Here is a 55,515-nt window from a genome sequence, read left to right on the forward strand (position 1 = left end):
CAGCACCGGATCATCGAACTGCGCCCACCAGCTGGCCACCGGCGAAACGGTGCTGAAGACCGGCTGCTGTGCGCTCTGCAGGACCACCGGTTCCTGCACCGGGGCCTTGTAGTTCGGGCCGACGCTGACACAGCCTGCCAGCACCAGGCTGGAGACGGCCATCGCCAACGTGCGGATCACCATGGCAGCACCTCGCCCAGGTAGGTGAAGCTGCCGCTGGCACCGGATTCGCCGATCAGCGCCATCTGCACGCTGGAGCGCGCGCCTTCGGCGATTTCGATTTCGCCGTTGCCGCCGTTCATGTCGGTCTTCACGTAACCCGGATGCACGGTATTGACCTTGATCGGGGTGTTGCGCAGCTCGTAGGCCAGGCTCAGGGTCCAACTGTTCACCGCGGCCTTGGACGCGTTGTAGGCGGGAATCTTGAAGTCGTAGATGCCCGATGAGGGATCCGCGTGCAGGGTCTGCGAGCCGAGCATGCTCGACACGTTGACGATGCGCCCGGACTTGGCCTGCTTGACAAGCGGCAGGAATGCCTGGGTTACTGCGACCAGCGCATACACGTTGGTGTCGAAGGTACGCTTCCAGGTGTCCAGCGACTGCTCCGACGGCGCCTGCGCCGGGTTCTCGATCATGATGCCGGCATTGTTGACCAGGATGTCGAGGCGGCCGTGACGCTGGCGCACCTGCTCCACCGCTTCGGCGATGCTGGCCGCGTCGGTCACGTCCAGTTGCAGGGCTTCGACCGGCAGGCCTTCAGCCTGCAGCTTCAGTGCCAGCTCCACCGCCGTATCGCGCTTGCGACCGGCCAGCAGCGTATGCACACCTGCCTGGGCCAGCTGGCGCACGGTTTCCAGGCCGATGCCACGGGTGGCGCCGGTGACCAGCGCGATCTTGTTCTGATGGGTATTCATGGATGCATGCCTTGTGAGGGGAAAGCCGCCGCCGGCCAGTGACCGGCGGCGACGGGGTTCCATGTCAGTGGTGGATGGTCGGCTCGCCGTGCTGCACCAGCTGGCCACCGCCGTTGCGGGTGACGAACTTGCGCAGGGCCACGTAGAACACCGGGGTGAGGAACAGGCCGAACAGGGTCACGCCCAGCATGCCGGCGAACACGGTGATACCGGTCACCGAGCGCACCTCGGCACCCGCACCATGCGACAGCACCAGCGGCACGGTACCGGCGATGAAGGCGATGGAGGTCATCACGATCGGGCGCAGACGCAGGCGGCAGGCTTCCAGCGCGGCTTCAACGATGCCCTTGCCGCCCATCTCCAGCTCTCTGGCGAATTCGACGATCAGGATCGCGTTCTTGCACGCCAGGCCCATCAGCACCACCAGGCCGACCTGCACGAACACGTTGTTGTCGCCACCGGTCAGCCACACGCCGAACAGCGCGGACAGCAGGGTCATCGGCACGATCAGGATCACCGCCAGCGGCAGCGACCAGCTCTCGTACAGCGCGGCCAGCACCAGGAAGGCCAGCATGATCGCCACCGGGAACACGATGAAGGCCGCCTTGCCCTGGGTCGCCTGCTGGTAGCTCAGGTCGGTCCATTCGGTGGTCATGCCCACCGGCAGCACCTTGCCGGCGATCTCGGTCAGCTTGTTCATCGCCTCGGCCGAGGACAGCAGGCGCGGGTCGGCCTCACCGGCCAGGTCTGCTGCCGGATAGCCATTGAAGCGCAGCACCGGGTCCGGGCCGAAGGTCTGCTTGATGGTGACCATCGAACCGATCGGCACCATCTCGCCGCGGTCGTTGCGGGTACGCAGCTTGCCGATGTCCTCGACCGTCTCGCGGAACGGACCGTCGGCCTGGGCGATCACCTGCCAGGTACGGCCGAACTGGTTGAAGTCGTTGACGTAGGCCGAACCGAGGTAGGTCTGCAAGGTGTCGAACAGCTCGGTGAGCTGCACGCCCTGCGCCTTGGCCTTGACGCGGTCCACTTCGGCATCCAGCTGCGGCACGTTGGCCTGGTAGCTGCTGATCGGGAAGGCCATGCCCGGCGTCTGCGCAACGGTGCCCTGCATTGCCTGCACCGCGTTCTGCAGCGCGCCGTAACCCAGGTTGCCACGGTCCTCGATGAACATCTGGTAGCCGTTGCCGTTGCCCAGGCCGAGGATCGGCGGCGGCATCATCGCGAACGCGAAGCCTTCCTGCAGGCCGGCGATCTTCTGGTTGATCTCGGCATTGATCTGTGCGGCGGTGCGGCCATGGCGCTCGGCGAACGGCTTGAGCGGGATGAACGCCACACCGGTGTTCGGCGTGTTGGTGAACTGCAGCGCGTTCAGACCCGGGAACGAGATGGTGTGGGCCACGCCATCGGTTTCCTGGGCGATCTTGGCGACCTTGCGCAGCATTTCATCGGTGCGCGCGATCGACGAACCTTCCGGCAGCTTCACACCGGCGATCAGGTACAGCTTGTCCTGGGTCGGGATGAAGCCCGGCGGCACCAGCTTGAAGATCACGCCGGTACCGACCAGCAGGATCGCGTAGACCACGAACACCGCGCCACGACGGCCGAGGATGCGGGCTACGCCACGCTCGTACTTCTCCGAGCTGGACTTGAAGAAGCGGTTGAACGGACGGAACACCCAGCCGAACAGGCGGTCGATCAGGCGGCTCGGCGCATCCTTCGGAGCACCATGGGCTTTCAGCAGACGCGCGGCCAGGGCCGGCGACAGGGTCAGCGAGTTGATCGCCGAGATCACCGTGGAGATGGCGATGGTGACTGCGAACTGCTTGTAGAACTGGCCGGTGACGCCGGACAGGAAGGCCATCGGCACAAACACGGCACACAGCACCAGCGCGATCGCCACGATCGGGCCGGACACTTCACGCATGGCCTGGTGGGCCGCAGCGGTGGGTGACAGGCCTTCCTCGATGTTGCGCTCGACGTTCTCCACCACCACGATCGCGTCGTCGACCACGATGCCGATCGCCAGCACCAGGCCGAACAGGCTCAGCGTGTTGATCGAGAAGCCCAGCAGGTACAGCGCGGCGAAGGTACCCACCACCGACACCGGCACCGCGATCAACGGGATGATCGAGGCACGCCAGGTCTGCAGGAACAGGATCACCACCAGCACCACCAGGGCGATGGCTTCCAGCAGCGTGGAGACCACGGCCTTGATCGAGTCGCGCACGAAGATGGTGGTGTCATACACCGCTTCGTACTTCACGTCGGCCGGCATGGTCTTCTGCATCTCGTCCATCGTCGAGATGACCTGGTCACGAATCTCCAGCGCATTCGCACCGGGCGACTGGAAGATACCGATACCGACCGCGTTCTTGCCATCCAGCTGCGAGCGCAGGGTGTAGTCACCGGCACCCAGTTCAAGGCGGGCCACGTCGGCCAGGCGCACGATCTCGCCATCGGTGCCGCTCTTGAGCACGATGTCGCCAAATTCCTTTTCGGTCTTCAGTCGGCCCTGGGCATTGATCAGGGTCAGGAACTGGCTGTTCGGCAACGGTTCGGCACCGAGCTGGCCGGCCGACACCTGCACGTTCTGCTCGCGCATGGCACGCACCACATCGCTGGCGGTCAGGCCACGCGAAGCCACCTTGTCCGGGTCCAGCCAGGCACGCATGGCGTAGTCGCCGCCGCCGAAGATCTGCGCGTCACCCACGCCCGGAATACGCGCCAGCGCATCCTTGACGTGCAGGCGGGCGTAGTTGCGCAGGTACAGGGTGTCGTACTTGCCTTGCGGCGAGGTCAGGTGCACCACCATCAGGAAGGTTGGCGACTGCTTCTGCGTAGTCACGCCCTGCCGGCGCACGTCCTCGGGCAGGCGCGCCTGCGCCTGCGCCACGCGGTTCTGCACCTTCACCGCCGCCGCGTCCGGATCGGTACCCGGGCGGAAGGTGACGGTCATCTGCAGCACGCCGTCCGAGCCGGCAACCGACTTCAGGTACATCATGCCTTCGACGCCGTTGATCGCTTCTTCAAGCGGCGTGGCGACGGTCTCGGCAATGACCTTGGGGTTGGCGCCCGGATACACCGTGCGCACGACCACCGACGGCGGCACCACTTCGGGGTACTCGCTGATCGGCAGGATTGGAATCGTGATCAGGCCTGCGGCGAAGATCACGATCGACAGCACCGCCGCGAAGATCGGCCTGTCGATGAAGAAACGGGAAAAGTCCATGGAGGAATTCCTGGGAAAGGCGTTCGGCGGGCAACAGCCACCCTGCCCCTCGCCGGGATGACGAAGGCAGGGAAGGCTGCCGCTGGCGCCGGCAGCTAAGCGGGGACGCGGATCAGTGGTTCAGTGCGGCAGTCGCATCACGGCCCGGTGCCGGCGGCGCAGCCTGCGGCTGCATCGCCACGGCCTTGGCCTGCACCGGCATGCCCGGCATGAAGACCTTCTGCACGCCGTCGATGATCACCTTGTCGCCGGCGGCAAGGCCGTGCTCGACAATGCGCAGGCCGTCGGCGGTGCGGCCGAGCTGGATGTCGCGGCGCTGGGCCTTGCCATCCTTGTCGACCACGTAGACGTACTTGCGGTCCTGGTCGGTCAGCACGGCCTTGTCATCGATCAGCATGGCCTGGAACTGGCCGCTGCCGAGCAGCTGCACGCGGGCGAACAGGCCCGGCGTGAACTGGCGGTCGGCGTTGTCCAGCAGCGCACGGACGCGGATGGTGCCGGTGCTGCGGGCCACCTGGTTGTCGAGGAAGTCGACCTTGCCCGCATGCGGGTAGCCCTCTTCCCCGGACAGGCCGACCTTCACCGGCAGCGCGCTGTCACGCTCGCTGGGGCGCTCGCCCTTGCGTGCCATCTGTGCATAGCGCAGGAAGGTGCTTTCGTCGGCATCGAAGTAGACGAACACGGTATCCAGCGAGACCAGCGTGGTCAGCACGCTGGCGCTGTCGCCGGCGGTGACCAGGTTGCCGGCGGTGACCATCGCGCGGCCGGCACGGCCATCGATCGGTGCACGCACCTTGGTGAACTCCAGGTTGAGGCGGGCTGCATCCAGAGCCGCCTGCGCGGCCTGCACGGCGGCGCCGGACTGGTCGGCAGCCGCGCGGCGCTGCTCGGCGGTCTCGGTGGAGATCGCCTGCTGCTCGGACAGCCGCTTGGCACGCTCGGACTCGCTGCGGGCCAGCGTGGCCTGGGTGCGGGCGCGGGCCAGCTCGGCGGCCGCGCGATCGTACTCGGCCTGGTAGCTGCGCGCGTCGATGGTGAAGAGCACTTCGCCCTTCTTCACTTCCTGGCCTTCGACATAGTTGACCTTGTCGATGTAGCCGGACACGCGCGGGCGCAGTTCAACGCTCTGCACCGCTTCGACGCGGCCGCTGAACTCGTCCCACTGGCTGACCTGCTTGACCAGCACCGGCGCGGCGCTGACCTGCGGCGGCGGCGGAGCACCGGCCTCTTCGGCATGGCCGCCGCTGCAGGCCGCAAGCACGGCCGCGGCGAGAATCGACACGCCGACCATCGCGATGCGATGGCCGAAACGATGTGGGGTGGTATTGGGGGAAGTCATGGCATGCATCCGTACGGAGGGGTGGTACAGCTATATGAGAACGTGTTGCAAAAATCGGCGGCGCATACTGCGACCTCAACCATGGTCGAGGTCAAGCGATGCCCGCGGTATCGCGCCACAGTGGAGGGACATCCAGGTGCAGCAGGCCGCGCGGCAGTTCGGCATCGCTGCTGTCGCAGCGGACGATGGCGCGGTTGTCGCGGCAGCCGTCCAGCAGGGAGACCACACGACGACCGACCAGCAACGAGCTTGGCCACTCGATGCACGCATTGGCCGCGTTGGCCGGGGTGCACACCGGGCTGCAGACTTCCAGCATCTGCGCGCGCACACCCAGTGCCTGCGCTTCCTGGTGCACCACCTGCGCGTACATGCGCAGCGCGGCGGTGGTGATCGAGGTCTCGCCGTAGCCCGCCCAGGGCTTGGCGTTGGCCGGGCTGCCGATCATCACGTAGCGGCGTGCATGCACGTTGTCCTGCAGCAGCGGCAGCAGGTGACGCACCGCGTGCACGTGCGGCATCAGGTCGGCCTGCATCGCCCCCAACAGCTCATCGCCATTGCGGTCGGTCACCCGGCCGCGACGGTAGGGGCCACCCATTGCGGCGATGACCGCCGCCAGCGGACGGGGGCGCTGCGCGATGCGTTCGGCCAAGGCACGCGCCGAGCCGTCATCGCTGAGCGAGCCCAGCAGCGTCTCCAGGCCGGGCTCGTCGGCGAACTGCTCATGCAGCGCCGCCAGCCGACCCGGGTCGCGGCCAACCACCAGCACCGGGCTGCCGGCTTCCAGCAATGCGCCGACCACGCCCTGGCCGACGGCACCGGTGCCGCCGAGGACCAGGACTTCGGGCGTCAGTATCCCATTCACGGGACATTTCCTCCCAAATCCGGGATAGTCCCGATCCGGCGCAGCCGGTCACCCTTGTGCGGGGCCAGGCGGATGGCACCGCCACGCTGCTGACGCATGGGCGCGGTAAACTCACGAAAGTCCTTGTGTACCAAGGAACTCGGACGGGCTTCGACGGTCATCGCCAGGTCCAGGGTGTTCTGGCCGACATGCCGGAAGCGGGCAAGAATGTTGCGCAGGCTCATGGCGAGGGGGCTCCATTTCACGAATGGCGCCACGATAGACCTCAAACCTTTACTTGATTAGTCCTGATTAAGGGGAATAATCATCCCGCTCCCGGTCCAATCGTTCTGTCACGATTGTCCCATCCCCGACGTCCAGGATCCCCGACCATGTCCCACGATCTCAACGAGACGCTGATCTTCGTCAAGGTGGTCGAGCAAGGCAGTTTCATCGCCGCTGCCAAATCGCTCGGCCTGCCCAAGACCACGGTCAGCCGCAAAGTGCAGGAGCTGGAAACGCGCCTGGGCGCGCGGCTGCTGCACCGGACCACCCGCCGCCTCGGCCTGACCGAAGCCGGCTCGATCTACCACGAGCATTGCCAGCGCATCGCGCGCGAGCTGGAAGAAGCCGAAAGCGCGGTGAGCCAGTTGCAGTCCGGCCCGCGCGGCTGGCTGCGCTTCACCGTGCCCTATTCGATCGGCATCACCTGGATCGCCCCGCTGCTGGGCCAGTTCCATGCGCAGTATCCGGAAATCCGCCTGGACATGCACATGGGCAACGAGAAGCTGGACCTGATTGCCGGCGAAGCGGATCTGGCGCTGCGTGTGGGCGCCCTGCCCGATTCCAACCTGGTCGCGCGCAAGCTGGGCAGCCTGCGCACGCAGGTGTTCGCCAGCCCGGCCTACATCGAGCGCTATGGTGAGCCGCTGCATCCGGAAGAACTGCAGTTCCATCGCATCCTGGCGATGCGCAAGCCGTATCACACTGGCAATTCACCGCGCTTCACCTGGCAGCTGGGCGAGAACGGCGGCGAACTGCGTGACTTCCCGGTCACCCCGCTGATGACCGCCAACGACATGTCTGCGCTGAATGGTGCGCTGGTCTGTGGCGAAGGCCTGCTGCTGACCGGTGATGTGATGGCCAAGCCGTTCGTGGAGTCCGGCATGGTACGGCGCGTGCTGGCCGGCTGGACCGGCCCGGAAGTGGACTTCAACGCCGTGTTCGCCGGTGGCCGCCTGGTCTCGCCGAAGGTGCGGGCGTTCGTCGATTTCCTGGTGGAAAAGCTCAACTTCGACGCCAACTACATGCTGGCGCAGTGCCCGGGTGCGAAGCTGGCACAGCAGCAGAAGGCCCAGGAAGACGCGGCGTTGGAGAGCAGCGGCAAGCGCATCCTGGAGAAGGTCGCCGCCTCGGCGGCGTAACCGGATTTCGTAGAGGCGAGCCATGCTCGACTGCGGTTGGAACCGCGCCGATCAAGGTCGGCATCTACCAGGAGATGAGTTGCGGCATTTCCTTCCCGCTGCGCCGGGCGTCCGGTAGATGCCGACCTTGGTCGGCGCCGTTCGGAGAAGCCGCGAACGGGAACGCTGTCGGTGTGCCGAGCAAGCTCGGCACCCACAAAAATGCCGCCTGCAAGGGCGGCATTTTCGTTCCGGCTGCGTGGCTTTCGGTAGATGCCGACCTTGGTCGGCGCCGTTCGGAGAAGCCGCAACCGGACGCGCTATCGGCGTGCCGAGCAAGCTCGGCACCTACAGAAAATGCCGCCTGCAAGGGCGGCATTTTCGTTCCGGCTGCGTGGCTTTCGGTAGATGCCGACCTTGGTCGGCGCCGTTCGGAGAAGCCGCGAACGGGAATGCTGTCGGCGTGCCGAGCAAGCTCGGCACCCACAAAAATGCCGCCTGTAAGGGCGGCATTTTCGTTCCGGCTGCGTGGCTTTCGGTAGATGCCGACCTTGGTCGGCGCCTTTCGGAGAAGCCTCAACCGGAAGCGCTATCGGCGTGCCGAGCAAGCTCGGCACCTACAGAAAATGCCGCCTGCAAGGGCGGCATTTTCGTTCCGGCCAGGCCGGAACAGCAACAACGCTACGCGTTATTGCTTGAGCGGAATCACGCGGATCTCGACGCGGCGGTTCTTGGCACGGCCGGCATCGGTGCTGTTGTCGGCAATCGGATACGACTTGCCGGCCCCCAGCGTTTCGATGCGCAGGCTCTGCACGCCTTGGCCGATCAGGTACTGCGCGACCGAATCGGCGCGTTCCTTCGACAGACGGTTGTTGACCGCGTCGCTGCCGATGCTGTCGGTGTGGCCCACCACTTCGATCATGGTCTGGTTGTACTCGCGCAGCGTACCGGCCACACCGTTGAGCGAGCCGTAGAACTGCGGCTTCAGGGTGGCCTTGCCGAAGTCGAAGGTGATGCCGTCCGGCAGGTTCAGCATGATGTTGTCGCCCTGGCGCTGCACATCGATGCCGGTGTTGGCAGTGCGCTCGCGCAGCGCGCGTTCCTGGCGATCCTGGTACTGGCCGACGGCGGCGCCGCTGAGCGCACCGATACCGGCACCGATCAGCGCGTGCTGGCGCCGCTCGGTGGCGCTGTCACCGGTCAGCAGGCCGGCAGCCACACCGATGGCGGTACCGATCAGCGCGTTGCGGCCGGTACGGTTCTGCTGTTCGGTCGGGTTGCCGTACTGGTCGCTCTGCACATAGGAGCCGCCGGTGGCGCAGGCCGACAGGACGGCCGCACTCATCAGGGCCAGTGCGACGTTGCGGGTGGTGTTGCGGATCATGTGGTTCTCCTTGTTTTCCGGTCGGGTCGGCGGCTTACGGGCGCAGAGAGAATAAACAGCCCGATGCGATGTCGGGATGATGATCGGTCGCGGCAACAGGGCCGCGTTCAGCTAACTGACTGGAACGCTCAGCCCGCGCTTTACCCAGCCCCCGTCTGCCGGTAGGCGGCCAGCGCAGCATCGCGGCCGGCGGCCAGATCCACCAGCGGCGTACGCGGATAGCCCGGGGCATGCGCCGCCAGCAGCTGCGGGTGCTGCCATGGCGCGAAGCGCGCCTTCACCGGCAACGCCGCCAGTTCGGGCACCCAGCGGCTGATGTAGCGGGCCTGCGGATCGAACTTCTCGGACTGGGTGACCGGGTTGAACACCCGGAAGTACGGGGCCGCGTCGGCGCCGGTGCCTGCCACCCACTGCCAGCCCATCGTGTTGTTGGCCAGGTCGGCATCGACCAGGGTGTCCCAGAACCAACGCGCGCCCTGCAGCCAGTGCGCACGCAGGTGCTTGCACAGGTAGCTGGCAACAATCATCCGTACCCGGTTGTGCATGTAGCCGGTGTGCCACAGCTCGCGCAGGCCCGCATCGACGATCGGCACGCCGGTGTTGCCGCGCTGCCAGTCATGCAGTTGCGCTGCAGTGGGCGTGGCCCAAGGGAAGCGGTCGAAACGCGGATTGAGGTTGTCGGTCGGCGTCTTCGGGAAGTGATGCAACAGGTGGTAGGCGAAATCGCGCCAGCCCAGTTGGCGCAGATAGCCGTCGATGTCGGCGTCAGTGCCGGCACTGCGCAATCTCTCCAGCGCATGCGCGATGCGCCACGGTGCAATCTCGCCGAAATGCAGATGCGGCGACAGCCGCGAGGTGCCGACCCGGTCCGGCAGGTCACGCTGCTCGCGGTAACCGCGCAACGCGCCGTCCTCGAACACGGACAACGCCTCCAGCGCGCCGGCCTCGCCCGGCTGCCAGTGCTCCCAGAAGCCGGAATCCCAGTCCAGCGTGGGCGCCAGCCGCAGCTCGTCCAATGCGAGGCCGTCGACCGAGTGCGCGGTCAGTGCCTTCGGCGCGGCACTCAGCGTCGGCAGGCGCCAATGACTGAGTACGTTGCGCCAGTACGGAGTGAACACCTTGTACGGCTGACCCTGCTGTGTCGCGATGTCCCAGGGCTCGAACAACAGACTGCCATTGCAGCTCTGCGCGTCGATGCCCTGCTCACGCAGCGTGCGCTTGATGGTGGCGTCGCGTGGCTGGGTGGCCGGCTCGTACTTGCGGTTCCAGTACACCGCCTCGGCGCCGGTCTGCCCGATCAGCAACTGCAGGGCCGGCAGGCTGTCACCGCTACGCAGCACCAGCGACGAACCGCGCGTGCGCAGGTCGGCGTCCAAGGCACCCAGTGAACGGTGGCGCCACGCATCGGAGGCCGCGCCAGGCACCCACTCGCCTTCCTCGTGCGGCGCGTGGAGATAGACCGGCACCACGTCGTGACCCGCATCCAGCGCGGCCTGCAGGGCCGGATTGTCCTGCAGCCGCAGATCACGGCGGAACCATACCAACGCTACCGACACATGCACCGCCTTCGATGTGGAAGGCGGACATGATAGCCAGGGGCGGTGAAGGTGATGCGCGCGTCCGGCCACCCACGGCGGGGTGCTAGTGCTTGAACCGCTGCATGGCCTCGCGGATCACTGACCGTGCCTCGGCGGCGTTGCCCCAGCCATTGAGCTGCACCGGGTTGCGCCCGGCCGGCAGGTCCTTGTAGACGCGGAAGAACGCTTCGATCCGCTGCCGTTCGGCCTCCGGCAGGTCCGCCAGGTCGCGGATACTGGCGTAGGTCGGGTCGACCTTGTCGGTCGGCACCCCGATGATCTTCTCGTCGTGCTCGCCGCCATCGATCATCTTCAGGTAACCGATCGGTCGGAAACGCACGATCACGCCCGGATGCAGCGGTTCGCGGGTCAACACCAGTGCATCCAGCGGATCGTTGTCGCCGGCCAGGGTGCGCGGCATCGAGCCGTAGTTGGCCGGATAGGCGACCGGCATCGACTGGAAGCGGTCCACGTGCACCAGGCCGTCTTCCTTGATCTCGTACTTGGTGAAGCTGCCGGCCGGGATCTCCACCGCCAGGTTCACTTCCTGCGGGGCCTGCGCCGGCTGGGCGACCAGGAAGGGATGCAGCACGGTATCGGCGGCGGTTACCGCACTGGCCAGCAACAGCAGGGACGCGCCGATGGCAGCCAATGGAATGATGCGGCGGGGTGTGGTCATCGGCGTCTCCTCATTCCCAGCAGCGGTCGGCGCGACCCTTGGCGGTCTGCGCACGCGGGCAGTCGCGTGGCGTGATGCGGCCTTCGGTCAACTCCGTGCGCTGCTTTCCACCCTTGGCATCACGACGCAATTCGAAGGCATCGTAAAGACGGCCGGTCACGGTGCGTGCTTCATAGCGCAGGTGCTGCGGGTCGATGTTCAGCACCTGGAACAGCTGGGTGTCCTCGGCCACCGGGTCCATCGTCCTGCGCGCTTCGTCGGAAAGGCGGTACTGCTTCGGTCCGGCCACGGTCACCACATACTGCGGCGTCGCGGCCTGCCCTTCGCCACGGCGGCCATAGGTGTGGTCATGGCCCTGCAGCACCAGATCGACGTTGTGGCGGCGTACCACCGGCAGCAGCACGTCACGCAACGCGGCGTTCTCGCGCCCTTCGCGCGGCGAGTAGAACGGCTGGTGCAGCAGCACGATGGTCCACGCCTGCCGATTGCCGGTCAGCACCTTGTCCAGCCACTGTGCCTGCGCCTTGGCGGTGCCGAGGTCGAGTGCCGATGTGCCATCGACCACGGCCACGCGCACGCCCTGCGCATCGAACCAGTAGCTGGTCTGCTGCGCGGCGGTGGCGCCATTGCCCGGCAGCGCGAACGTCACCGGCCAGTGGCGGCCCAGCACGCGGCGCTCCTGCGGGGTGTCCTCGAATTCCTCGAAGTACTCGTGGTTGCCGATGGCCGGCGCCACCAGCGTTTCCTGCGCCAGCCAACTGGTCGCAGCGAACCACTCACCCCACTCGCTGTCATCCATGTTGTCGCCACCGCTGACCAGGTCGCCGGCAAACAGACTCATGCGCGCCTGCGGCGCGGCCTTCTGCGCGGCGCGCACCACGCGGCTGACATGGCTGACGTTCTTGTTCTGGGTATCGCCGAAGTACAGCAGGGTCAGCGGCTGATCGGCGCTGGCCAGCGTGCGCAGCTGGTTCCAGGCGCTCCAGCTGCCATTGCCCTGCACACGGTAGACGTACTGGGTATCCGGCTGCAGGCCATCGATATCTGCCCGATGGTGGTGCGACAGACCGTTCTCGGTCTGCAGCGCGCGGGTCGTCGCACGCACCTGGCGGATGCCTTCAATGGCCGGCGAATCCGCGGCCAGCGCGATTTCCAGCAGCGGCGCCTGCACGCTGTCGTCGGTACGCCAGGCCACGGCGAACCCATGGCTGGAATCAACCGCCGGCGAGGCGACGATGCGGTCCGGCACCGTCGTCGCCGCGTAGTGGCGGCTACCTGCCGGCACCTGGGTATTCGGTTCGGCCGCCGCGAACGACAGCGACGGCAGCGCCAGCAGCAGGCCCAGCGCCAGCGCGCGCATTACGCACTGCCCGCTCATGCGCCACACTCCAGCGGCAACGCCAGCTGCTTGGTGATGCTCTCCCAATCGAAGGCCACCACGCCCTGGTCGTCATGTACTGCATACAGCGCACCGTGTGGGAAGCGCGCGCTGGGCTGCTGCATCATCCAGATGCCATCGGTGTTGGCCACGGTATTGCCCTGGAACGCGCCGACCGGCTTCAGCGTGTGCCGGTCGAACAGGTGGAACACGCTGCGCTGCTTGCCCTGTTCGGTGGTGATCCACCAGCCGTCCTTGCCGCAGGTGCGCAGGGTCACGCCTTCGGCCTGGGCCTTGAACACGTCACGGCCAAAGGTGGTGCCAGTGAAGCGGCCCGCCAGGGTGTAGACCTTGAACTCACTGGCGTAGCGCTCGTCCTCTTCGGCAATCAGCAGCCGGTCGTTCTCGGGGTCGCCCCAGATCGACTCGACCACACGCAGTGCACCGGCCTCGGTGGTATCGCCGATGCTGGCCACCAGCTTCGCCTCGACCTTCGCGCCGTCGCGGGTCACATGGTACTGGCGCACGCGCTTGTCCAGCTCGGCCAGCGGCGGCAGGATGTCACGCCCCTGCGCATCCTCGCCGTTGTCCCAGGAATCGGTGACGTAGACGCTGTAGCCATCGGCACGGCGGTCGACCCACAGACCGTACGGCTTGCGCAGGTCGTCCGAAGCGAAGGTCGCCAGCGGCGCGAAGTCCGGCAGGCTCAGCACCTGCACGCGGTGATTGTCGCGCTCGACGATCCACAGCAGGTCGTCGGTCACCGCGATGCCGTTTGGGCGGTCGAACTGCCCCGGTGCGGTGCCGCTGCTGCCGACGTCACGCAGGTGCTGGCCGGTGCTGCCGTCGTAGACCACCAGCTTGTCGGTGGCCTTGGCGGTGGCGATCAGCCACAGCGCGCCGTCCGGCGCGCGCCAGGCCGCCGGCGAGTCGATGTTGTCGGCCGGGGTCATCGGTGACAGGAACGCTTCGGCGATGGTGCTCACCACGCGCTCGCCATTGGCGGCCGGCGCGGCCGCTCCCGCAACCGGATCGTTGCCGGTGGCCGGCGTGCAGCCGGCGACCAGCGTAGCCGCCAGCGCGGCGGCCAGGACAGTGACGCCACGCCCCATCACAGCGCCACCTTCAGGCCCAGCGCATAGGTGCGGCCGTACTCTTCCATCTGCAGGGTGCGCGAGCGGGTGCCCTGGTACAGCTCCAGCGGCTTGTCCAGCAGGTTCTGCGCTTCGAAGTACATGCTCACGCGCGGGGTGAACTTGTAGTCCAGCGAGAAATCGAGCTGGGTGTTGGGTGCCACGTAGATGTCGAATGCACGCCCCTTGCCGATGCTGTCCAAATACTCGCTGCGGTACACGGCCGCCAGACGCGTGCTTACACCGTACTTTTCATAGCCGATGTGTGCGCTGTAGACATGCTTGGAAGCGCGCGGCAGGGTGAAGCCCTCGCCCTCACGTCCCTTGATGCCGGCATCGAACGTGGTGTCCAGCCAGGTGCCACTGGCACCGACCAGCAGGCCATCCAGGCCCTCCGGCAGGAAGGCCAGCTGCTGCTGCCAGTTGAACTCCGCGCCACGCACGGTGGCCTTGCGACCATTGATCGGCTGGGTCACGTCGAATCCACCGTAGGCCGGATCATTGGTCCGCACGGTCTCCACGATGTAGCCATCGATCGACTTGTGGAACAGTCCCAGCGAAACGATGCCGCTGCTGCCGATGTACTTCTCCACCGACAGGTCGATGTTCTTCGACTCGTACGGATCCAGTTCGGGGTTGCCCAGGCGCACTTCCTCGTCACCGCGGCTGTAACCCACGCGCGGCGAGACGTCGCCGAAGGACGGGCGCGATACGGTCTTGTTGGCCGAGGCGCGCAGCACCCAGTCATCGGCCGCGTCATAGCGCAGATGCAGGCCCGGCAGCACGTTGGTGTAGCTGCTGTTGGCCACGCGCGGGGTGACGGTGAAGCTGCGGCCGTTGGCGGCCACGTCCACCTGGTTGCCGACTGCCTTGAAGCGGGTGTTCTCCACGCGCACGCCGCCGATGATGCGCAGCGCGCCCACATCCCAGGTACCCATGGCATAGCTGGCGAAGATGTCCTCGCTGGCCACGTAATCCTCTTCCAGCGACGTCATCGCATTGCCGCCGACATCCTGCGGGCGGGCGCTGTACTGGCCACCATTGGCGGCCCAGAACGCGCGCATCGCAGCCGAGTCCATGCCATCCCCCATGTTGCCGTGGCGATGCTCCGGCGAAGAGGTGGTCCAGCTCGACAGCACCACCTTCGGGCCGACGCGCAGTTCGCGCTCATCGACATTCACGTCGCGGTCGCGCCAGCGGCCGAGCAGGCCGAACTTGATGCTGCTGCTGTCGCCGTCGAAGCGCACGTTGACCTGCGCGCTGTGTTCCTTGTCGTTCACCTGCTTGGGCGAAAGCACGACGCGGTCGAACGCGTAGTTGCCGTTGTCCAGCCACTGCGGGTTGTCGAAGCTGTAGCTGGGCAGGCGGCTGCGCTGGTCCAGGGTGCCATTGAAGGCCTTGCCGTTGAGCTTGAAGCGCGCCTCCATCTCGTCGTTCACGCGCTCTTCGGTACGGGTGTAGCCGATCCGGTAATCGACCACGGCGTTGGTCAGCTTGTTCTCGCCACCTAGACTGGCCGCGAAGGTGTTTTCCTTCTTGGTGCGGTAGCGCATGCGCTTGTCGATCGAATCCTTCGGCATGCCATCGAGGCGATACTGGTCGGTGCCGGTCTTGACCATCTTCGCGTCGTCGAAGTTGAAGATCACGCGCTGGCGGGTCTCCGCATCGTCGAACTGGCTGTACAGCGTGCGCAGGTAGTACGTGCTGTCTTCGTTGGGGCGCCAGTCGAGGTTGAGGTTGGCACCGATGCGCTTGCGCTCGATCTCGTACTTGCGGTGCTGCAGGTTGATCGCGGTCACGTCACCGGGGGCGGCATCGTCCTCGCCGTCATATTCCACTTCGGTGTTGTCCGACTCGAACTTCCGCTTCTGGTAGTTCACGCCCAGCGCCACGCCGAACGTGTCGTTGAACACTTCGCTGTAGTTGAAGGCGGCCTTGGGGCTGGTCTCGCCGGACAGCTGCTGGTGGCTGCCCTCGATCTTGCCGCGCAGGCTGCGGCCGTCGCGGTCGAAGGCCGACGCCGATTCGACCAGCACGGCGCCGCCGATGGCATCACCGGGCATGTCCGGGGTCGGCGACTTGACCACGCGCAGGCGCTCGGTGGAGTCCGATGGGATCACGTCCAGCGGCGCGGCGCGGCTGGAATCTTCCGGCGTACCGATGGCGATGCCATCCACGCTGACGCTGTTGAGATTGGCATCCAGGCCGCGAATGACCACGAAGCGGCCTTCGCCCTGGTCGCGGGTCACGCTGACGCCCGGCAGGCGCTGCAGTGATTCGGCCACGTTCTTGTCCGGATACTGGCCCAGGGCATCGGAGGACACCGCGTCCTCGATGGCGTCGCTGCTGCGCTTGAGGTCGACCGCGCGGATCTGCGATTCGAGCTGGGCGCGCACTTCGATACGGTCCAGGTCGACCGCGTCGGCCGCCACGGCGCCGGTAGCGGCTACCGCCTGTTGCCCGGCAGCCTGCAGCGGTGCCGCGGCCCCCATCGCCAGGGTCAGGGTGATGGCAACGGCCAACGGAGTCTTGATATGCACTGGGAATCCCCATTCCTGTTAAGAATGGGTCTGCACGGTATGTCCGCAAGGTTGCATGGCCGTGACATGCGCCTGCACATTTCATGTAAAGCGGATCCAGGCCCGGTTTGGGGTTCGACACGCCAATCCGGCAAAATGGCGTCCTCTCTCCTTTTCCCCCTCCCCGACCATGAAGATCGTCGAAGTGCGCCACCCGCTGGTGCAGCACAAGATCGGCCTGATGCGCAACGCTGCGCTCAGCACCAAGGATTTCCGCGAACTGGCCAACGAGCTGGGTACGCTGCTGGCCTACGAGGCCACCGCCGACCTGGACACCGAGCCGCACACCCTGCCCGGCTGGGCCGGTCCGGTCACCGTGCAGCGCATCGCCGGTGCCAAGATCACCGTGGTGCCGATCCTGCGTGCCGGCCTGGGCATGCTCAGCGGCGTGCTGTCGCTGATCCCGGCGGCACGCGTCAGCGTGGTCGGCCTGCAGCGCGATGAGGAAACCCTGCAGCCGGTGCCCTACTTCGAGCGCCTGACCGGCCGCCTGGAAGAGCGCGACGCGCTGATCCTGGACCCGATGCTGGCCACCGGCGGCACCCTGATCGCCACCATCGACATGCTCAAGCGTGCCGGTGCCCGCCGCATCAAGGGCATCTTCCTGGTGGCCGCGCCGGAAGGCATCGAAGCGGTCAAGGCCGTGCACCCGGACGTGGAGATCTACACCGCAGCCATCGATGCCCAGCTCAACGACAAGGGCTACATCCTGCCGGGCCTGGGCGACGCCGGCGACCGCATCTTCGGTACCCGCGTCGGTTGATCCGGTGAACCGGGGTCAGAGCCCTTTCACAGCGAAAGGGATCTGCCCCCAACATCGCGGGGGTCGGACCCCTTTCGCAGAAAGGGCTCTGACCCCACCACCCCGCATTCCGGCCTACAGCCCGGCGGCGAAGGCTTCCAGCTGGTCGATGGCGGTGTTCCAGCCGTCGAAGAAGCCCAGCTGCTCATGCTGGTCACGCAGGGCCTTGTCCGGGTGCATCACCCGCGCGGTGTAGCGGCAGCCCTGCCCCTCGTCCTCCATCGTGATCACGGCGGTAAAGCCCAGCCAGGGTGACTGCGGTCGCCAGCCCGCACCCAGCATCGAGGTGAACACCAGGCGCTGCTGCGGCACGATCTCCAGGAAACTGCCCGGATTGTCACTGCTGCCGCCATCGGGGCCCTGCATGAAGGTGTGGAAGGCCCCGCCGGGGCGCAGGTCGAATGCGCGTACCTCGGTGGTCCACGGCTTCGGGCACCACCACTGGCGCAGCAGTTCCGGGTCGGTCCACGCCCGCCACAAGGCGGCGCGCGGTGCGTTCAGCACACGGCTGATCACCAGATCGGTGTCGGGGTTGTTACCTGCGGCTACGGCCATGGGCCTGCTCCTGTCGGTGAAGGGTTTCGACGAAATCGACCATGCGGTCGGAACGCGCTTCCCAAGCGGCACGCTGTTCTGCGAGCCATTGTTCGGCCTGGCCCAGCCGCGCCGGCACCAGTTCGCAGGTGCGTGTGCGCCCCTGCTTGTGGCTGCGCACCACGCCGCTGCGCTCCAGCACGGCCAGGTGTTTCATCAGCGAGGGCAAGGCCATCTCGAAGGGTTCGGCCAGCATCGACACCGTGCGCGGTCCCTGCCCAAGCGCCGCTACGATCGCGCAACGGGTCGGGTCGGCCAGTGCCTGGAAGACGTCTTCAATGGCAGGATAATACTTACCCATATGGCTAAGTAATACGCCGGTCTGAACGTTGCCGCAAGCAGGCGCGGCACTGGCGTGATTCTTCACGTGGCCTTGCCGGCCTGAAGCGAATGCTCCGCGCACCCGCCACCCTTGGAGCTCCCGATGAAAGCCTCTTTCCTGCTGGCCGCCGTCCTGCTGGTCGGCCTGCCCCTGGCTGCCAACGCCACCACCCCGCAGCAGCAGCGCATGGCCGAATGCTCGGCCAAGAACAAGGGCTTGAAGGGTGATGCCTACAAGACCGCGCAGAGCTCCTGCCTCAGCGGCCACGCCGCCGAGACCAAGGCGGTCAATCCGCAGCAGGAACGGATGCGCAAGTGCAACGCTGACGCGGGCGCGAAGAAGCTGGCCGGTGATGCGCGCAAGACCTTCATGAGCAGCTGCCTGAAGTCGTCGTAATCGTCGCGTCCGGATCGAACGCCATCCACGCATGGCGTGGATCTGCCACCGTCAGTGAAAGGCCGGGCATTGCCCGGCCTTTTCATTACCCCAGGGCGCGCGCCTTCAGCTCGCCCTGTTCGTGCAGGGTCACGAAACGTCCCTTGTCATCACGGCCCAGCTGCGCCAGCGCCACCTGCGGGTCGTGGGTGAAGAACAGCCGCACGTTGCGCGCCAGCTTGTCTTCAAGGAACTGCCGCTTCTCGTCGATCAGCAGCTCGGCGTTGCGGTCGTAGCCCATGGTGATCGGCACGTGTACCCATGAGCGCCCCGGGATCAGGTCGGCACAGAACACCACGCCACCATGCGCACTTTCGCCGGCATGCGCGTGACCGACGATCTCGGCCAGCATCAGTCCCGGCGTATGCCCGTCGCTGTAGCTGAAGCGCACGCTGCGGCCAAGTGCCTTCGAGTACTCCCCGTCCACCACTTCCAGCCGGCCACTGGCCTGCAGCAGGCCCGGCAGTTCCGGAATGAAGCTGGCACGGTCGCGCGGATGCGGCTGCACGGCGCGCTGCCAATGCTGCGCACCGACCACGTAGGTCGCGTTGGGGAACAGCAACTCGGGTTCACGCCCTTCGCTCCATGCCGCCAGCAGGCCGCCAGCATGATCGAAATGCAGGTGGCTGAGCACCACCACATCGATATCCTCGTGCTCGAAGCCGGCTTCGCGCAACGAATCGATCAGTACGTGCTGGCTTTCCTGCACGCCGTAGCGCTCGCGCATGCGCGGATCGAAGAACGCCCCGATACCGGTTTCAAACAGCACGGTCTTGCCTTCCAGCGGACTGGCAAGCAGTGCGCGGCAGGCCAGCTCGATGCGATTGAGCTCGTCGGGTGCCGCCCATTTTTCCCACAACGCACGCGGTGCGTTGCCGAACATCGCACCGCCATCGAGGCGCTGCGAGTTTCCGCGAATAGACCAGAGTTTCATGCGTCGATTATCGGCGCCGGCCCGTTAAATAATCGCTAGAAAGGAAACAGAAAACCCCGCCGGCAAAGGCGGGGTTTCGGTAATCTGACGGATTGCCGGCCAGCAGCCGGCGCTACCGGATCAGCGTGCCGGCACGACCTGGGCGCTGCCCACCGGGTTGCGGGGGTCGCTGCCGCCGAACAGCTTGTTCGCCTTGCGGTCCCATTCCACGGTCTGCAGGTTGCCCCACACGTGACTGGAACCGCGGCCGCCTGCGGCGACGTCACCCGGCAGGTCGATCTTGTGGCCCATCGCCTGCAACTGCTTCACCGTCGCCGCGTCGAACGCATCGTCCTCGGCTTCGATCAGGTCCGGCAGCCACTGGTGGTGGTAGCGCGGCAGCGCGGCAACCTGCTGTGCATCCAGGCCGTCGTCGTAGCCGAGGATGCCCAGCAGCACCATGGTGATGATGCGGCTGCCACCCGGGGTGCCCAGCACCACGACCTTGTCGGCGTTCTCCATGAAGGTCGGCGTCATCGAGCTGAGCATGCGCTTGCCGGCCTTCGGCGCATTGGCCTCATAGCCCATGACGCCGAACGCATTGGGCGTGCCCGGCTTCAGCGCGAAGTCGTCCATCTCGTTGTTCAGCAGCACGCCGGTGCCCTTGGGAATCAGCCCCGAGCCATACAGCAGGTTGACGGTCTGGGTGGCGCCGACGCGGTTGCCGTCGCGGTCGATGATCGAGAAGTGCGTGGTCTCGTCGTCTTCCAGCGGCGTCGGATTGCCCGACAGCAGGTCGCTGGGCGTGGCCTTCTCCGGATGGATGGTCGCCCGCAGGCCCTGCGCGTAATCCTTGCTGGTCAGCACTTTCTGCGGGATCTGCACGAAGTCCGGATCGCCGAGGAAGAAGGTGCGGTCGCGGTAGGCGCGGCGCATCGACTCCACCACCAGGTGGGTGCGGTGGGCCGGGTCCATCTTCCTGATGTCCCAGCCTTCCAGGATCTGCAGCATGCTCGCCAGCGCGATGCCACCGGACGACGGCGGCGGCGCGGTGGTGATCTTCCAGCCGTTGTAGTTGAACACGATCGGCTCGCGCTGCTTGACGCGGTAACCGGCCAGTTCTTCAGCGGTCCACTTGCCGCCAGCCTGCTTCACGCCCGCCAGCAACAGCTTTCCGGTCTGGCCCTTGTAGAAGCCATCAAAGCCACCCGCGGCCAGGCGCTCCAGCGTCTGCGCCAGTTCCGGCTGCTTGAACAGGTCGCCGCTGGCGATCGGCTTGCCATTGCGCAGGTAGACCTCGCGCGTGCCGGGATAGCGCTCCATCACTTCACGCCGCGACGCGTAGCCCTTGGCCATGCGGTCGTACACCGGGAAACCTTCGCGCGCGATGCGGATCGCCGGCTGCAGCGAGGCCGACAACGGCAGCTTGCCGTGCTTGGCCGACAGCTCGACCAGCGCTGCGGGCAGGCCGGGAATACCCGCCGACCAGGCACCGTTGACCGAACGATCACGGTCCAGGTTGCCCTGCTTGTCGAGGAAGGCCTGCGGGGTCGCCGCAGCCGGGGCGGTCTCGCGCGCATCCAGCATCACATCCTTGCCGGTGGCCGCGTCGTGCAGCAGGAAGAAGCCGCCGCCGCCCAACCCGGAACTGATCGGCTCGACCACCGCCAGCGTGGACGACACCGCCACTGCAGCGTCGAAGGCGTTGCCGCCCTGCGCCAGGATGTCGATGCCGGCCTGGGTGGCCAGTGCGTGGCCGCTGGCAATGGCCGCGCCATCAGGGCGATCGGCACGGGCCGGGCTGTCAGCCCAGGCCATGGGGCTCAGCAGCAGGCCGAGCAGCAACAAGGGGCGGACGATCAGCGTCTTCATTCGGATGGGGGCTCCGCGTAGAGTTCGGGGTGATCGTGCTGCAGCTGGCGCAGCTTGGCCAGCAGCTGGTCTTCCGTTTCCACGATCTCCGGGTCCGGGTCGATGCACTCGACCGGGCAGACGACCACGCACTGTGGCTCGTCGAAATGACCCACGCATTCGGTGCAGCGCGCAGGGTCGATCACGTAGATGGTTTCACCCATCGCAATGGCCTGGTTGGGGCAGGCCGGCTCGCACACGTCGCAGTTGACGCAGAGCTCGTTGATTTTCAGCGACACGGCGATACTCCTCGCCCGCGCCCTGGGACAAAGGACCGGCCAGCGCGGGCGCGCGGGCCGGTCAGGTCATCAGCGGCGCCCTTGCAGGATGCCGCCCGGGCCATGCCGGAGCATGGCCGCCATGGCTCGGTATTACTTGGCTTCGACGAAAATGTACTCGGCACCGGTCGGCTGGATCGCAGCCTGCACGCGGGCGTTGTCGGCCGACTGGCCGATGAAGACGACGCGCACGCCCTTCATCGAATCCGGCGACACGTCCTTGAACACGGCCTGGATCATGTCAGCCATCTTGCCCGAGGCCGACGAACCGAAGGCCAGCATGTTGCCCGGCTGCACGCCACGGGCCACGGCCTGGGTCGCGCTTTCGGTCTGGCGCTCGTACTTGGCCTGGAAGTCCGGGTCCGATTCCGGCGAGAGGTAGTACAGGAACGGGCTGTTGGTGATGTTGCCCATGTTCTGGATCGCCACTTCCTGCAGGTACTTCTTCCAGCCTGCATCGTCGTCCTTGGCCGGGGCGACCAGGGCCGGCTTGGCCTCGTCGACCGGAGCGGCCTCTTCCTTCTTGCAGGCGGTGAAGGCCAGGGCCAACGAAGCGATCAGCATCGCGCGCATGGTGGTGTTCATGGGTTTCCTCCCGGAATGGTGCGTGGTGGTGTACGTAATGGGGTGCGGGTACAGCGGGGCTTACGACTGTGCCGACTTCGCTTCGCGGACCTTGCGCAGGGCTTCGAGCACCGCGGCCGGCACGAAACCGGACACGTCGCCGCCCAGGCGCGCGATCTCGCGGACCAGCGAGGACGAAATGAAGCTGTGCTGCTCGGCCGGGGTCAGGAACAGGGTCTCGACCTCGGGGATCAGGTGGCGGTTCATGCTGGCCATCTGGAATTCGTACTCGAAGTCGGACACCGCGCGCAGGCCGCGCAGCAGCACCCCGCCCTGCACCGAACGTACGAAATGGGCCAGCAGGGTATCGAAGCCGATGACCTCGACGTTGCCGTGGTGGGCCAGCGCGCCACGCGCCAGCTGCACGCGCTGCTCCAGCGGCAGCGCCGGGCCCTTGGACGGGCTCTGCGCCACGCCGACCACGACCTTTTCGAACAGCGGCGCGGCCCGGCTGACCAGGTCGATATGACCGTTGGTGATGGGGTCGAACGTGCCGGGGTAGACGGCAATGCGGCGATTGGCCACGGTCATGGGCGGATGCAGATGTTCAGATGAGGTCAAAGTGTAGCAGTGGCACGGCGGTACAGGGCAAAGCGCACCTCGCGGGTGCCACCCTCGCGGTGCAGCAGCCAGTCCGGCGGCAGCACCGGCACGTGGCCGGCTGGCGATTCCAGGTACAGCCAGGCGTCGGCGGCCAGGTGCCGCGGCAGCTGGGCCAGCACGTCCTGCCACAGGCCATCGGCAAACGGCGGGTCGATGAAGACCAGGTCGGCCTGCTGCGCCTGCGCCCCTTGCAGCCAGCGCAGGGCATCGGCCTGCACGACGGTGATCTGGTCGCTGGCCTGCAGCCTGGCGACGGCGGCGGTCAGGTTGCGTCCCAGCTGCGCATCGCGCTCGACCAGGGTGGCGTGGGCAGCGCCACGCGAGACCGCCTCCAGGCCCAGCGCGCCACTGCCAGCGAACAGGTCCAGCACGCGGGCGCCGCCGAGCTTGGGCATCAGCCAGTTGAACAGGGTCTCGCGCACGCGGTCGCTGCTGGGGCGAAGGCCCGGCAGGGTCGGCACCGGCAGCCGGGTATTGCGCCAGCGCCCGCCGATGATGCGGACCTGGCCGTCATTGCCACCGCGGCCGCTCATCGGCGCCCCCGGCGGGAGGAATTCGAGAAATTCAGCATGAGCGGGATTGTAGTTCGGCCGGGCTTTGCCCAGCACCCGTCGAAGCCACGGCAACGGCCGAAGCAACGGCAAAAGCCGGCTATCCGTGGGTTGGCGGGGTGGGTCCGGTCGAGGGGGACGCTGCAAGTACGTCCATGTAAGCTCGGTCGCCGCATCCATGCGGCTCACGCCCCCTCAACCGGACCCACCCCGCCTTCGACAGTTCCCTGCGATCTGTCGGAACGGCTCTTGGGGTCAGATCCGTTTTCCTGCGGAAAACGGATCTGACCCCAGATTTATTTCGATGTCTGACAGATGTGTCGACCAAGGTCGACACCTACCAACAGCCGCGGGAAATCTGTCAGAGGCGGGGCGGTGTGGGTTGGCGTTGCTGTTGCTTCGGCCTCTGCAGGTGCCGGGCGCCGCCCGGCCGACCAACCCCTTGATTTCGGGACAATCAGCCATACCCCTTGGCGAGGCCGCACGCGCTGGCGCGGCATTGCACATGGAGCCCTATCGATGACCGAGACCACCCAGACCGAAACCCTTGGCTTCCAGACCGAAGTCAAGCAGCTGCTGCAGCTGATGATCCACTCGCTGTACTCCAACAAGGAGATCTTCCTGCGCGAGCTGGTCTCCAACGCCGCCGACGCCGCCGACAAGCTGCGCTTCGAGGCCCTGACCCAGCCGGCCCTGCTGGAAGGCGACAGCGAACTGCGCGTGCGCGTCAGCTTCGACCCCGCCGCCCACACCATCACCATCGAAGACAACGGCATCGGCATGAGTCGCGCCGAGGCGATTGCCCATCTCGGCACGATCGCCAAGTCCGGCACCGGCGATTTCCTGCGCCAGCTGTCCGGCGACCAGAAGAAGGATTCGCAGCTGATCGGCCAGTTCGGCGTCGGCTTCTACAGCGCCTTCATCGTTGCCGACGAGGTCGAAGTGACCTCGCGCCGCGCCGGCTTGGCCGCAGGTGAAGGCGTGCGCTGGACCTCGCGCGGCGAAGGCGATTTCAACGTCGCCACCGTCGACAAGGCCGAGCGCGGCACCCGCATCGTCCTGCATCTGAAGGATGGCGAGCATGATTTCGCCGACGGCTGGCGCCTGCGCAGCATCCTCAAGAAGTATTCGGACCACATCGGCCTGCCGATCCAGATGCCGAAGGAAGGTGGCGAAGAAGGCGCCACCGTCGAGTGGGAGACCGTCAACCGCGCCAGCGCGCTGTGGACCCGTCCGCGCACCGAGATCGGCGACGCCGAGTACACCGAGTTCTACAAGCACGTGGCGCACGACCACAGCGATCCGCTGGCGTGGAGCCACAACAAGGTCGAAGGCAAGCTGGAGTACACCTCGCTGCTTTACGTGCCCGGCCGCGCGCCGTTCGACCTGTACCACCGCGATGCGCCCAAGGGCCTGAAGCTCTATGTGCAGCGCGTGTTCGTGATGGACCAGGCCGAGCAGTTCCTGCCGCTGTACCTGCGCTTCATCAAGGGCGTGGTCGACTCCAACGACCTGTCGCTGAACGTCTCGCGCGAGATCCTGCAGTCCGGCCCGGTCATCGATTCGATGAAGGCGGCGCTGACCAAACGCTCGCTGGACATGCTGGACAAGCTGGCCGCCGACAAGCCGGAGCAATACGCCACGTTCTGGAAGGAATTCGGCCAGGTGCTGAAGGAAGGCCCGGCCGAGGACTACAACAACCGCGAGAAGGTGGCCGGGCTGCTGCGCTTCGCCTCCACCCGCGGCGACGGCGATGCGCAGACGGTGTCGCTGGCCGATTACCTCGGCCGCATGACCGAAGGCCAGGACAAGATCTACTACCTGACCGGCGAGAGCTACAGCCAGGTGCGCAACAGCCCCCACCTGGAAGTGTTCCGCAAGAAGGGCGTGGAAGTGCTGCTGCTGACCGACCGCATCGACGAGTGGCTGATGGGCTACCTGACCGATTTCGACGGCAAGGGCTTCGTCGACATCGCTCGTGGCGATCTCGACCTGGGCGCGCTGGAAACCGAAGCGGACAAGCAGGAACAGGAAGCCGCGGCGAAGGACAAGCAGGGCCTGGTCGAGCGCCTGAAGACCGTGCTGGGCGATGACGTGGCCGAAGTGCGCGTGTCACACCGCCTGACCGATTCGCCGGCGGTACTGGCCATCGGCGAACAGGACCTGGGCCTGCAGATGCGCCAGATCCTGGAAGCCAGCGGGCAGAAGGTGCCGGACAGCAAGCCGGTGCTGGAAATCAACCCGGGCCACCCACTGATTGCCAAGCTGGATGCCGAAGCCGATGGCGCGCGTTTCGACGACCTCGGCCGGGTGCTGTTCGACCAGGCCGCGCTGGCCGCCGGTGACAGCCTGAAGGACCCGGGTGCCTACGTGGCGAGGCTGAACAAGCTGCTGCTGGAGCTGTCGGCCTGATCGACAGGGTGGTCGCCGGGCATGGCCCGGCTTACCCGGCGGTGCTCTGGTAGAGGCCGACCTTGGTTGGCGCCCCAAAAGCGTGCCAACCAAGGTTGGCACCTACCGGGGCGGATCGAGCGTGCCAACCAAGGTTGGCAGCTACCGGCGCGGGTGGAGAGTGCCAACCAAGGTTGGCACCCACCAGGGGCGGCGGTTGGCGCCTGCCGGGCCGCACGGCGCAGCCCTCCGGACCGGTTAACGGCCGGCGGGCCGCGACCTTGAGTCCACATCGGCCCGACAGGCCCGAGTGGTAGCATATCCCCCTGATTTCAGCGCCTTTTGCCAATGCTCAGTTTTTTCCGCCGCAAGAAGCCCCAGGATGCCCCCGCAGCGGAGGCACCCAAGACCCAGCACTACTCGGCTGAAGAGCTGGCGGCGGCGTTCCCGTCGGCCGCGCCGGTCGAGGACAAAGAGCCAGCACCGGTAGCCGTACCGGCCGCGCCTGCGCCGGTCGAGCCGCCGCCGGCAGCCGTCGTTCCGGTCGCTGTCGAGCCCACCCCGGTGGTTCCGGCACCGGTCGTTCCCGCTCCGAGCGCTCCGCAACCGGCCGCCCGGATCGACGTCGCCCCGGTGGCGGCCCCGGCCATCGAACCGGCACCCGCGCCACTGCCTCAGCCCCCCCCGGCACCGGTCACCGACGACCTGCCTGCCGCCGCCTCGATCGATGCCGTTCCGGCGCCTGCCGGCAAGCCCGGCTGGCGCGAACGCCTGCGCAACAGCGTCATCGCGCGCAGCTTCGGTGGACTGTTCTCGCGCAACCCCAAGCTCGACGACGATCTGCTGGACGAGCTGGAAACCGCACTGATCACCGCCGACGTCGGCGTGGGCGCCACCACCGATCTGGTCGAGGGCCTGCGCAAGCGCATGAAGTCGCGCGAGTTCGCCGACGCCAATGCGCTGCTGGCCGCGTTGCGCGCCGAGCTGATCGCGATCCTGCAGCCGGTGGCCAAGCCGCTGGTGATCGACCGCAACGCCAAGCCCTTCGTGGTGCTCACCGTCGGCGTCAACGGCGTCGGCAAGACCACCACCATCGGCAAGCTGGCCAAGCGCTTCAAGGATGACGGCCACAGCCTGATGCTGGCTGCCGGCGATACCTTCCGCGCCGCCGCCGTGGCCCAGCTGCAGGCCTGGGGCGAGCGCAACGGCGTAGCCGTGGTCGCGCAGGGGCAGAACGCCGATGCCGCTTCGGTGGCATTCGACGCGCTGCAGGCCGGCAAGGCCCGCGGCACCTCGGTGCTGATCGCCGATACCGCCGGCCGCCTGCACACCCAGTCCGGCCTGATGAACGAGCTGGGCAAGATCCGCCGCGTGCTCGGCAAGATCGACCCCACCGCCCCGCACGAAGTGCTGATGGTGATCGACGGCACCACCGGCCAGAACGCACTGTCGCAGTTGCGCCAGTTCAATGCCGCAGTGAACGTGACCGGCCTGGTGGTGACCAAGCTGGACGGCACTGCCAAGGGCGGCGTGGTGTTCGCGCTGGCCCGCGAGTTCGGCATCCCGATCCGCTTTGCCGGTATCGGCGAGCGCCCGGAAGACCTGCGCGTGTTCGATCCGGAAGCGTTCGTCGACGCCCTGCTGCCCGAAGCGCTGGGCGCCTGATACACCGCGCAGCCACGCATGGGGTGGCTCTAGCGCAGCCTGGTAGAGCCACCCCACGGTTGGCTGCCTCTCTGGAACTCCAATGCCCCGCCAGTCGCACGCCAGCGCCGCAACCACGCAGACCGACGACTTCGTCGCCCGCCTGCTGCACTGGTTCGACGGCCACGGCCGCCACGACCTGCCCTGGCAGCATCCGCGCAGTCCCTACCGGGTCTGGCTGTCGGAGATCATGCTGCAGCAGACCCAGGTAGCCACGGTCATCCCGTATTTCCAGCGGTTCCTGCAGCATTTCCCGACGCTGCCCGACCTCGCCGCCGCCAGCAATGACGCGGTGATGGCGCAGTGGGCCGGGCTCGGCTACTACGCCCGCGCACGCAACCTGCACGCCGCCGCGAAGCGCTGCGTGGAACTGCACGACGGCGACCTGCCGCGCGATTTCGATGCATTGCATGCCCTGCCCGGCATCGGCCGCAGCACCGCAGGTGCGATCCTCAGCCAGGCCTGGAACGATCCGTTCGCGATCCTCGATGGCAACGTCAAGCGCGTGCTCAGCCGCTACCACGGCATCGACGGCTTTCCCGGCCTGCCGGCCATCGAGAAACAGTTGTGGTCGATTGCCGAGGCGCACGTGGCGCAGGTGCCGGCCGGGCGCATGGCCGACTACACCCAGGCCCAGATGGACCTGGGTGCGACGGTGTGCAGCCGCGCCAAGCCAGCCTGCGTGATCTGCCCGCTGCAGGACGCGTGCGCGGCGCGCCGCGAAGGCCGCACCGCCGAACTGCCCACGCCCAAGCCCAGCAAGGCCCTGCCCGAGCGCGAAGCGATGGCCCTGCTGCTGCGCGACGCCCAGCAGCGCGTGCTGCTGCAGAAGCGGCCGGACACCGGCATCTGGGCACAGTTGTGGACGCTGCCGCAGGCCGAGGCCGGCAGCGAACTGCAGGACTGGTTCGACGCGCACGTTGAAGGCACGCTGGAAGACGCCGAGGAGCTGCCCGTGCTGCAGCACACCTTCAGCCACTACAAGCTGCACCTGCAGGTACTGTCGCGGCAGGTGCACGGCCTGCGCGTGGAAGAGCCCACGCTGCGCTGGGTCGCCACCGACGAACTGCCCGCGCTGGGCCTGCCGGCCCCCATCCGCAAGCTGCTCGATGGCGCCACGATCAAGGCGCCGAAACGAACGCCCAAGAAACCCCGCAACCACGAGTGAGTACCATGTCCCGAACCGTCTTCTGCCAGTACGAACAACGCGATGCCGAGGGCCTGGACTTCGTGCCCTACCCCGGCGAACTGGGCCAGCGCATCTTCAGCAACATCGGCAAGCAGGCCTGGGCGGCGTGGCTTGCGCACCAGACCATGCTGATCAACGAAAACCGCCTGTCGCCGCGCACCCCGGAGCATCGCGCATTCCTTGAGGGCGAACTGGTCAAGTTCCTGTTCGAGAAGGACGCGGAAAAGCCGGCCGGCTTCACCCCGGAAGCCTGACCCACAGGTAGTGCCGGCCGCTGGCCGGCATCGCGCAGATGCCAGGTTGCCGGCCAGCGGCCGGCACTACCGCGCTATTTCGTATTTTCCTCGCGCTCCTGCACCTGCGCCTGGCGCAGCTCCTGCTCGGAGGCACGCAGTGCCTTCACGTCCAGCTTGCGGATGCTGTTGATGAAGCACGGCATGCGCGGGCCACCGGTCGGGTCGCGCACCAGCACCTTGTCGAAACGCGATGACACGCGGCCCATGCTGCTGGTCAACCCGATGGCGGTGGCGTACGACAGGTCCGGGCACGGACCACTCAGTTCCAGCAGGTAAGCCTCGCTCGGCCGGGTCCACACCGCCAGCGCGCTGTCACCCAGTTCGGTCCAGCCATTGAGGCTGCCGAAGAACTGCATGTCGTTCTGCGGCGCGCCGGCGTGGGCGCGGTACAGATCCAGTTTCTCGGTACTGCTGAGCCGGCCGGTGGTCGCGCAGGCGGCCAGCGCCAGGCAGAGTCCGGCGATCAGGATCGGGGTCTTCATGGCGATCTCCTCGGGGAACCTGCTGCGATCATGCGCCGGCCGATGTGCGCCCGGCGCGAGGGCAGGTAAACCCGTTCAGGCGCCGGGAGGCGGCCGTTGCCGGCCGCTCAGACGTCGGCGTGGGCCAGTGCGTGCAGGCGCCCTTCGCGCAGCTCCAGCACCCGGTCCAGGCGCCGCGCCAGGCTGCGGTCGTGGGTAACCAGCACCAGGCTGGTATGACGCGCGCGGTTGAGTTCCAGCATCAGCTCGAACACGGTGCCCGCGGTGCGGTCATCCAGGTTGCCGGTCGGCTCGTCACCGAGCACGCAGGCCGGATGATTGACCAGCGCACGTGCCACCGCGGCACGTTGGCGTTCGCCGCCGGACAGCTCGCCCGGCTTGTGGTCCAGGCGATGTCCGAGGCCGACCGCTTCCAGCAGCGTGGTGGCCCGGCTGCTCGCTTCGGCCACGGCAGTGCCGGCCAGCAGCACCGGCATCATCACGTTTTCCAGCGCGGTGAATTCCGGCAACAGGTGGTGGAACTGGTAGACGAAGCCCAGCGCCTGGTTGCGCAGCAGGCCGCGCGCGGTATCCGACAGCGCCGACATGCGCTGGCCCGTGACGTACACCTCGCCTGCAGTCGGAACATCCAGCCCGCCCAGCAGGTGCAGCAGCGTGCTCTTGCCGGCACCGGAGGCACCGATGATCGCCACCGTCTCGCCGGCGGTCACGGTCAGGTCCAGTCCATCGAACACCGGGGTCTGCATGCGCCCTTCGGCGTAGGTCTTGCCCAGTGCTTCGGCGCGGATCACCTCATCGCCGCGGTTGAAGACCTTATTCATAACGCAGGGCCTCCGCCGGCTGGGTGCGTGCTGCCCGCCAGGCGGGATACAGGGTGGCCAGGAAGCTCATCAGCAGCGCGACCACGGTGATCGCCACCACGTCGCCGGTCTGCATGTCGGTCGGCAGGCCGGTGATGTAATACACATCCTCTGGCAGCAGCTTGACGTTGAACACGCTCTCGATGGCACCGAGGATGCGTTCCAGGTTGAGGGTCAGGGTGATGCCGCCGATCAGGCCGGCCAGCGTGCCGAAGATGCCGATCAGCGAACCCTGCACCATGAACACCTGCATCACCCCGCCCGGGGTCAGGCCGAGGGTGCGCAGGATGGCGATGTCGGCCTGCTTGTCGGTCACCAGCATCACCTGCGAGGACACCAGATTGAACGCACCCATGGCGATGATCAGCGACAGCAGGATGCCCATCACCACCTTCTCCATGCGCAGCGAGTGGTAGAGGTTGGCGTTCTGCTGGGTCCAGTCACTCACGCGGTAGGCACCACCCAGGCTCTGCGCCAGGTCCACGCCCACTTCCAGCGAGCGGTCCATGTCGTGCAGTTTCAACCGCACGCCGGTGGCACCGTCGCTGCGCAGCACGCGCTCCAGGTCCTGCATGTTGGCGAAGCCTACGCCCCGGTCGACCTCGTTGTAGCCGGCCTCGAAGATGCCGCTGACGGTGAAGCGTTTCATCCGCGGCACGGCACCGGCAGGCGTGCCCTGCACTTCGGCGAAGGTCACCAGCACCTGGTCACCGACGTCGACGCCGAGCCAGATCGCCAGTTCCTTGCCCAGCAGCAGGTTGAAGCTGCCCGGCGTCAGGCTGGCATAGCTGCCCTTGGTGACCTTCTTGTCGATCACCGATACCTTCGGCTCCAGCGCCGGATCGATGCCCTGGATGATCGCGCCCTGCACGCGCGGGCCGCTGATCATCGACTGGATCTCGATGTACGGCGCGGCACCGGCCACGCGCGGATCCTTGCGGGCCACGTCGGCCACGCGCATCCAGTCCGGCATCGGCTCGCCGTCGCGGCTGATGGTGGTGTGCGCGGTCATCTGCAGCAGGCGACTGCGGATTTCCTTCTGGAATCCGCTCATCACCGCCAACGTGGTGATCAGCACCGTAACGCCGAGCGCGATGCCCAGGATCGATGCCATCGAGATGAAGGAGATGAAGCCGTTGCGGCGCTTGGCGCGCAGGTAGCGCAGGCCAATGGCCACGGGAATGGGTTTGAACATGCAGGCACGCCGGTCAATTCAGCTTATGGTGCCATCGTCCGGGGCTGACGGGAAACGGCGCGTGCGGCCACGGCCAGTCGCAGTTCACGTCGCTGCCCGGAATCGAGCACATCCGGCCAGAACAGCAGGCGCTGGCGGCGCCGATCCTCACGCCACAGCAACAACAGCCATGGGCCACGCACCACCAGCCGTGGCGTATCAACGTCCTGCCCGGCCACCTGCAGTGGCTCGGGAAGCGGCGGCAGAAGCACCTGCACGCGCGGCCTGCGCTGGCGCCAGGCCAGTTCGGCCAGGCCCGTGCACCAAGCCAGCACCACTGCGGGCATCAGCAGCCGTGAAGGCAGATCCGATGCGCGCAGCAGCCACGGCGCAGCCAGCAGCACCGCCAACTGGGCGGCGGCCTGCAGCCGCGAGGGGCGCCACTCAAGGCTTGAGGGCGAGGATCTTCTGCATGAGGGGGATCGCGTGCGCATGCGGGCAGGCCTCGTAGCCCATGAACCAGCGCCACAACTTATCGTCCTCGCAGTCGAGCAGGAACAGGAAAACCTCGCGCTCTTCGGTCGGCGCAGTGCTCCACTCGTGGTCCAGGTAGCGGCCGAACAGCTGGTCCAGCTCACGCATGCCGCGGCGGCAGCGCCAGCGCAGCTTCTTCAGCAGAACATCTTCTTCCATCGTGCTTCTCCAGATACAGCAAAGCCACGCATGGCGTGGCTCTACTGGGGTGGCACAGCCACGCGTGGCGTGGCTCTACCCGGTACAGCCGGGCCTGATCAGGCGCGGCGTTCCATCATCAGCTTCTTGATCTCGGCGATCGCCAGCGCCGGGTTCAGGCCCTTCGGGCAGGTCCGGGCGCAGTTCATGATGGTGTGGCAGCGGTACAGCTTGAACGGATCTTCCAGATCATCCAGGCGCGCACCGGTGTCCTCGTCGCGCGAGTCGATGATCCAGCGGTAGGCCTGCAGCAGGATCGCCGGGCCCAGGTAACGCTCGCCGTTCCACCAGTAGCTCGGGCAGCTGGTCGAGCAGCAGGCGCACAGGATGCACTCGTACAGGCCGTCCAGCTTCTTGCGGTCTTCCGGCGACTGCAGGCGCTCGCGGTCCGGCGGTGCCGGGGTCTGGGTACGGATCCACGGCTTGATCGACGCGTACTGCGCGTAGAAGTGGGTCAGGTCCGGAACCAGGTCCTTGACCACGTTCATGTGCGGCAGCGGGTAGATCGGCACTTCCTTCTTGCCGCAGTCCGAGATGGCTCGGGTGCAGGCCAGGGTGTTGGTGCCGTCGATGTTCATGGCGCACGAACCACAGATGCCTTCGCGGCACGAGCGGCGGAAGGTCAGGGTCGGGTCGATCTCGTTCTTGATCTTGATCAGGGCGTCCAGGACCATCGGGCCACAGGCGTCCAGATCGACTTCATAGGTATCGGTGCGCGGGTTGCTGTCGTCGTCCGGACTCCAGCGGTAGATCTTGAAGGTGCGCACATTCTTGCCGCCGTTCTTGACGGGGAAATGCTTGCCCTTCGTGATCTTGGAATTCTTGGGGAGTGAAAACTCGGCCATGGCTGCTCTCGTTGGCTCAGGCGGCCCGCGCCCGTGGGCGCGGATTGCATGGTAGGCGGGGTCGGATCAGTACACGCGCGGCTTCGGCGGCACCACGGACACGTCGTCGGTCAACGTGTACATGTGCACCGGACGGTAGTCGAAGCTGCACTTGCCCTTCTCGTCGACGCTGACCAGGGTGTGCTTCTGCCAGTTGACGTCGTCGCGGTCCGGGAAGTCCTCGTGCGCATGCGCGCCGCGGCTTTCCTTGCGCTGTTCGGCCGAGTTGATCGTCGCCACCGCATTGAGCAGCAGGTTGTTCAGCTCGTAGGTCTCGATCAGGTCCGAGTTCCACACCAGCGAACGGTCGGAGACCTTCACGTCCTGGAACGAGTCGAAGATCTTGTCCATCTTCTCGCAGCCTTCCTTCAGCGTCTGGCTGGTGCGGAAGACCGCCGCGTCGGCCTGCATGGTGCGCTGCATGCGATCGCGGATGACCGAGGTCGGGGTATCGCCGTTGGCGTGGCGCAGCTTGTCCAGCAGGCCCAGCGCCTTGTCGCAGGCATCGGCCGGCAGCGGCTTGTGCGCAGCGCCCGGCTTGATGGTCTCGGCACAGCGGTTGGCCACGGCACGGCCGAACACCACCAGGTCCAGCAGCGAGTTCGAGCCCAGGCGGTTGGCGCCGTGCACGGACACGCAGGCCGCTTCGCCGATGGCGTACAGGCCCGGCACTACCGCGTTGTCGTTGTCGCCGACCTTCTGCACCACTTCGCCGTGGTAATTGGTCGGGATGCCGCCCATGTTGTAGTGCACGGTCGGGATGACCGGAATCGGCTGCTTGTGTACGTCGACGCCGGCGAAGATGCGGGCGCTCTCGGCGATGCCCGGCAGCTTCTCGTCGATCACGCCCGGGCCGAGGTGGGTCAGGTCGAGCAGGATGTGGTCCTTGTGCTCGCCGACGCCGCGGCCTTCGCGGATCTCGATGGTCATCGAACGGCTGACCACGTCGCGCGAGGCCAGGTCCTTGTAGTGCGGCGCGTAACGCTCCATGAAGCGCTCGCCGCTGCTGTTGCGCAGGATGCCACCTTCACCGCGGACACCCTCGGTGATCAGGCAGCCGGCGCCGTAGATGCCGGTCGGGTGGAACTGCACGAACTCCATGTCCTGCATGGCGATGCCAGCACGCATGGCCAGGCCGCCACCGTCGCCGGTGCAGGTGTGCGCCGAGGTGGCGCTGAAGTAGGCACGGCCGTAGCCGCCGGTGGCCAGTACCACGCCCTGGGCGCGGAACAGGTGCAGGGTGCCGTCGGACATGTCCAGGGCCAGCACGCCGCGGCAGGCGCCTTCCTCGTCGAAGATCAGGTCGAGCGCGAAGTACTCGATCATGAAGCGCGCATCGTGCTTCAGCGACTGCTGGTACAGCGTGTGCAGCATCGCGTGGCCGGTACGGTCGGCCGCCGCGCAGGTACGCTGCGCCGCCGGGCCTTCGCCATACTTGGTGGTCATGCCACCGAACGGCCGCTGGTAGATCTTGCCTTCGGCGGTGCGCGAGAACGGCACGCCGTAATGTTCGAGCTCGATGATGGCCGGGATGGCCTCACGGCACATGTACTCGATGGCGTCCTGGTCGCCCAGCCAGTCCGACCCCTTGATGGTGTCGAAGAAGTGGTAGCGCCAGTCGTCCTCGCCCATGTTGCCGAGCGCGGCCGAGATACCGCCCTGGGCGGCAACGGTGTGAGAACGGGTCGGGAAGACCTTGGTCAGGCACACGGTCTGCAGGCCCTTGGCGGCCAGGCCGAACGTGGCGCGCAGGCCGGCACCGCCGGCGCCGACCACGACCATGTCGTACTTGTGTTCGGTGATCTTGTAAGCGGACATCTAATCTGGATTCCTGTGTAGGTGCCTGGGCTCAGGCAACGCCGAGGGCGATGCGGCCCACCGCAAACACACTGACGATCATGCCGAGCACGGCGACGAACTTCACCGCGGTCTGCAGCACCAGGGCCAGCAGCGATTCGTGGATGTAGTCTTCCAGCACGACCTGCATGCCGAGCTGCGCGTGCCAGAACATGGCGATCAGCAGGCCGATCAACGGCACCGCGTTCCACGGCTTGGCCACGGCGGCGGCGGCGGTGGCGTAGTCCGAGCCCAGCAGGCCCAGCACGAAGACCAGGAACCAGATGCCCAGCACCACCAGTGCGGCGGCGGTCAGGCGCTGGTGAACGAAGTGCTCGGTGCCGGTCTTGGCCGAGCCAAGGCCGCGCACGTTCTTCAACGGGGTACGGAACTTGCTCACGCGGCACCTCCGAACATCACATAGGCCCACACCAGCAGGGTGATCACCAGGCTGCCGATGACCGACAGCCAGCTGCTGCGGATGAAGGCGGGGATGCTGAAGCCGATGGCGAAGTCCTGCACGACGTGGCGGATGCCATTGCACAGGTGATAGGCGAACGACCATGTCCACGCGAACAGGAACACGCGGCCATACCAGGCCCCGGCATGGCCGGTGAAGCAGTTCCAGGACTCGGGCCCCATCATCAGGGCCAGCAGGCCGGCGGCGATGATGAGGGCACCAACAGACAGAAAGACGCCAGTGGCTCGATGCAGGATCGAGGTGGCCATCTGAATCTGCCAGCGATACACCTGAAGGTGCGGGGAAAGTGGGCGTTGTCTGGTCGCCATTCGCTGGGCTCGTTGTCTCGGCTGGGCGGCACACGGCCGCGTTGGCTCAATGCTGATCAGAAATCGATGCAGCGTCCGTTTTTCTCCCAATCGCCATACCGCACCGGATCAAGTCCGCCGCGGCCGCCGAATTCTTCCGCTTTTTCCTGTTCCACGGGCACGGGTGCCGCGGGGACCAGCGGGGCTTCAGATTCGTCGTCGGGAGTGGGGGTTGTTTGGCCTATCATGTTCGGTCTCGCAACGCACAAATTTTAGACCTCGTTCACGTGCCTGACAACCTGCCCCCTGCTTTCGTCGGATATCCGCGCCTGCCCGGCCACCAGCTGCTGAGCCTGCAGGGCCCGGATGCGGCTGTCTTTGCCCACGCCCAGTTCAGCAGCGATGTCACCGCCCTGCCCCTGCAGCACTGGCAGTGGAGTGCCTGGCTGAGCGCCAAGGGCCGTACCCTGGCGGTGTTCCAGCTGCTTCGGCTGGCCGACGACCACGTGATGCTGGTGCTGGCTGACGGCGATGCCGATGCGATTGCGTCGCAACTGCAGCGCTTCGTGTTCCGCCGCAAGGTGAAGGTGCAGGTGCGCAGCGATCTGGCGGCGGCTGGCGCGTTCACCGCGCCCGAGGCCGCCAGCGGCGCGGCGATTGCGCAGACCACAGGCGACGGCTGGGAGCTGGACCTGGGCAGCGATGCCCTGCCGCGCACCCTGCGCATTGGCAGCGCCGACGCGTTCGCTGCCGGCAATGAAGCCGATGAGGCCGCTTTCGCCCTGGCCTGGCGCCAGGCCGACCTGCGCTACGGCCTGCCGCGGCTGGAAGAAGGCCAGCGCGAAGTGTGGACCCCCCAACAGCTGGGCCTGGACCGCCTGAACGGCTACAGCGTGAAGAAGGGCTGCTATCCCGGCCAGGAAATCGTCGCCCGCACCCACTTCCTCGGCAAGGCCAAGCGTGCGGTGCAGTTGCTGCATACCGCAGCACCGGCACAGGCCGGCGATGGCGTGCAGCAGGATGGCGCGGGGCTGGGCACGATTGCCAGCGTGGCCGGCGACCTGGCACTGGCGGTACTGCCACTGGAGGCCAGCGACGCTGATCTGCAGGTGGGCGATGCCATTGCGCAGCGCGTGCCGTTGCTGGATGGCCTGGCCCGCTGAAGCAGGCGGGGACCTGTACGGGTGGGTGCAGGAATGGTAGTGCCGGGCGCCAGCCCGCGAAACAAACACGTATTTGGATGCAACCATGCAGGGTTGAGGTTGCCGGCCAGCGGCCGGCACTACTCCTTACAGGCGCGCGCCGGTTTCCGGGTTGAAGAAATGCAGGCCCTGCGGATGGATCGCCACGCGGATCTGCTCGCCCACCTCGGGCAGCGCCTGCGGCGCCACGCGCATGGTCAGCGCGTGCTGGCCACTGCTCAGGTTGACGAAGATCTCGTTACCGACCGGTTCGATGCCTTCAATGCGTGCGACGAACGCATGCGCATCGTCGGCGGCCGCCGGCTGCAGGTGCTCCGGACGCACGCCCACCGCGATCGGCTTCTGCAGCCAGGCCGGATCGATGGTGGCCTGGCCCAGCGGTGCACGCCACTCACCATCGACCACGGTCACGCCACCGGCATCGCCCTGCAGCGTACCGCGCAGCACGTTCATCGCCGGGCTGCCGAGGAAGCCGGCCACGAACAGGTTGGCGGGGCGATCGTACAGCGCCATCGGCGTATCGATCTGCTGGATGACGCCATCCTTCAGCACCACGATGCGCTGGCCCAGGGTCATCGCTTCGACCTGGTCGTGCGTCACGTAGATCATGGTGGTGCCCAGCTTGCGGTGCAGCTGCGCGATCTCGGTACGCACGCTGTGACGCAGCTTGGCATCCAGGTTGGACAGCGGTTCGTCGAGCAGGAACACCGCCGGCTCGCGCACCAGCGCACGGCCCAGCGCGACACGCTGGCGCTGGCCACCGGACATCGCCTTGGGCAGCTTGTCCATCATCTCGGTCAGGCCCAGCGTCTGCGCCGCCTCGGCGATGCGCTTGTCGATGGTCGCCTTGTCGTGACCGCGCAGCTTCAGGCCAAAGGCCAGGTTCTCGGCCACGGTCATGTGCGGGTACAGCGCATAACTCTGGAACACCATCGCGATGTCGCGATCCTTCGGCGCCACGTCGTTGACCACGCGATCACCGATGGTCAGCGTGCCGCCGCTGATCTCCTCCAGGCCAGCCACCATCCGCAGCAGGGTCGACTTGCCACAGCCGGACGGGCCGACCAGCACCATCAGCTCGCCATCGGCGACCTCGAAGCTGGCGTCCTTCACCGCGACCTGGCCGTTGTCATAGACCTTGCGCACACCCTGCAACTGCACTTTTGCCATATCACCTATCCGGTCCGCCCGAAGCCGGGCTGTCTTTTGGGACTGCCTCGGCCCTCCCGATGGCAGTGATGATTGCGCGCTTGCCGCATGACGGCGAGCACTGCAATCGAATACAGTTGCCCATTCTGCCATGTAAACGTTTTCACGTGGCACTATCCGATGATCGGTGCGCACCGATCTGCGTCGGCGGTTGAACGAAGGTTCCGCCGAGGCAGTGGTTTCGAATGGAACGGTCTTCCGGCACCCCGGGGAACGCCCCTGACGAACCTCGGACAGGCAGTTGCGCGGATGTCCCCCGAACCCAGCCATGAAGCGATTGACAACGATGTCACCCGGATCTGAAACTCGAGCGATGCACGACACCCTCTTCCTGTTCGGTGCCACAGGTGATCTGGCCCAGCGCTACCTGTTCCCTTCGCTGCTTCGCCTGCTTGGCGACGGCCTGCTGCCGGAGGACTTCCGCATCCGTGCGCTGGCCCTGTCCGGGCATGACACCGAAGCCTTCCATGACATCCTGCGGCCGCGCCTGCAGCAGGCCATGCCGATGGCCACGCAGGACGACATCAGCGCCCTGCTGCGTCGCATCGACTACCGCTCTGTGGACCTGCGCGACGTCGACTCGGTTGCCGCCGCGGTCGCCGACCTCGTGCACCGCAAGTGCGTCAGCTACCTCGCCATCCCGCCGGGCCTGTACATCTCCACCTGCGAAGGCCTGGCCAAGGGCGGCGCCCTCGCCGCGCCGGCACGCCTGATGCTGGAAAAGCCGATCGGCAGCGACAGCGAGAGCGCCGAGGAAATCATCAGCACCATCGGCCAGTGGATCGACGAGGACCGCGTGTTCCGCCTCGACCACTACCTGGGCAAGGCCGCGGTGCAGAACCTGATCGCACTGCGCTTCGGCAACACGCTGCTGGAAGCGGTGTGGAACCGCAACTACATCGAATCGGTGCACATCCTGGTGGCCGAAAGCGAAGGCGTGGATGGCCGCGATGCCTATTACGCCCGCTCCGGCGCACTGCGCGACATGGTGCAGAGCCACATCCTGCAGCTGCTGTGCATGGTGGCGATGGAACCACCGGCATCGCTGGAAGCCGATCGCATCCGCGACGAGAAGGTCAAGGTGCTGCGCGCCCTGCGCCCGCTCGATGCCCGGCACGCCGCGCGTGACAGCATCCGTGGCCGCTACACCGCCGGCACCATCAATGGCCAGCCGGCACAGGCCTACCAGCCGCCGGAAGGCAGCGACGTGGAAACCTTCGCCGGTGTCACCGCGCATATCGACAACTGGCGCTGGAGCGGCGTGCCGTTCCACCTGGTCACCGGCAAGCGCCTGCCCGAGCGCACCACCCGCGTGGTGGTCACGCTGAAGCCGGTCACCCACTGGCTGTTCGAGCGCCCGCAGCGCGCGCAGGCCGCACCGAACCGCCTGGTGTTCCAGCTGCAGCCGCAGGAAAACATCGAACTGGGCCTGATGAGCAGCCTGGCAGGCCCGGAATGGGGCGCGCTGGAGCTGCATCCGCTGGAGCTGGAACTGTCGGTGCCGACCGGCCTGCACCGCCGTATCGCTTACGAACGCTTGTTCCTGGATGCCTTCAACGGCAACCACACGCTGTTCGTGCGCGATGACGAAGTGCGTGCGGCCTGGGCCTGGATCGACAGCGTCGCCGACGCCTGGAAGGACGCCAAGCTGCCGCTGGAGCCCTACCCCGCCGGCCAATGGGGCCCGGGCAATGCGGGCGGGTTCCTGCCGCAGGACCTGGACGCGCCCGACAGCGGAGCGTCGGCATGAGTGCCAGCTCGCAGCCAGTGCTGGTCGCCGACATCGGTGGCACCAACGCGCGCTTCGCCCTGGCCGACACCTCGCTGGACGCACCGCTGCAGAAGGACAGCATCCGCGAGTACGCGGTGGCGGAGTTCCCGTCGCTGGGTGATGCCGCGCGCCACCATCTGGAACAGATCGGCGCCACGGCAAGCCGCGGCGTGTTCGCCGTGGCCGGTCGCGTGGATGGTGACGAAGCACGCATCACCAACCATCCGTGGGTGATCTCGCGCAGCCGCACCGCTGCCATGCTCGGGTTCGACGAACTGCACCTGATCAACGACTTCGCCGCGCAGGCGATGGCGATTTCGCTGCTGCAGCCCGATGACGTGGTCCAGGTCGGTGGGGCTGCCTGGGTACCGGGCAAGCCCGGCCAGCCACGCAACTACGCGGTGATCGGGCCCGGTACCGGTCTCGGCGTCGGCGGCCTGATCATGCGCCACGGCCGTTGCTATCCGCTGGAAACCGAAGGCGGCCATGTGAGCTTCCCGCCGGGAACCCCGGAAGAGATCCGCATCCTGGAGATCCTGTCCGAGCAGTTCGGCCGCGTCTCCAACGAGCGCCTGATCTGCGGCCCCGGCCTGGTCAACATCCATCGCGCCGTGTGCGAGATGGCCGGCATCGATCCGGGCCAGCTGCAGCCGGTGGACGTGACCGCCCGCGCCCTGCACGGCGATCCGCAGGCGATGCGCACCGTGGATGTGTTCTGCGCCGTGTTCGGCGCCATTGCTGGCGATCTGGTGCTGACCCAGGGCGCCTGGGACGGCGTGTTCCTGACCGGCGGGCTGACCCCGAAGATGCTCGATTCGCTGCAGCACTCCGGTTTCCGCCAGCGCTTCGAGCACAAGGGCCGGTTCTCTTCCATCATGGCGCGCGTGCCCTCGTTGGCGGTGATGCATCCCCACGCCGGACTGCTGGGCGCCGCCGCCTATGCCGCCGACGCCGAACGTGACGCACCTGGAGTTGCCGCATGAGCCCCACCACCTTCCACGACGACCGCATCGAGTTCATCAACCATGGCGATGCCGATGGCTGGATCGAAGCCGTTGCCGCCGAGATGGCGCACACCCTCAACCACGACATCAACGAAGTGGGCCGCGCCCGCATCCTGCTGTCTGGCGGCACTACACCGGCGCCGGTCTACCAGGCGCTGGCCGAGTTGGACGTGCACTGGGACCGGGTGGAAGTGAGCCTGGCCGACGAGCGCTGGCTGTCGCCGCAGGATCGCGACAGCAATGCCTGGCTGGTGCGCGAGCACCTGCTGAAACGCGCCGAGGGTGCGCATTTCGATCCACTGGTGCGGATCGGCAAGCCCCTGCCCGAATGCGTGTACACCGCCAACCTGCAGGCACAGCACAGCCAGCCGCCGAGCCTGGTGGCACTGGGCATGGGCAACGACGGCCACACCGCCTCGCTGTTCCCGGGCTCGAAGGACCTCGCCCGCGCACTGGAAAGCACCCTGCCCTATGCCGCGCTGGATGCCACCGGCTGCCCGGGCGCGAACCAGTGGCCGCTGCGCATCACGCTGACCCCGCATGGGCTGCGCCAGTGCCGACAGCGCCTGCTGCTGCTGCGCGGCAAGCAGAAGCTGCAGGTGCTGCGCCAAGCGTTGGACAGCAACGACGCCCAGCAGTATCCGATCCTCAACGCGATCAACCTGGAAGGCGCGCGCCTGCGCGTCCACTGGGCTGATTGATGTCGGCGGCGGTGCCCTGCCGCCGCTTGCCTCTCGCCACCTTGAACGCCGGTAGCCAATGAGCCTCCATCCGCAATTGCAAGCCATCACTGAGCGTGTCATCCGCCGCAGCGCCGCCTCGCGTGCCGCCTACCTGGCCGCGATCGACGCCTCCCTGCGCGAAGGCCCGTTCCGCAGCCGCCTGAGCTGCGGCAACCTCGCCCATGGATTCGCCGCCTGTGGCGGTACCGACAAGAGCCGCCTGCGCGGCGGCGTGACGCCGAACCTGGGCATCATCACCGCCTACAACGACATGTTGTCGGCGCACCAGCCGTTCGAGACCTATCCCGAGCAGATCCGCGAGATCGCCCGCGAGCTGGGTGCTACGGCACAGGTGGCCGGCGGCGTGCCGGCGATGTGCGACGGCGTCACCCAGGGCCGCGGCGGCATGGAACTGTCGCTGTTCTCGCGCGATGTGATCGCCCAGGCCACTGCGATCGGCCTCAGCCATGACATGTTCGATACCACCGTCTACCTCGGCGTGTGCGACAAGATCGTGCCGGGCCTGCTGATCGGCGCGCTGGCCTTCGGCCACCTGCCGGCGGTGTTCGTGCCGGCCGGCCCGATGACCCCGGGCATCCCGAACAAGCAGAAGGCGGAAGTGCGCGAGCGCTATGCCGCCGGCGAAGCCACCCGCGAAGAGCTGCTGGAAGCCGAGTCCGCGTCGTACCACGGCGCTGGCACCTGCACCTTCTACGGCACCGCCAATTCCAACCAGGTGCTGCTGGAAGCGATGGGCGTGCAGCTGCCGGGCGCATCGTTCGTCAATCCGGGCACGCCGCTGCGCGATGCCCTTACCCGCGAAGCCACCGAACGTGCACTGGACATCACCGCGCTCGGCGACGACTTCCGTCCGCTGGGCCGGATCATCGATGAGCGCGCGATCATCAACGCGGTCATCGCGCTGATGGCCACCGGCGGTTCGACCAACCACACCATCCACTGGATCGCAGTGGCGCGTGCCGCCGGCATCGTGCTGACCTGGGACGACTTCGACGAACTGTCGCAGCTGATTCCGCTGCTGGCCCGCGTCTATCCGAACGGCGAGGCCGACGTGAACCGTTTCGCGGCCGCTGGCGGACCGGCCTTCGTGTTCGGCGAGCTGATCAGGGCGGGCCTGATGCACGGTGACCTGGTCAGCGTGGCGCGCGGCGGCATGGCCGACTACGCGCGCGAGCCGCAGCTGCGCGACGGCCAGCTGGTCTACCTGCCGGGCCTGCAACACAGCGCCGATGACGAAGTGGTGCGTGGCGTCGACAATCCGTTCGAGCACCAGGGCGGCCTGCGCCTGCTGCGCGGCAACCTGGGCAAGTCGCTGATCAAGCTGTCGGCGGTGAAGCCGCAGTACCGCACGATCGAAGCACCGGCCGTGGTTGTCGATGCGCCGCAGGTGCTGAACAAGCTGCATGCCGGCGGCCTGCTGCCCGAGCACTTCGTGGCGGTGGTGCGTTACCAGGGCCCGCGTGCCAACGGCATGCCGGAACTGCATTCGCTGGCGCCGCTGCTGGGGCTGCTGCAGAACCAGGGCCGGCGCGTGGCGCTGGTCACCGACGGCCGCCTGTCCGGCGCCTCGGGCAAGATTCCGGCGGCGATCCATGTGACGCCGGAAGCGGCGCGCGGTGGTCCGCTGGCCAAGGTCCGCGAGGGCGACATGATCCGCCTTGATGGCGAGGCCGGCACGCTGGAAGTGCTGGTGGACGCGGCCGAGTGGGCCGCGCGTCCGCTGGCCCCGAACACGGCGCCTGCCGCGCATGACCTGGGCCGCAACCTGTTCGCGATCAACCGTCGCGTGGTGGGTCCGGCTGATCAGGGCGCGATTTCGATTTCGTGCGGGCCGGCGGCGGCCGATGGCGGGCCGTGGGAATACGACGCGGAGTACGAGCTGGGGCACGATGCCGCAGCGGCGGCGGCGCCGCATGAGGCAAAAGACGCCTGAAGCGAAAAGCGGCGGCAGGCTTCCCGGCCTGGGCAGTAGAGCGCCCTGGCCGGGACACGCCGTAAACCCATCCATGGGGGCTCGGTCGCGGCATCCATGCCGCTCACGGTCCCGGCCAGGGCGCTCTACTGCCCTTGGACAATTCCCGGCGCGTCATTTGCGCTGCGGCCACTGAATCTAGAAGAGCAAAGGCAAGGGCAAAAGCATGGGTATCGAACAACATCAGGTGAAGGCGGCGGAGTTGTTGCGTGCGGCGGGCATCCTGCCGGTGGTGACGATTCATACGCTGGACCAGGCGCGTGCGGTCAGTGCGGCGTTGCTGGAAGGTGGCCTGCCGGCGATCGAGTTGACGCTGCGTACGCCAGTGGCGATGGAAGCATTGGCGATGCTCAAGCGCGAGCTGCCGGACGTGGTGGTGGGCGCCGGCACGGTGCTGACCGTGGAGCAGATGCAGCAGTCGATCGATGCGGGCGCGGACTTCCTGGTGACCCCGGGTACGCCACCGGCGCTGGCCGATGCGCTGGCGGCGGCACCGCTGCCGGTAGTGCCGGGTGCGGCCACGCCGACCGAACTGCTGTCGCTGTATGCGCGCGGCTTCCGCGTGTGCAAGCTGTTCCCTGCCACCGCCGTGGGGGGGCTGGCGATGATCAAGGGTCTGGCCGGCCCGGTTGCCGACCTCAAGCTGTGCCCGACCGGCGGCATCACCGAAAACACCGCCGCCGAGTACCTCGAGCAGAAGAACGTGGTCTGCATCGGTGGTTCGTGGATGGTGCCGGGCAGCTGGATCGCCGACGGTCAGTGGGACAAGGTGCGCGCCAGCGCCGCCGACGCCGCGAAGATCATCAAGCGCGTACGCGGCCACTGAGCCCGACACAGCTGTAGAGCCGAGCCCACGCTCGGCTCCAGCATCATCGGGGGTCAGAGCCCTTTCCCACCGGGAAAGGGATCCGACCCCGGGCGACGAGCGCGCACAGCGCGCGACCCGCTCCCGCCTTTCCCTTCTTCTTTCCGCGGTGGACGCGCACGGAACCTGTCCGTGGCCGGGCGGATGGGCTGTGCAGGGGCGTGAGCCGCATGGGCCCGAGGCACGCCTCGGGCGGGTTGGGTAGGACGCCCAACCCTGGCCTTGCCGTGTGCGCAGGACAGCGCACACGAGCAAGCGGCGACCGAGCTTACATGGACGTACTTGCAGCGCCCCCTGCACAGCCCATCCGCCCGGCCAACCACCACAATCCAACCGCACCACCACCGCGAGGGGCTCAGCCGTTGGCCGAATCCCTTACAGCGGCCGTGCCGGATCCACCAGCCCGTACTGGCTGGCCATGCGCGCCAGCGCGATGTTGTCGTGGATCCCCATCTTCTCGAACAGCCGCGCCTTGTGCGTGTTCACCGTCTTCGCGCTCAGGCTCAGGCGCCGCGCGATGTCTTCCTGGCGCAAGCCCTGGGTCAGCAGCAACGCCACTTCCAGCTCGCGCGGCGACAGGCTGTCGAATGGAGAGCCGTTGCCTTCAACGGTCGACAAGGCCAGGTTCTGCGCGATGCTGGTGCCCAGGTAGCGACGGCCCATGGCCACATCGCGCACCGCACGCAGCAGCTCCTGTGCATCGCAGCCCTTGCCGATGTAGCCCGCAGCCCCGGCTTCCAGCAAGCGCTTCGGCAGCGGCCCGTCTTCCAGCACCGACACGATCACCACGCGGGTGTTGCGATGGCTGCGGACGATGCGCTCGGTCACCTCCATGCCACTCACGCCGGGCAGGTGCAGGTCGCACAGCACCACGTCCGGCAGCAGCTGGCGGACGTCGCGCAGCGCATCTTCGCCGGTCTCGGCTTCGCCCACCACCTCGATGTCGGTCTCCCCCGACAGGATCATCTTCATCCCGGTGCGGACCAGTGCGTGGTCATCCACCAGGTAGACTCGAATCGTCATTCACGTACCTCTTCGAATGCAGCCATTGCAGGTCAAGCTAGGCAGGGCGCCGATACCCCTGCAAGCACGTTCGAGATGCGACCCGGGCATTCTGCCTTGCGCATCACAGTACCGCGCGTTGTGCTTGCCCCCTGTCTTGCAGAACCTGCTGCAACGAAACAACTGATCTATTACGTAGACGCCCCGGAGGGGCCATCCACGTCAATCCCCCTGTGATGATGCTTCGCTGGCCGTCGCTGGCGGCGAATCCTGACGTCGCCAAGGATGCCGGCGACTGAACATGACCAGATAGCACCCTACCACCCAAACCAGCGCGGCACACCATCCGGCCAGGATATCGGAGGGGTAATGCACGCCCAGATAGACCCGGGAGACGCTGACCAGCAGGCTGAACGCGGGCGCCAGCAGCAGCACCGGCCAGCGCCAGCGGGTGTTCCAGGCCAGCAGCACCAGGGTCACGGCCAGGGTCATCGAGCCCATCGCGTGGCCGCTGGGAAAGCTGAACGTCGATTCCGGCGCGATCGATTCCCACAGGCTGGGGCGCTGGCGCTGGAAGAAATGCTTGCTGCCCATGTTCAGCAGCGCCGAGCCGACGAAGCTGACCGCCACGAACGTGGCCTCACGCCAACGCCGGTAGCCCAGCAGCACGCCGATGATCAGCACGTCGGCGGGAATCAGGAACCATTCGTAGCCCAGCCTGGAAATGAGCACGAAGAAGCGGTCCAGCAGCGGTGAGTGCAGGCCATGCATCTGCCACAGCAGCGGCGCATCGAAATGGAACGATTCAAACTCGTGCACTTCGTCGGCCAGGGCGACGAAACCCGCCAACGGCAGCAGCACGCCACCGAACAGCAGCACCAGGCGCCAGGCATTGTGCGCCATCCAGTGGCGGAAACCGGAGGCGGACTCCGGCGCAGCGAGGATCGCAGGCTTATCCGGCGCTTCGGACATATTTGTGTTCGACGTAATCGTCGATCAGGGCGACGAACTCCTGGGCGATGTTCTCGCCACGCAGGGTCACCTTCTTCTCGCCATCGACGAACACGGGCGCGGCCGGGGTTTCGCCGGTGCCCGGCAGGGAAATACCGATGTTGGCGTGCCGCGACTCACCCGGCCCATTGACGATGCAGCCCATCACCGCCAGGGTCATGTTCTCCGCACCCGGATGGTGGATCTTCCACAGCGGCATCTTCTCGCGCACGTGGTTCTGCACCACCTTGGCCAGTTCCTGGAAGAACTCGGAGGTGGTGCGGCCGCAGCCCGGACAAGCCGTGACCAGCGGCGTGAAGGCACGCTGGCCGGTGGTCTGCAGCAGTTCCTGGGCGACGATCACTTCCTGCGTGCGCGACTGGCCCGGTTCCGGGGTCAGCGAGATGCGGATGGTGTCACCGATGCCTTCCTGCAGCAGCACGCCCAGCGCCGCCGACGAGGCGACGATGCCCTTGCTGCCGATACCGGCCTCGGTCAGGCCCAGGTGCAGGGCAAAATCGGAGCGCTGGGCCAGGTCGCGGTACACCGCGATCAGCTCCTGCACGCCACTGACCTTGGCCGACAGCACGATGCGATCGCGCGGCAGGCCGAGCTCCACCGCCTGCTCGGCCGAATCCAGCGCCGAACGGATCAGCGCCTCGCGCAGCACGCGACCGGCATCCCAGGGCTGCTCGCGCAGGTTGTTCTCGTCCATCAACTTCGCCGCCAGGGCCTGGTCCAGCGAGCCCCAGTTGGCACCGATGCGCACCGGCTTGTTGTAGCGGATCGCGAACTCGATCAACTGGGCGAACTGCAGGTCCTTCTTCTTGCCGAAGCCGACGTTGCCCGGGTTGATGCGGTACTTGGCCAGCGCTTCGGCACATGCCGGCTCGGCGGTCAGCAGCTGGTGGCCGTTGTAGTGGAAATCACCGATCAGCGGCACGTCGATGCCCATCATCGCCAGCTTGTCGACGATGCGCGGGATCGCCGCAGCGGCTTCCACGGTATTGACGGTCAAACGCACCATTTCCGAACCGGCCCGCCACAGCTCGGCCACCTGCTTCACGCTGGAGGCCACGTCGGACGTGTCGGTGTTGGTCATCGACTGCACCACGACCGGCTTGCCTCCGCCTACGGTGACCCCGCCGATCTGCACGGCATGGGTCTGGCGGCGGGGCCAGGAGGTGGCATCGGAGGGAGGAGTCGGGCGGGTGACGGCGTCGTGCATGGGCGCATTCTACCGCCCGCCCCCGCATTCCGGGTGACTCGCATTCAGCCGGTGGCACGGCTGCGGCCGATTGTCGCAGGCACAGCCGCCCGTGAACGCATACGATGAGCGTGAATGACCGGTCCCGACGCCCCGTTTCTCCGTACCCTGTGCAGCCTGCGCTGGCTTGCCGTAGGCGGCCAGGCCGCCACCATCCTGGTTGCCACCTGGGTGCTGGGCCTGCCGTTGCCGCAGCTGCCGCTATGGGCCGGCGTGGCGGTGCTGGCCCTGTTCAACATCTATACCCAGTTGCGTCCGGACGCGGCTGACACCGCACCGCTGACCGCGTTCGGCCACATCCTGGTGGACGTGATCATCCTGACCTGGATGGTCGGCTGGAGCGGCGGCATGGCCAACCCGTTCAGCTCGCTGTTCCTGATCCTGATCGCGCTGGCCGCGTTCGCCCTGCCCCTGCGCTGGGCACTGGCGGTCGCACTGGCCTGCCTGCTCGGCTACGCCGCCAGCGGCATCTTCGGCCAGCCATTGCCGGACGGTTATTTCCGCGCGCAGGACCTGAATCGCTGGGGCGTGGTCGCCAACTTCCTGATTTCCGCCGCGGTGGTACTGGCCTTCTCCACCCGGCTGGCGCTGGCCCTGCGGGAGCGCGAACTGGAACTGTCGGCACTGCGCGAGCGCTTCGCCCGCAACGAGGGCATCGTCGCGCTGGCCACCCATGCCGCCTCGGTGGCGCATGAACTGAACACGCCGCTGGCGACCATGACCCTGCTCGCCGACGATGTGGCCGAGCGCAGCGAAGAGCCGGAAGTGCGCGAGGACATGGAAACCCTGCGCGAGCTGCTGGTGCAGTGCCGGGAGCGCGTGCTGGCGCTGGCTGCTCCGGCCTCGGCCGACGCACCGGGCCGCAGCCATTCCAGCGCACAGCAGGTGCTGGAGCAATGGCGCCTGGTGCGGCCGACCATCGACCTGCACCGCAACGATGATGCGCCACTGCGGCTACCGCTGGACCCGGGCGTTGGCCATCTGCTGATGGTCCTGCTCAACAACGCCGCCGATGCCGGCGAGAAAGCCGGCCGGCCACGCGTGGACCTGGACCTGCGCATCGAAGGCGACGACCTGATCGGCGAAGTCCGCGACTACGGCCATGGCTTCGACGCCCGTGCCGCCGTGCTGCCGGGCAAGCTGTTCGGCAGCAGCAAGAGCGAGGGCATGGGCGTCGGCCTGGCCCTGTCCCATGCCACCATCGAACGCCTCGACGGCGAGATGTGGATGCGCCCGGCCCAGGGGGCCGGCAGCCGCGTCGGCTTCCGCCTGCCGCTGGCCCCACGCGAGGACACCCCATGAGCCTTCACCATTCCACCCTGGGCCTGCTGGTCGACGACGACGAGCTGTACCTGCGTACCCTGCAACGCAGCCTGGCCCGCAAGGGGCTTGAAACGCAGACCGCACAGGATGCCGCCAGTGCGCTGGCGCTGGCCCGGCAGCATCCACCGGCGTTCGCGCTGATCGACCTGAAGCTGGGCAGCGATTCCGGCCTGGCACTGATCCAGCCGCTGCGCGCGCTGCGCGCGGACATGCGGATCCTGCTGGTGACCGGCTACGCCAGCATCGCCACCGCGGTGGAGGCGATCAAGCTGGGTGCGGATGATTACCTGCCGAAGCCGGCCACGGTGCCGATGATCCTGCGCGCCCTCGGCGAGGAAGACGACGGCCCGGCCGACGATGGCGAAATGGAAGTGCCCGATGCGATGACGCCGATCAGCCGCCTGCAGTGGGAACACATCCAGCAGGCGATGCACGAGACCGGCGGCAATGTGTCAGCGGCCGCGCGCCTGCTCGGCATGCACCGGCGCTCGCTGCAGCGCAAACTGGCCAAGCGGCCAAGCCCGGAGCGCGACCCGAGCCGGTGACGCGGTAGTGCCGGCCGCTGGCCGGCAACCCATCCGCTGCGGTAGTGCCGGCCGCTGGCCGGCAACCCATCTGCTGCGGTAGCGCCGGCCGCTGGCCGGCAACCTCATGAACGATTGAAGCATCACCTGGATGCCGGCCAGCGGCCGGCACTACCAGAGCATCAGCGCTTCAGCTGCGCCAGGATCTCGCGGGTCATCGGATCGGCAACCGCCACATCCTCGCCCTGCAGCGCCGGCAGCAGGCCACTGGCCAGTTGCTTGCCGAGCTCGACACCGAACTGGTCGAACGCGTTGATGTTCCAGATCACCGACTGCACGTACACGGCGTGTTCGTACATGGCGATCAGCGCACCCAGTGCCTGCGGGGTCAGCGCGTCGAGCAGGATCAGCGTGCTCGGCCGCCCGCCCGGGTAATCACGGTGCGGATCGTCGCTGCTCTGGCCATTGGCCAGCGCCTCGGTCTGTGCCAACAGGTTGGCCAGCAGGGCCTGGTGATTGATCGTGTAGGGATCATCGTTGTGCACACAGCCGATGAAGTCGGCCGGAACGACGCTGGTGCCCTGGTGCAGCGCCTGGAAGAAGCTGTGCTGCACATCGGTGCCTGCCCCACCCCACCACACCGGCACGGTGTCGGTGGTGACCGGCGCACCATCACGCTGCACGCGCTTGCCCAGGCTTTCCATCACCAGCTGCTGCAGGTAGGCCGGCAGCAGCGCCAGACGCTGGTCGTAGGTCATCACCGCATGCGTGGCATGGCCCAGCAGGTTGCGGTTCCAGATGTCGGTCAGGCCATGCAGCACCGGCAGGTTGCGCTCCAGCGGTGCATCCAGCGCATGCGCATCCATCTGTGCGGCGCCTTCCAGCAGCTGCTCAAAGCGCTCGAAGCCGATCGCCAACGCGATCGGGAAACCGACCGCCGACCACAGCGAATAGCGGCCACCCACCCAGTCCCACATCGGCAGTACGCGATCGGCGGCGATCGCGAAGGCCTTGGCGGCGCGATCCGGATTGGCGCTGACTGCATACAGGCGCTCGCTGCCGCCCAGCCAGTCGTGCAGGATCTGGCCGTTGAGCAGCGTTTCCTGCGTACCGAAGGTCTTGGAGATGAGGATGCCGGCGGTCTTGGCCGGATCCAGCGTGGCCAGCGTGCGCTGCATGGCGGCGCCGTCCACGTTCGAGACGAAATGCACGCGCAGGCGCGCACCGCTGACCGGACGCAGCGCGTCGGCGACCAGGCGCGGGCCAAGGTCGGAACCACCGATGCCGACGCTGACCACATCGGTCACGCCACTGTCTTCCAGCGCGCGCACCAGCACGCCCATGCGCTGGCGGATCCCGCGCGCGGTGGCATAGGCCTCGGCCGCCACCGGCGCATCGACCACATCGCCGCGCAGCGCGGTATGCAGCGCGGCGCGCCCTTCGGTCAGGTTGACCTGTTCGCCGCGGAACAGGCGCGTGATGGCACCGCCGACATCACGCTCGGCAGCCAGCGCCAACAGCGCCTGCAACGCCGCGGCATCGTATTTCTGCCGGGCGAAATTGACGTACAACGGACCGACCCGCAGCGCCAGCTCCTGTACACGGCCGGGTTCGGCGGCGAGCAGGCTGGGAATGCTTGCGCCCTTCAGGCGCTGGGCGTGGGAATGCAGCGAGTCGAATCCGTTGTTCGTTGTCATGCGGCCTGGGTCGGGATCGTGTCGTTGGTGTGGGTGATCTGGTTGTTGCCATCAACGTACACCAGCTTCGGCCTGAAGCTGTCAGCTTCCTGCTCGGTCATGCTGGCGAACGCGGCGATGATGATGATGTCACCGACCTGCACGTGGCGCGCAGCGCCACCGTTGAGCGAGACAACGCCGCTGCCGGCTTCGGCGCGGATGGCATAGGTCGAGAAACGCGCACCATTGGTCACGTCCCAGATGTGCACCTGCTCGAACTCGCGGATGCCGGTGGCAGCCAGCAGGTTGTCATCGATGGCGATCGAGCCTTCGTAGTTCAGCTCGGAATGGGTGACGGTGGCGCGATGGATCTTGGTCTTGAGCAGGGACAGGTGCATGGGGGCGCTGCAACGGCAAAGGAAAGAGCGGATTCTAGCACCCGCGCAGCGCGGGGCATCACGGCCGGCAACCTGTTCAGGTAGGCGGTGAAACCGGGGTCAGAACCCTTTTCCCCTGGAAAAGGGATCTGACCCCATGCATCGCGCGGCGCCGCCGGAACTCAGAACTCCAGGTTGTCGATCAACCGGGTGGTTCCCAGGCGCGCGGCAATCAGCGCCACGCGGCCACCGCCGTCGAAGGTCGGCTCGGCCAGCTCCGGGGTGCGCAGCACCGCGTAGTCGACCTGGAACCCGGCTGCCTGCAATGCGGCCGTGGCGTCGGCTTCGATGCGATCACGTGCCTGCCCCGCCACGTAGCCCTCGCGCATGCCCAGCAGGGTGCGGTGGATGGTGGTCGCGACCGGGCGCTGTTCGTCGCTCAGGTACTGGTTGCGCGAACTCTTGGCCAGGCCATCCTCGTCGCGCACGATCTCAGCACCGACGATCTGGATCGGGAACGACAGCTCGGCCACCATCTGCCTGATCACGGCAAGCTGCTGGTAGTCCTTGCGGCCGAACACGGCCACGTCCGGCTGCACCTGCAGGAACAGGCGCGCCACCACCGTGCAGACGCCATCGAAGTGCCCCGGGCGGCTGGCGCCTTCCAGCACTTCACTGACACCCGGCGCGTGCATGCGCGTGGTCCTGTCCACGCCCAGCGGATACATCGTCTCCACGCTGGGCAGCCACACGGCATCGCAGCCGACCTGCTCCAGCCCGGCCACGTCGGCCTCGGGCGTGCGCGGGTAGCGACTGAAATCCTCGTTGGGGCCGAACTGGGTCGGATTGACGAAGATGCTCGCCACCACCTTGTCGGCGTACTGGCGGGCCAGGGTCACCAGCGAATGGTGCCCCCCATGCAGGTTGCCCATGGTCGGCACCAGCGCCACGCGCAGGCCCTCACGCTTCCACTGGGCGATCTGCTCGCGCAACGCGCCGAGCTCGTTGAAGGTCTGGATCATTGGGCGTAGGCGTGCTGTTCGTCGGGGAAGCTGCCGTCGCGCACCGCGTCGGCAAAGGCACGGGTGGCACCGGCCACCGAGCCACCTTCGGCAAGGAAATCCTTGACGAACTTGGGACGGCGATGGCCACTGTCCAGGCCGAGGAAATCGTGCAGCACCAGCACCTGGCCATCGCACTGCGGGCCAGCACCAATGCCGATGGTCGGCACATCCACCGCAGCGGTCACTTCGGCAGCGACCGGGGTCGGCACGCATTCGAGCACCATGATGCTGGCGCCTGCGGCGGCCACGGCCCTGGCGTCCTCCACCAGCTGGCGCGCAGCATCGCCGCGGCCCTGGATCTTGAAGCCGCCCAGTCGCAGCACCGACTGCGGGGTCAGGCCGAGGTGCGCGCAGACCGGAATCTCGCGCTCGACCAGGTAGCGGATGATGTCGACCTTGAAGCCGGCACCTTCGATCTTGACCATCTCGGCACCGGCCTGCAGCAGCTGCAGCGAGGCATCCAGCGCGCGTTCCGGGGTGGCATCGGCGCCGAACGGCAGGTCGGCCACCAGCAGCGCACGCTGCAGCACGCGGGCCACGGCCCGGGTGTGGTAGACCATGTCGGCCACGGTCACCGGCAGGGTCGAATCATGACCCTGCACGACCATGCCCAGCGAATCGCCGATCAGGATCAGATCGACGCCGTTGGCATCGAAGGTGCGGGCGAAGCCGGCGTCGTAGGCGGTCAACATGACCAGCTTCTGGCCATTGCGCTTGGCCTCGGCCAGGGCGGGAACGGTCCAGGGCTTGCTGTCTGCGTGGGTGCTCATGTGCTGATAACCGGGGGAGATAACCCGGGCATTATCACCCTATCGGCGCGATCCCGCAGGCATCGACCTGCATCACTGCATCCTGCACGCGTCCATGGCCAGGAATTGTAAGTTCCGGCGCGATTTCGGCCAGCGGCACCAGCACGAAGGCACGCTCGTGCAGGTACGGATGCGGCACCTTCAGCCCAGGCTGGTCGAGCGCCTGCGCGCCATACAGCAGCAGGTCCAGGTCCAGCGCGCGCGGGCCCCAGTGCACTGCCGGATCACGCGTGCGACCGAAGCGCTGCTCCAGCGCCAGCATGGCCTGCAGCAGCTCATCGGCCGGCAAGGTGGTTTCGACCGAGGCCACCGCATTGACGAACGGCGGCTGGTCTTCATTGCCCCAGGCCGGCGTTGCGTAAAGCCGCGAGGCCTGGCGCAGCCGGGTCCCGGGCAGGCCGTCCAGCGCGGCAATCGCCGCGCCGACGGTGGCGGCCGCGTCGCCGAGGTTGGCGCCGAGGCCGATCCAGGCAAGGGTCATCGCCTACTCGCCCGCTGCACCGGCCGGGGCACCCGGACGACGGCGGCGACGGCGGCGCTTGCGCGGCGCTCCGCTCTCGTCATCGCCATCTTCGCTGTGCATCGCATCCAGCGACGATTCCAGCTCACGACCGGACTGCGCCTGCGCTTCGCGCCAGAACTCGACATCGGCGGCGTGCTCGGACGACGCCACCTGGCGCAGGCTGAGGAAATCGAACGCGGCACGGAAGCGCGGATGAGTCAGGGTGCGGAACACGCGCTTGCGCTGGCGCGAGCTGAAGCGCGACTGCAGCAGCCAGATTTCCTGCATCGGCAGCGAGAAGCGGCGCGGCAGCGCGATGGTGCTCAACTGCTGCACGGTGACGCGGTCGGCGGCGCGGCGCTGCGCCTCTTCCGGTGCCACGCCCTGCTTGAGCAGGGTCGCCTGTGCACGGCAGAACGCCGGCCACAGCAGCAGCGCGAACAGGAACGCCGGCGAGACCGGTTCGTCGTTGGCCACCCGCGCATCGGTATTGGCCAGGCCCTCGACCAGCATGCGGCGCAGCGCGCCGGTGCGGTTGGCTTTCAGCGCCTTGGCGCTTTCCGGGAACAGCACGTCGAGCAGGCCGTAACGCTCAAGGCCTTCGAAGCTGGCCACGCCGTGTCCGGACAGGAACAGCTTGAGCACTTCCTCGAACAGGCGCGCTGGCGCGGCTTCGTTGAGCAGGCCGGCCAGGTGCGGGATCGGCGCGGCAGTACCCTCTTCGATCTGGAAGCCGAGCTTGGCCGCCAGGCGCACCGCTCGCAGCATGCGTACCGGGTCTTCCTGGTAGCGCTGCACCGGGTCGCCGATCAGCTTCATCAGGCGCGCCTGCACGTCCTCGAAACCACCGGTGTAGTCGCGCACCGAGAAGTCCTCGATGGCGTAGTACAGGGCGTTGCAGGTGAAGTCGCGGCGGATGGCGTCGTCTTCGATGGTGCCGTACACGTTGTCGCGCACGAGCATGCCGTTTTCCATCTCGCGGTCGCCGCTGCCGTCATCGCTGTTGGCACGGAAGGTGGCGACTTCGATGATTTCGCGACCGAACACTACGTGGGCGAGGCGGAACCGGCGGCCGATCAGGCGGCAGTTGCGGAACAGCTGCTTGACCTGCTCGGGCGTGGCGTCGGTGGCCACGTCGAAATCCTTGGGTTGGCCATTGACCAGCAGATCGCGCACCGCGCCGCCGACAAGGTAGGCGCCGAAGCCGGCATCGCGCAGGCGGTAAAGCACGCGCAGGGCGTTCGGGCTGATGTCCTTGCGGGAGATCGTGTGCTGGTCGCGCGGGATGACGCGCAGGCTGAACGGTGATGTAGCAGAGGAAATGATGTTGGCGCTTCCGGTTGAAGTTTCGGGATTGCCCAATGGCATCGAGGTGCATATACTAGCGCTCCTGCCTCGGCAGCG

General features: G+C 67.0%; 55 protein-coding genes (1 of these 55 only partly in view). 15 read left to right on the plus strand and 40 right to left on the minus strand.

Annotated elements, in window-relative coordinates; all coding sequences use genetic code 11:
• The 6 genes from VG556_RS19470 to VG556_RS19495 all read right to left on the minus strand — a co-directional run.
• Window positions 1-183, minus strand: the 5' portion of a protein-coding gene (locus tag VG556_RS19470; protein WP_111144252.1) for an efflux transporter outer membrane subunit. The gene continues 1,239 nt to the left of window position 1, outside the view; the window shows 183 of its 1,422 coding nt (coding positions 1-183); it begins with the start codon at window positions 181-183; its stop codon lies beyond the left edge, outside the window.
• Window positions 177-914: an SDR family oxidoreductase gene (locus VG556_RS19475; protein ID WP_014646789.1), complete on the minus strand. Its 738-nt coding sequence runs from the start codon at window positions 912-914 to the stop codon at window positions 177-179. The genes VG556_RS19470 and VG556_RS19475 overlap by 7 nt, the downstream gene beginning before the upstream one ends.
• A gap of 64 nt (window positions 915-978) precedes the next feature.
• Window positions 979-4,149, minus strand: coding sequence for an efflux RND transporter permease subunit (locus VG556_RS19480; RefSeq protein ID WP_053495139.1), 3,171 nt, complete (start codon window positions 4,147-4,149; stop codon window positions 979-981).
• A gap of 112 nt (window positions 4,150-4,261) precedes the next feature.
• On the minus strand, window positions 4,262-5,488 hold the full coding sequence (locus VG556_RS19485) for an efflux RND transporter periplasmic adaptor subunit (protein WP_069117195.1): 1,227 nt from the start codon (window positions 5,486-5,488) through the stop codon (window positions 4,262-4,264).
• Between the two features lie 91 nt (window positions 5,489-5,579).
• Window positions 5,580-6,350 (minus strand): SDR family NAD(P)-dependent oxidoreductase, encoded by a 771-nt coding sequence (locus VG556_RS19490; RefSeq protein WP_014646786.1) that lies wholly within the window; start codon window positions 6,348-6,350, stop codon window positions 5,580-5,582.
• The gene (locus VG556_RS19495) at window positions 6,347-6,574 is read right to left on the minus strand and encodes a hypothetical protein (RefSeq protein WP_041863314.1); all 228 of its coding nucleotides are present in this window, start codon (window positions 6,572-6,574) and stop codon (window positions 6,347-6,349) included. The genes VG556_RS19490 and VG556_RS19495 overlap by 4 nt, the downstream gene beginning before the upstream one ends.
• 147 nt (window positions 6,575-6,721) lie before the next feature.
• On the opposite strand from VG556_RS19495, the gene VG556_RS19500 reads away from it, so the two are divergent.
• Window positions 6,722-7,753 (plus strand): LysR family transcriptional regulator, encoded by a 1,032-nt coding sequence (locus tag VG556_RS19500; RefSeq protein ID WP_005416157.1) that lies wholly within the window; start codon window positions 6,722-6,724, stop codon window positions 7,751-7,753.
• Between the two features lie 667 nt (window positions 7,754-8,420).
• Here the strand turns inward: VG556_RS19500 and VG556_RS19505 are convergent.
• From VG556_RS19505 to VG556_RS19530, 6 genes are all read right to left on the minus strand, one after another.
• On the minus strand, window positions 8,421-9,116 hold the full coding sequence (locus VG556_RS19505; RefSeq protein ID WP_100449810.1) for an OmpA family protein: 696 nt from the start codon (window positions 9,114-9,116) through the stop codon (window positions 8,421-8,423).
• Window positions 9,117-9,256: 140 nt separating this feature from the next.
• Window positions 9,257-10,672 carry a cryptochrome/photolyase family protein gene (locus VG556_RS19510; RefSeq protein WP_100449809.1) on the minus strand — a complete coding sequence of 472 codons (1,416 nt, stop codon included), beginning with the start codon at window positions 10,670-10,672 and terminating at the stop codon, window positions 9,257-9,259.
• An 85-nt stretch (window positions 10,673-10,757) separates the two neighbouring features.
• Window positions 10,758-11,372 (minus strand): inorganic diphosphatase, encoded by a 615-nt coding sequence (locus tag VG556_RS19515; RefSeq protein ID WP_100449808.1) that lies wholly within the window; start codon window positions 11,370-11,372, stop codon window positions 10,758-10,760.
• Between the two features lie 10 nt (window positions 11,373-11,382).
• Window positions 11,383-12,750, minus strand: coding sequence for a purple acid phosphatase family protein (locus VG556_RS19520; protein ID WP_053496001.1), 1,368 nt, complete (start codon window positions 12,748-12,750; stop codon window positions 11,383-11,385).
• On the minus strand, window positions 12,747-13,862 hold the full coding sequence (locus tag VG556_RS19525; RefSeq protein WP_100449807.1) for a phytase: 1,116 nt from the start codon (window positions 13,860-13,862) through the stop codon (window positions 12,747-12,749). Before VG556_RS19525 ends, VG556_RS19520 begins: the two co-directional genes overlap by 4 nt.
• Window positions 13,862-16,375: a TonB-dependent receptor gene (locus VG556_RS19530; RefSeq protein WP_278254529.1), complete on the minus strand. Its 2,514-nt coding sequence runs from the start codon at window positions 16,373-16,375 to the stop codon at window positions 13,862-13,864. Before VG556_RS19530 ends, VG556_RS19525 begins: the two co-directional genes overlap by 1 nt.
• A 217-nt stretch (window positions 16,376-16,592) precedes the next feature.
• On the opposite strand from VG556_RS19530, the gene upp reads away from it, so the two are divergent.
• Window positions 16,593-17,225, plus strand: a complete 633-nt coding sequence (upp, locus tag VG556_RS19535; protein ID WP_005409099.1) for a uracil phosphoribosyltransferase — start codon at window positions 16,593-16,595, stop codon at window positions 17,223-17,225.
• A gap of 114 nt (window positions 17,226-17,339) precedes the next feature.
• On the opposite strand, the gene VG556_RS19540 is transcribed toward upp, so the two are convergent.
• The gene (locus tag VG556_RS19540; protein ID WP_100449805.1) at window positions 17,340-17,819 is read right to left on the minus strand and encodes an SRPBCC family protein; all 480 of its coding nucleotides are present in this window, start codon (window positions 17,817-17,819) and stop codon (window positions 17,340-17,342) included.
• On the minus strand, window positions 17,800-18,225 hold the full coding sequence (locus tag VG556_RS19545) for an ArsR/SmtB family transcription factor (protein WP_234413141.1): 426 nt from the start codon (window positions 18,223-18,225) through the stop codon (window positions 17,800-17,802). The genes VG556_RS19540 and VG556_RS19545 overlap by 20 nt, the downstream gene beginning before the upstream one ends.
• A gap of 57 nt (window positions 18,226-18,282) precedes the next feature.
• Here VG556_RS19545 and VG556_RS19550 point away from each other — a divergent pair, with 57 nt between their 5' ends.
• The gene (locus VG556_RS19550) at window positions 18,283-18,576 is read left to right on the plus strand and encodes a PsiF family protein (protein ID WP_046430010.1); all 294 of its coding nucleotides are present in this window, start codon (window positions 18,283-18,285) and stop codon (window positions 18,574-18,576) included.
• An 85-nt stretch (window positions 18,577-18,661) separates the two neighbouring features.
• Here the strand turns inward: VG556_RS19550 and VG556_RS19555 are convergent, their stop codons facing one another.
• The 6 genes from VG556_RS19555 to rsmD form a co-directional block, all read right to left on the minus strand.
• Window positions 18,662-19,549: an MBL fold metallo-hydrolase gene (locus VG556_RS19555; RefSeq protein ID WP_019338337.1), complete on the minus strand. Its 888-nt coding sequence runs from the start codon at window positions 19,547-19,549 to the stop codon at window positions 18,662-18,664.
• A gap of 120 nt (window positions 19,550-19,669) precedes the next feature.
• Window positions 19,670-21,400: a gamma-glutamyltransferase gene (gene ggt, locus VG556_RS19560; RefSeq protein ID WP_014646774.1), complete on the minus strand. Its 1,731-nt coding sequence runs from the start codon at window positions 21,398-21,400 to the stop codon at window positions 19,670-19,672.
• The gene (locus VG556_RS19565) at window positions 21,397-21,678 is read right to left on the minus strand and encodes a YfhL family 4Fe-4S dicluster ferredoxin (RefSeq protein WP_004153175.1); all 282 of its coding nucleotides are present in this window, start codon (window positions 21,676-21,678) and stop codon (window positions 21,397-21,399) included. Before VG556_RS19565 ends, ggt begins: the two co-directional genes overlap by 4 nt.
• 132 nt (window positions 21,679-21,810) lie before the next feature.
• On the minus strand, window positions 21,811-22,302 hold the full coding sequence (locus VG556_RS19570; protein ID WP_032959157.1) for a hypothetical protein: 492 nt from the start codon (window positions 22,300-22,302) through the stop codon (window positions 21,811-21,813).
• A 60-nt stretch (window positions 22,303-22,362) separates the two neighbouring features.
• The gene (gene coaD / locus VG556_RS19575) at window positions 22,363-22,872 is read right to left on the minus strand and encodes a pantetheine-phosphate adenylyltransferase (RefSeq protein WP_014036814.1); all 510 of its coding nucleotides are present in this window, start codon (window positions 22,870-22,872) and stop codon (window positions 22,363-22,365) included.
• 26 nt (window positions 22,873-22,898) lie between these two features.
• Window positions 22,899-23,477 carry a 16S rRNA (guanine(966)-N(2))-methyltransferase RsmD gene (rsmD, locus tag VG556_RS19580; protein WP_014646773.1) on the minus strand — a complete coding sequence of 193 codons (579 nt, stop codon included), beginning with the start codon at window positions 23,475-23,477 and terminating at the stop codon, window positions 22,899-22,901.
• 537 nt (window positions 23,478-24,014) lie between these two features.
• On the opposite strand from rsmD, the gene htpG reads away from it, so the two are divergent.
• The 4 genes from htpG to VG556_RS19600 all read left to right on the plus strand — a co-directional run bounded on the left by htpG (window position 24,015) and on the right by VG556_RS19600 (window position 29,033).
• Window positions 24,015-25,907 carry a molecular chaperone HtpG gene (gene htpG / locus VG556_RS19585; protein ID WP_100449804.1) on the plus strand — a complete coding sequence of 631 codons (1,893 nt, stop codon included), beginning with the start codon at window positions 24,015-24,017 and terminating at the stop codon, window positions 25,905-25,907.
• 327 nt (window positions 25,908-26,234) lie between these two features.
• Window positions 26,235-27,551 (plus strand): signal recognition particle-docking protein FtsY, encoded by a 1,317-nt coding sequence (gene ftsY, locus VG556_RS19590; RefSeq protein ID WP_100449803.1) that lies wholly within the window; start codon window positions 26,235-26,237, stop codon window positions 27,549-27,551.
• A gap of 82 nt (window positions 27,552-27,633) precedes the next feature.
• A complete protein-coding gene (gene mutY / locus VG556_RS19595) occupies window positions 27,634-28,758 on the plus strand; it encodes an A/G-specific adenine glycosylase (protein WP_100449802.1) in 1,125 nt (374 codons plus the stop codon).
• 5 nt (window positions 28,759-28,763) lie between these two features.
• On the plus strand, window positions 28,764-29,033 hold the full coding sequence (locus VG556_RS19600) for an oxidative damage protection protein (protein ID WP_049442323.1): 270 nt from the start codon (window positions 28,764-28,766) through the stop codon (window positions 29,031-29,033).
• A 74-nt stretch (window positions 29,034-29,107) separates the two neighbouring features.
• On the opposite strand, the gene VG556_RS19605 is transcribed toward VG556_RS19600, so the two are convergent.
• The 10 genes from VG556_RS19605 to VG556_RS19650 form a co-directional block, all read right to left on the minus strand.
• Window positions 29,108-29,557, minus strand: coding sequence for a DUF6491 family protein (locus VG556_RS19605; RefSeq protein WP_032958624.1), 450 nt, complete (start codon window positions 29,555-29,557; stop codon window positions 29,108-29,110).
• Between the two features lie 107 nt (window positions 29,558-29,664).
• Entirely contained in the window at window positions 29,665-30,378 is a 714-nt protein-coding gene (gene lolD / locus VG556_RS19610; RefSeq protein ID WP_049407617.1) for a lipoprotein-releasing ABC transporter ATP-binding protein LolD, read from the minus strand.
• Window positions 30,371-31,612, minus strand: a complete 1,242-nt coding sequence (locus VG556_RS19615; RefSeq protein ID WP_100449801.1) for a lipoprotein-releasing ABC transporter permease subunit — start codon at window positions 31,610-31,612, stop codon at window positions 30,371-30,373. The genes lolD and VG556_RS19615 overlap by 8 nt, the downstream gene beginning before the upstream one ends.
• Window positions 31,613-31,635: 23 nt before the next feature.
• Window positions 31,636-32,085: a hypothetical protein gene (locus VG556_RS19620; protein ID WP_041863309.1), complete on the minus strand. Its 450-nt coding sequence runs from the start codon at window positions 32,083-32,085 to the stop codon at window positions 31,636-31,638.
• Complete coding sequence (locus VG556_RS19625; RefSeq protein WP_005409080.1) at window positions 32,036-32,284, minus strand: succinate dehydrogenase assembly factor 2; 249 nt, start codon at window positions 32,282-32,284, stop codon at window positions 32,036-32,038. Before VG556_RS19625 ends, VG556_RS19620 begins: the two co-directional genes overlap by 50 nt.
• A 98-nt stretch (window positions 32,285-32,382) precedes the next feature.
• Window positions 32,383-33,168: a succinate dehydrogenase iron-sulfur subunit gene (locus VG556_RS19630; RefSeq protein ID WP_005409079.1), complete on the minus strand. Its 786-nt coding sequence runs from the start codon at window positions 33,166-33,168 to the stop codon at window positions 32,383-32,385.
• A 66-nt stretch (window positions 33,169-33,234) separates the two neighbouring features.
• The gene (gene sdhA / locus VG556_RS19635; RefSeq protein WP_014646765.1) at window positions 33,235-35,025 is read right to left on the minus strand and encodes a succinate dehydrogenase flavoprotein subunit; all 1,791 of its coding nucleotides are present in this window, start codon (window positions 35,023-35,025) and stop codon (window positions 33,235-33,237) included.
• Window positions 35,026-35,056: 31 nt separating this feature from the next.
• Window positions 35,057-35,443, minus strand: coding sequence for a succinate dehydrogenase, hydrophobic membrane anchor protein (sdhD, locus tag VG556_RS19640; RefSeq protein ID WP_005409077.1), 387 nt, complete (start codon window positions 35,441-35,443; stop codon window positions 35,057-35,059).
• A complete protein-coding gene (sdhC, locus tag VG556_RS19645) occupies window positions 35,440-35,832 on the minus strand; it encodes a succinate dehydrogenase, cytochrome b556 subunit (protein ID WP_024958620.1) in 393 nt (130 codons plus the stop codon). Before sdhC ends, sdhD begins: the two co-directional genes overlap by 4 nt.
• A gap of 56 nt (window positions 35,833-35,888) precedes the next feature.
• A complete protein-coding gene (locus VG556_RS19650; protein ID WP_005409075.1) occupies window positions 35,889-36,059 on the minus strand; it encodes a DUF1674 domain-containing protein in 171 nt (56 codons plus the stop codon).
• A 39-nt stretch (window positions 36,060-36,098) separates the two neighbouring features.
• Here VG556_RS19650 and VG556_RS19655 point away from each other — a divergent pair, with 39 nt between their 5' ends.
• Window positions 36,099-36,974 (plus strand): YgfZ/GcvT domain-containing protein, encoded by an 876-nt coding sequence (locus VG556_RS19655; RefSeq protein ID WP_100449800.1) that lies wholly within the window; start codon window positions 36,099-36,101, stop codon window positions 36,972-36,974.
• A gap of 126 nt (window positions 36,975-37,100) precedes the next feature.
• On the opposite strand, the gene VG556_RS19660 is transcribed toward VG556_RS19655, so the two are convergent.
• A complete protein-coding gene (locus VG556_RS19660; protein ID WP_014646762.1) occupies window positions 37,101-38,183 on the minus strand; it encodes an ABC transporter ATP-binding protein in 1,083 nt (360 codons plus the stop codon).
• Between the two features lie 352 nt (window positions 38,184-38,535).
• Between VG556_RS19660 and zwf the strand changes: the two genes are divergently transcribed.
• From zwf to VG556_RS19685, 5 genes are all read left to right on the plus strand, one after another.
• Complete coding sequence (gene zwf / locus VG556_RS19665; protein WP_014646761.1) at window positions 38,536-39,972, plus strand: glucose-6-phosphate dehydrogenase; 1,437 nt, start codon at window positions 38,536-38,538, stop codon at window positions 39,970-39,972.
• On the plus strand, window positions 39,969-40,976 hold the full coding sequence (glk, locus tag VG556_RS19670) for a glucokinase (protein ID WP_014646760.1): 1,008 nt from the start codon (window positions 39,969-39,971) through the stop codon (window positions 40,974-40,976). Before zwf ends, glk begins: the two co-directional genes overlap by 4 nt.
• Window positions 40,973-41,698: a 6-phosphogluconolactonase gene (gene pgl / locus VG556_RS19675; protein ID WP_014646759.1), complete on the plus strand. Its 726-nt coding sequence runs from the start codon at window positions 40,973-40,975 to the stop codon at window positions 41,696-41,698. Before glk ends, pgl begins: the two co-directional genes overlap by 4 nt.
• Window positions 41,699-41,756: 58 nt before the next feature.
• A complete protein-coding gene (gene edd, locus VG556_RS19680; RefSeq protein ID WP_032958604.1) occupies window positions 41,757-43,673 on the plus strand; it encodes a phosphogluconate dehydratase in 1,917 nt (638 codons plus the stop codon).
• Between the two features lie 205 nt (window positions 43,674-43,878).
• Window positions 43,879-44,538 carry a bifunctional 4-hydroxy-2-oxoglutarate aldolase/2-dehydro-3-deoxy-phosphogluconate aldolase gene (locus tag VG556_RS19685; RefSeq protein WP_014646757.1) on the plus strand — a complete coding sequence of 220 codons (660 nt, stop codon included), beginning with the start codon at window positions 43,879-43,881 and terminating at the stop codon, window positions 44,536-44,538.
• 414 nt (window positions 44,539-44,952) lie between these two features.
• Here VG556_RS19685 and VG556_RS19690 read toward each other — a convergent pair whose 3' ends face one another.
• The 3 genes from VG556_RS19690 to ispG form a co-directional block, all read right to left on the minus strand.
• Complete coding sequence (locus VG556_RS19690; protein WP_005416124.1) at window positions 44,953-45,600, minus strand: response regulator; 648 nt, start codon at window positions 45,598-45,600, stop codon at window positions 44,953-44,955.
• A gap of 201 nt (window positions 45,601-45,801) precedes the next feature.
• The gene (locus VG556_RS19695) at window positions 45,802-46,551 is read right to left on the minus strand and encodes a phosphatase PAP2 family protein (RefSeq protein ID WP_032958602.1); all 750 of its coding nucleotides are present in this window, start codon (window positions 46,549-46,551) and stop codon (window positions 45,802-45,804) included.
• The gene (gene ispG / locus VG556_RS19700) at window positions 46,532-47,797 is read right to left on the minus strand and encodes a flavodoxin-dependent (E)-4-hydroxy-3-methylbut-2-enyl-diphosphate synthase (protein ID WP_041863307.1); all 1,266 of its coding nucleotides are present in this window, start codon (window positions 47,795-47,797) and stop codon (window positions 46,532-46,534) included. The genes VG556_RS19695 and ispG overlap by 20 nt, the downstream gene beginning before the upstream one ends.
• A 114-nt stretch (window positions 47,798-47,911) precedes the next feature.
• On the opposite strand from ispG, the gene VG556_RS19705 reads away from it, so the two are divergent.
• Window positions 47,912-49,138, plus strand: a complete 1,227-nt coding sequence (locus VG556_RS19705) for an ATP-binding protein (RefSeq protein WP_032960817.1) — start codon at window positions 47,912-47,914, stop codon at window positions 49,136-49,138.
• Complete coding sequence (locus VG556_RS19710) at window positions 49,135-49,704, plus strand: response regulator transcription factor (protein ID WP_012510702.1); 570 nt, start codon at window positions 49,135-49,137, stop codon at window positions 49,702-49,704. The genes VG556_RS19705 and VG556_RS19710 overlap by 4 nt, the downstream gene beginning before the upstream one ends.
• A gap of 161 nt (window positions 49,705-49,865) precedes the next feature.
• Here VG556_RS19710 and pgi read toward each other — a convergent pair whose 3' ends face one another.
• From pgi to pcnB, 6 genes are all read right to left on the minus strand, one after another.
• The gene (gene pgi, locus VG556_RS19715) at window positions 49,866-51,380 is read right to left on the minus strand and encodes a glucose-6-phosphate isomerase (protein ID WP_049406249.1); all 1,515 of its coding nucleotides are present in this window, start codon (window positions 51,378-51,380) and stop codon (window positions 49,866-49,868) included.
• The gene (gene panD / locus VG556_RS19720) at window positions 51,377-51,757 is read right to left on the minus strand and encodes an aspartate 1-decarboxylase (RefSeq protein ID WP_014646751.1); all 381 of its coding nucleotides are present in this window, start codon (window positions 51,755-51,757) and stop codon (window positions 51,377-51,379) included. The genes pgi and panD overlap by 4 nt, the downstream gene beginning before the upstream one ends.
• A 161-nt stretch (window positions 51,758-51,918) precedes the next feature.
• Window positions 51,919-52,758, minus strand: a complete 840-nt coding sequence (gene panC, locus VG556_RS19725; RefSeq protein ID WP_014646750.1) for a pantoate--beta-alanine ligase — start codon at window positions 52,756-52,758, stop codon at window positions 51,919-51,921.
• Entirely contained in the window at window positions 52,755-53,570 is an 816-nt protein-coding gene (gene panB / locus VG556_RS19730) for a 3-methyl-2-oxobutanoate hydroxymethyltransferase (RefSeq protein ID WP_014646749.1), read from the minus strand. Before panB ends, panC begins: the two co-directional genes overlap by 4 nt.
• A gap of 34 nt (window positions 53,571-53,604) precedes the next feature.
• Window positions 53,605-54,090 carry a 2-amino-4-hydroxy-6-hydroxymethyldihydropteridine diphosphokinase gene (gene folK, locus VG556_RS19735; RefSeq protein ID WP_100449799.1) on the minus strand — a complete coding sequence of 162 codons (486 nt, stop codon included), beginning with the start codon at window positions 54,088-54,090 and terminating at the stop codon, window positions 53,605-53,607.
• 3 nt (window positions 54,091-54,093) lie between these two features.
• A complete protein-coding gene (gene pcnB, locus VG556_RS19740; RefSeq protein ID WP_100449798.1) occupies window positions 54,094-55,473 on the minus strand; it encodes a polynucleotide adenylyltransferase PcnB in 1,380 nt (459 codons plus the stop codon).
• Window positions 55,474-55,515: the final 42 nt, after the last annotated feature.

It is taken from the genome of Stenotrophomonas sp. CASM106 (genome assembly GCF_049384825.1).
In the GTDB taxonomy this organism is placed as follows: domain Bacteria; phylum Pseudomonadota; class Gammaproteobacteria; order Xanthomonadales; family Xanthomonadaceae; genus Stenotrophomonas; species Stenotrophomonas muris.

Excerpts from the sequence above, each read along its gene's own strand:
- VG556_RS19515 (WP_100449808.1), bottom strand. The coding sequence starts at position 11,372 with ATGACCACACCCCGCCGCATCATTCCATTGGCTGCCATCGGCGCGTCC.
- sdhA (WP_014646765.1), bottom strand. The coding sequence starts at position 35,025 with ATGTCCGCTTACAAGATCACCGAACACAAGTACGACATGGTCGTGGTC.
- mutY (WP_100449802.1), top strand. The coding sequence starts at position 27,634 with ATGCCCCGCCAGTCGCACGCCAGCGCCGCAACCACGCAGACCGACGAC.
- panD (WP_014646751.1), bottom strand. The coding sequence starts at position 51,757 with ATGCACCTGTCCCTGCTCAAGACCAAGATCCATCGCGCCACCGTCACC.
- VG556_RS19540 (WP_100449805.1), bottom strand. The coding sequence starts at position 17,819 with ATGGCCGTAGCCGCAGGTAACAACCCCGACACCGATCTGGTGATCAGC.
- panC (WP_014646750.1), bottom strand. The coding sequence starts at position 52,758 with ATGATCCAGACCTTCAACGAGCTCGGCGCGTTGCGCGAGCAGATCGCC.
- VG556_RS19685 (WP_014646757.1), top strand. The coding sequence starts at position 43,879 with ATGGGTATCGAACAACATCAGGTGAAGGCGGCGGAGTTGTTGCGTGCG.
- lolD (WP_049407617.1), bottom strand. The coding sequence starts at position 30,378 with ATGAATAAGGTCTTCAACCGCGGCGATGAGGTGATCCGCGCCGAAGCA.
- VG556_RS19605 (WP_032958624.1), bottom strand. The coding sequence starts at position 29,557 with ATGAAGACCCCGATCCTGATCGCCGGACTCTGCCTGGCGCTGGCCGCC.
- VG556_RS19485 (WP_069117195.1), bottom strand. The coding sequence starts at position 5,488 with ATGACTTCCCCCAATACCACCCCACATCGTTTCGGCCATCGCATCGCG.
- VG556_RS19480 (WP_053495139.1), bottom strand. The coding sequence starts at position 4,149 with ATGGACTTTTCCCGTTTCTTCATCGACAGGCCGATCTTCGCGGCGGTG.
- ggt (WP_014646774.1), bottom strand. The coding sequence starts at position 21,400 with ATGAAGACGCTGATCGTCCGCCCCTTGTTGCTGCTCGGCCTGCTGCTG.
- VG556_RS19530 (WP_278254529.1), bottom strand. The coding sequence starts at position 16,375 with ATGGGGGCCGCGGCACCGCTGCAGGCTGCCGGGCAACAGGCGGTAGCC.
- VG556_RS19500 (WP_005416157.1), top strand. The coding sequence starts at position 6,722 with ATGTCCCACGATCTCAACGAGACGCTGATCTTCGTCAAGGTGGTCGAG.
- VG556_RS19570 (WP_032959157.1), bottom strand. The coding sequence starts at position 22,302 with ATGAACACCACCATGCGCGCGATGCTGATCGCTTCGTTGGCCCTGGCC.
- coaD (WP_014036814.1), bottom strand. The coding sequence starts at position 22,872 with ATGACCGTGGCCAATCGCCGCATTGCCGTCTACCCCGGCACGTTCGAC.
- pgl (WP_014646759.1), top strand. The coding sequence starts at position 40,973 with ATGAGCCCCACCACCTTCCACGACGACCGCATCGAGTTCATCAACCAT.
- VG556_RS19505 (WP_100449810.1), bottom strand. The coding sequence starts at position 9,116 with ATGATCCGCAACACCACCCGCAACGTCGCACTGGCCCTGATGAGTGCG.
- folK (WP_100449799.1), bottom strand. The coding sequence starts at position 54,090 with ATGACCCTTGCCTGGATCGGCCTCGGCGCCAACCTCGGCGACGCGGCC.
- VG556_RS19550 (WP_046430010.1), top strand. The coding sequence starts at position 18,283 with ATGAAAGCCTCTTTCCTGCTGGCCGCCGTCCTGCTGGTCGGCCTGCCC.
- ispG (WP_041863307.1), bottom strand. The coding sequence starts at position 47,797 with ATGCACGACGCCGTCACCCGCCCGACTCCTCCCTCCGATGCCACCTCC.
- glk (WP_014646760.1), top strand. The coding sequence starts at position 39,969 with ATGAGTGCCAGCTCGCAGCCAGTGCTGGTCGCCGACATCGGTGGCACC.
- VG556_RS19555 (WP_019338337.1), bottom strand. The coding sequence starts at position 19,549 with ATGAAACTCTGGTCTATTCGCGGAAACTCGCAGCGCCTCGATGGCGGT.
- zwf (WP_014646761.1), top strand. The coding sequence starts at position 38,536 with ATGCACGACACCCTCTTCCTGTTCGGTGCCACAGGTGATCTGGCCCAG.
- VG556_RS19600 (WP_049442323.1), top strand. The coding sequence starts at position 28,764 with ATGTCCCGAACCGTCTTCTGCCAGTACGAACAACGCGATGCCGAGGGC.
- pgi (WP_049406249.1), bottom strand. The coding sequence starts at position 51,380 with ATGACAACGAACAACGGATTCGACTCGCTGCATTCCCACGCCCAGCGC.
- VG556_RS19660 (WP_014646762.1), bottom strand. The coding sequence starts at position 38,183 with ATGGCAAAAGTGCAGTTGCAGGGTGTGCGCAAGGTCTATGACAACGGC.
- VG556_RS19710 (WP_012510702.1), top strand. The coding sequence starts at position 49,135 with ATGAGCCTTCACCATTCCACCCTGGGCCTGCTGGTCGACGACGACGAG.
- ftsY (WP_100449803.1), top strand. The coding sequence starts at position 26,235 with ATGCTCAGTTTTTTCCGCCGCAAGAAGCCCCAGGATGCCCCCGCAGCG.
- VG556_RS19520 (WP_053496001.1), bottom strand. The coding sequence starts at position 12,750 with ATGAGCGGGCAGTGCGTAATGCGCGCGCTGGCGCTGGGCCTGCTGCTG.
- VG556_RS19495 (WP_041863314.1), bottom strand. The coding sequence starts at position 6,574 with ATGAGCCTGCGCAACATTCTTGCCCGCTTCCGGCATGTCGGCCAGAAC.
- VG556_RS19690 (WP_005416124.1), bottom strand. The coding sequence starts at position 45,600 with ATGACGATTCGAGTCTACCTGGTGGATGACCACGCACTGGTCCGCACC.
- edd (WP_032958604.1), top strand. The coding sequence starts at position 41,757 with ATGAGCCTCCATCCGCAATTGCAAGCCATCACTGAGCGTGTCATCCGC.
- VG556_RS19475 (WP_014646789.1), bottom strand. The coding sequence starts at position 914 with ATGAATACCCATCAGAACAAGATCGCGCTGGTCACCGGCGCCACCCGT.
- rsmD (WP_014646773.1), bottom strand. The coding sequence starts at position 23,477 with ATGAGCGGCCGCGGTGGCAATGACGGCCAGGTCCGCATCATCGGCGGG.
- VG556_RS19525 (WP_100449807.1), bottom strand. The coding sequence starts at position 13,862 with ATGGGGCGTGGCGTCACTGTCCTGGCCGCCGCGCTGGCGGCTACGCTG.
- sdhC (WP_024958620.1), bottom strand. The coding sequence starts at position 35,832 with ATGGCGACCAGACAACGCCCACTTTCCCCGCACCTTCAGGTGTATCGC.
- upp (WP_005409099.1), top strand. The coding sequence starts at position 16,593 with ATGAAGATCGTCGAAGTGCGCCACCCGCTGGTGCAGCACAAGATCGGC.
- htpG (WP_100449804.1), top strand. The coding sequence starts at position 24,015 with ATGACCGAGACCACCCAGACCGAAACCCTTGGCTTCCAGACCGAAGTC.
- VG556_RS19650 (WP_005409075.1), bottom strand. The coding sequence starts at position 36,059 with ATGATAGGCCAAACAACCCCCACTCCCGACGACGAATCTGAAGCCCCG.
- VG556_RS19705 (WP_032960817.1), top strand. The coding sequence starts at position 47,912 with ATGACCGGTCCCGACGCCCCGTTTCTCCGTACCCTGTGCAGCCTGCGC.
- VG556_RS19620 (WP_041863309.1), bottom strand. The coding sequence starts at position 32,085 with ATGCGCACGCGATCCCCCTCATGCAGAAGATCCTCGCCCTCAAGCCTT.
- VG556_RS19615 (WP_100449801.1), bottom strand. The coding sequence starts at position 31,612 with ATGTTCAAACCCATTCCCGTGGCCATTGGCCTGCGCTACCTGCGCGCC.
- panB (WP_014646749.1), bottom strand. The coding sequence starts at position 53,570 with ATGAGCACCCACGCAGACAGCAAGCCCTGGACCGTTCCCGCCCTGGCC.
- VG556_RS19630 (WP_005409079.1), bottom strand. The coding sequence starts at position 33,168 with ATGGCCGAGTTTTCACTCCCCAAGAATTCCAAGATCACGAAGGGCAAG.
- VG556_RS19695 (WP_032958602.1), bottom strand. The coding sequence starts at position 46,551 with ATGTCCGAAGCGCCGGATAAGCCTGCGATCCTCGCTGCGCCGGAGTCC.
- VG556_RS19625 (WP_005409080.1), bottom strand. The coding sequence starts at position 32,284 with ATGGAAGAAGATGTTCTGCTGAAGAAGCTGCGCTGGCGCTGCCGCCGC.